Annotated in this window: 55 protein-coding genes, 1 tRNA gene and 1 pseudogene (2 of these 57 cut by a window edge); 37 read left to right on the plus strand and 20 right to left on the minus strand. The window is 52.5% G+C overall.

Annotation, left to right across the window (positions count from 1 at the left end):
* The 3 genes in view from gpmM to F153LOC_RS13655 are tightly spaced (at most 33 nt apart) and all read left to right on the plus strand, a layout consistent with a single transcriptional unit that may run on beyond the window.
* On the plus strand, nt 1-516 hold the final stretch of the coding sequence (gene gpmM / locus F153LOC_RS13645) for a 2,3-bisphosphoglycerate-independent phosphoglycerate mutase (protein WP_102105054.1). 1,029 nt of this gene lie to the left of the window's left edge; the window shows 516 of its 1,545 coding nt (coding positions 1,030-1,545); the start codon falls outside the window, past its left edge; the stop codon is at nt 514-516.
* A gap of 33 nt (nt 517-549) precedes the next feature.
* Complete coding sequence (envC, locus tag F153LOC_RS13650) at nt 550-1,809, plus strand: murein hydrolase activator EnvC (protein WP_231275396.1); 1,260 nt, start codon at nt 550-552, stop codon at nt 1,807-1,809.
* A gap of 3 nt (nt 1,810-1,812) precedes the next feature.
* The gene (locus F153LOC_RS13655) at nt 1,813-2,754 is read left to right on the plus strand and encodes a divergent polysaccharide deacetylase family protein (RefSeq protein WP_102105055.1); all 942 of its coding nucleotides are present in this window, start codon (nt 1,813-1,815) and stop codon (nt 2,752-2,754) included.
* Between the two features lie 28 nt (nt 2,755-2,782).
* Here the strand turns inward: F153LOC_RS13655 and F153LOC_RS13660 are convergent, their stop codons facing one another.
* From F153LOC_RS13660 to kbl, 6 genes are all read right to left on the minus strand, one after another.
* Nucleotides 2,783-3,700, minus strand: a complete 918-nt coding sequence (locus F153LOC_RS13660; protein ID WP_102105056.1) for a capsular polysaccharide synthesis protein — start codon at nt 3,698-3,700, stop codon at nt 2,783-2,785.
* Nucleotides 3,701-3,718: 18 nt separating this feature from the next.
* On the minus strand, nt 3,719-4,567 hold the full coding sequence (locus tag F153LOC_RS13665) for a glycosyltransferase (protein WP_102105057.1): 849 nt from the start codon (nt 4,565-4,567) through the stop codon (nt 3,719-3,721).
* A gap of 72 nt (nt 4,568-4,639) precedes the next feature.
* A complete protein-coding gene (locus tag F153LOC_RS13670; protein WP_102105058.1) occupies nt 4,640-5,899 on the minus strand; it encodes an O-antigen ligase in 1,260 nt (419 codons plus the stop codon).
* A 68-nt stretch (nt 5,900-5,967) separates the two neighbouring features.
* The gene (locus F153LOC_RS13675; RefSeq protein WP_102105059.1) at nt 5,968-7,554 is read right to left on the minus strand and encodes a phosphoethanolamine transferase; all 1,587 of its coding nucleotides are present in this window, start codon (nt 7,552-7,554) and stop codon (nt 5,968-5,970) included.
* Nucleotides 7,555-7,776: 222 nt separating this feature from the next.
* Nucleotides 7,777-8,802 carry an L-threonine 3-dehydrogenase gene (gene tdh / locus F153LOC_RS13680; RefSeq protein WP_102105060.1) on the minus strand — a complete coding sequence of 342 codons (1,026 nt, stop codon included), beginning with the start codon at nt 8,800-8,802 and terminating at the stop codon, nt 7,777-7,779.
* Between the two features lie 9 nt (nt 8,803-8,811).
* A complete protein-coding gene (kbl, locus tag F153LOC_RS13685) occupies nt 8,812-10,008 on the minus strand; it encodes a glycine C-acetyltransferase (RefSeq protein ID WP_102105061.1) in 1,197 nt (398 codons plus the stop codon).
* Nucleotides 10,009-10,223: 215 nt separating this feature from the next.
* On the opposite strand from kbl, the gene rfaD reads away from it, so the two are divergent.
* The 5 genes from rfaD (at nt 10,224) to F153LOC_RS13710 (ending at nt 15,510) form a co-directional block, all read left to right on the plus strand.
* Nucleotides 10,224-11,165: an ADP-glyceromanno-heptose 6-epimerase gene (rfaD, locus tag F153LOC_RS13690; protein WP_102105062.1), complete on the plus strand. Its 942-nt coding sequence runs from the start codon at nt 10,224-10,226 to the stop codon at nt 11,163-11,165.
* A 106-nt stretch (nt 11,166-11,271) separates the two neighbouring features.
* Nucleotides 11,272-12,318 carry an ADP-heptose--LPS heptosyltransferase RfaF gene (rfaF, locus tag F153LOC_RS13695; protein ID WP_102105063.1) on the plus strand — a complete coding sequence of 349 codons (1,047 nt, stop codon included), beginning with the start codon at nt 11,272-11,274 and terminating at the stop codon, nt 12,316-12,318.
* Nucleotides 12,319-12,321: 3 nt separating this feature from the next.
* Nucleotides 12,322-13,308 (plus strand): lipopolysaccharide heptosyltransferase RfaC, encoded by a 987-nt coding sequence (gene rfaC / locus F153LOC_RS13700; protein ID WP_102105064.1) that lies wholly within the window; start codon nt 12,322-12,324, stop codon nt 13,306-13,308.
* Entirely contained in the window at nt 13,301-14,404 is a 1,104-nt protein-coding gene (rfaQ, locus tag F153LOC_RS13705; RefSeq protein ID WP_102105065.1) for a putative lipopolysaccharide heptosyltransferase III, read from the plus strand. The genes rfaC and rfaQ overlap by 8 nt, the downstream gene beginning before the upstream one ends.
* Nucleotides 14,401-15,510 carry a glycosyltransferase family 4 protein gene (locus F153LOC_RS13710; RefSeq protein WP_102105066.1) on the plus strand — a complete coding sequence of 370 codons (1,110 nt, stop codon included), beginning with the start codon at nt 14,401-14,403 and terminating at the stop codon, nt 15,508-15,510. Before rfaQ ends, F153LOC_RS13710 begins: the two co-directional genes overlap by 4 nt.
* Here the strand turns inward: F153LOC_RS13710 and F153LOC_RS13715 are convergent.
* Entirely contained in the window at nt 15,492-16,592 is a 1,101-nt protein-coding gene (locus F153LOC_RS13715; protein ID WP_102105067.1) for a glycosyltransferase family 4 protein, read from the minus strand. The genes F153LOC_RS13710 and F153LOC_RS13715 overlap by 19 nt on opposite strands.
* Before the next feature lie 156 nt (nt 16,593-16,748).
* On the opposite strand from F153LOC_RS13715, the gene F153LOC_RS13720 reads away from it, so the two are divergent.
* The 4 genes from F153LOC_RS13720 (at nt 16,749) to coaD (ending at nt 20,325) form a co-directional block, all read left to right on the plus strand.
* On the plus strand, nt 16,749-17,732 hold the full coding sequence (locus F153LOC_RS13720; protein ID WP_102105068.1) for a glycosyltransferase: 984 nt from the start codon (nt 16,749-16,751) through the stop codon (nt 17,730-17,732).
* A gap of 65 nt (nt 17,733-17,797) precedes the next feature.
* Complete coding sequence (gene waaA / locus F153LOC_RS13725; RefSeq protein WP_100778195.1) at nt 17,798-19,072, plus strand: lipid IV(A) 3-deoxy-D-manno-octulosonic acid transferase; 1,275 nt, start codon at nt 17,798-17,800, stop codon at nt 19,070-19,072.
* Nucleotides 19,072-19,842 carry a glycosyltransferase family 2 protein gene (locus tag F153LOC_RS13730; RefSeq protein ID WP_102105069.1) on the plus strand — a complete coding sequence of 257 codons (771 nt, stop codon included), beginning with the start codon at nt 19,072-19,074 and terminating at the stop codon, nt 19,840-19,842. Before waaA ends, F153LOC_RS13730 begins: the two co-directional genes overlap by 1 nt.
* Nucleotides 19,843-19,845: 3 nt before the next feature.
* The gene (gene coaD, locus F153LOC_RS13735) at nt 19,846-20,325 is read left to right on the plus strand and encodes a pantetheine-phosphate adenylyltransferase (RefSeq protein WP_102105070.1); all 480 of its coding nucleotides are present in this window, start codon (nt 19,846-19,848) and stop codon (nt 20,323-20,325) included.
* Nucleotide 20,326: 1 nt separating this feature from the next.
* Here coaD and mutM read toward each other — a convergent pair whose 3' ends face one another.
* The 4 genes from mutM to radC all read right to left on the minus strand — a co-directional run bounded on the left by mutM (nt 20,327) and on the right by radC (nt 22,518).
* On the minus strand, nt 20,327-21,136 hold the full coding sequence (gene mutM, locus F153LOC_RS13740) for a bifunctional DNA-formamidopyrimidine glycosylase/DNA-(apurinic or apyrimidinic site) lyase (protein WP_102105071.1): 810 nt from the start codon (nt 21,134-21,136) through the stop codon (nt 20,327-20,329).
* 73 nt (nt 21,137-21,209) lie between these two features.
* A complete protein-coding gene (gene rpmG / locus F153LOC_RS13745; protein WP_003024094.1) occupies nt 21,210-21,377 on the minus strand; it encodes a 50S ribosomal protein L33 in 168 nt (55 codons plus the stop codon).
* A 22-nt stretch (nt 21,378-21,399) separates the two neighbouring features.
* Nucleotides 21,400-21,636, minus strand: coding sequence for a 50S ribosomal protein L28 (rpmB, locus tag F153LOC_RS13750; protein ID WP_002436699.1), 237 nt, complete (start codon nt 21,634-21,636; stop codon nt 21,400-21,402).
* A 216-nt stretch (nt 21,637-21,852) separates the two neighbouring features.
* Nucleotides 21,853-22,518 carry a DNA repair protein RadC gene (radC, locus tag F153LOC_RS13755; protein ID WP_102105072.1) on the minus strand — a complete coding sequence of 222 codons (666 nt, stop codon included), beginning with the start codon at nt 22,516-22,518 and terminating at the stop codon, nt 21,853-21,855.
* A gap of 170 nt (nt 22,519-22,688) precedes the next feature.
* On the opposite strand from radC, the gene coaBC reads away from it, so the two are divergent.
* The 3 genes from coaBC (at nt 22,689) to slmA (ending at nt 25,050) form a co-directional block, all read left to right on the plus strand.
* Nucleotides 22,689-23,900 (plus strand): bifunctional phosphopantothenoylcysteine decarboxylase/phosphopantothenate--cysteine ligase CoaBC, encoded by a 1,212-nt coding sequence (coaBC, locus tag F153LOC_RS13760; RefSeq protein ID WP_199174674.1) that lies wholly within the window; start codon nt 22,689-22,691, stop codon nt 23,898-23,900.
* The gene (dut, locus tag F153LOC_RS13765) at nt 23,878-24,336 is read left to right on the plus strand and encodes a dUTP diphosphatase (protein WP_164971809.1); all 459 of its coding nucleotides are present in this window, start codon (nt 23,878-23,880) and stop codon (nt 24,334-24,336) included. The genes coaBC and dut overlap by 23 nt, the downstream gene beginning before the upstream one ends.
* Before the next feature lie 117 nt (nt 24,337-24,453).
* A complete protein-coding gene (slmA, locus tag F153LOC_RS13770; protein ID WP_100778201.1) occupies nt 24,454-25,050 on the plus strand; it encodes a nucleoid occlusion factor SlmA in 597 nt (198 codons plus the stop codon).
* Nucleotides 25,051-25,110: 60 nt separating this feature from the next.
* On the opposite strand, the gene pyrE is transcribed toward slmA, so the two are convergent.
* The gene (gene pyrE, locus F153LOC_RS13775; RefSeq protein WP_102105074.1) at nt 25,111-25,752 is read right to left on the minus strand and encodes an orotate phosphoribosyltransferase; all 642 of its coding nucleotides are present in this window, start codon (nt 25,750-25,752) and stop codon (nt 25,111-25,113) included.
* 129 nt (nt 25,753-25,881) lie between these two features.
* The gene (gene rph / locus F153LOC_RS13780; protein WP_100778203.1) at nt 25,882-26,598 is read right to left on the minus strand and encodes a ribonuclease PH; all 717 of its coding nucleotides are present in this window, start codon (nt 26,596-26,598) and stop codon (nt 25,882-25,884) included.
* A gap of 125 nt (nt 26,599-26,723) precedes the next feature.
* Between rph and F153LOC_RS13790 the strand changes: the two genes are divergently transcribed.
* The 3 genes from F153LOC_RS13790 to F153LOC_RS13800 all read left to right on the plus strand — a co-directional run bounded on the left by F153LOC_RS13790 (nt 26,724) and on the right by F153LOC_RS13800 (nt 30,477).
* Nucleotides 26,724-27,587, plus strand: coding sequence for a YicC/YloC family endoribonuclease (locus F153LOC_RS13790; RefSeq protein ID WP_102105075.1), 864 nt, complete (start codon nt 26,724-26,726; stop codon nt 27,585-27,587).
* A 177-nt stretch (nt 27,588-27,764) separates the two neighbouring features.
* Complete coding sequence (locus F153LOC_RS13795) at nt 27,765-29,705, plus strand: acyltransferase family protein (RefSeq protein WP_102105076.1); 1,941 nt, start codon at nt 27,765-27,767, stop codon at nt 29,703-29,705.
* A gap of 154 nt (nt 29,706-29,859) precedes the next feature.
* Complete coding sequence (locus tag F153LOC_RS13800) at nt 29,860-30,477, plus strand: trimeric intracellular cation channel family protein (protein ID WP_100778207.1); 618 nt, start codon at nt 29,860-29,862, stop codon at nt 30,475-30,477.
* A gap of 59 nt (nt 30,478-30,536) precedes the next feature.
* Here F153LOC_RS13800 and ligB read toward each other — a convergent pair whose 3' ends face one another.
* On the minus strand, nt 30,537-32,207 hold the full coding sequence (gene ligB / locus F153LOC_RS13805) for an NAD-dependent DNA ligase LigB (protein WP_102105077.1): 1,671 nt from the start codon (nt 32,205-32,207) through the stop codon (nt 30,537-30,539).
* Nucleotides 32,208-32,457: 250 nt separating this feature from the next.
* Between ligB and gmk the strand changes: the two genes are divergently transcribed.
* From gmk to F153LOC_RS13840, 7 genes are all read left to right on the plus strand, one after another.
* Complete coding sequence (gene gmk, locus F153LOC_RS13810) at nt 32,458-33,081, plus strand: guanylate kinase (RefSeq protein WP_100778209.1); 624 nt, start codon at nt 32,458-32,460, stop codon at nt 33,079-33,081.
* Between the two features lie 54 nt (nt 33,082-33,135).
* On the plus strand, nt 33,136-33,411 hold the full coding sequence (gene rpoZ, locus F153LOC_RS13815) for a DNA-directed RNA polymerase subunit omega (protein ID WP_032615688.1): 276 nt from the start codon (nt 33,136-33,138) through the stop codon (nt 33,409-33,411).
* Between the two features lie 19 nt (nt 33,412-33,430).
* Nucleotides 33,431-35,542 carry a bifunctional GTP diphosphokinase/guanosine-3',5'-bis pyrophosphate 3'-pyrophosphohydrolase gene (gene spoT, locus F153LOC_RS13820; RefSeq protein ID WP_102105078.1) on the plus strand — a complete coding sequence of 704 codons (2,112 nt, stop codon included), beginning with the start codon at nt 33,431-33,433 and terminating at the stop codon, nt 35,540-35,542.
* A gap of 4 nt (nt 35,543-35,546) precedes the next feature.
* Entirely contained in the window at nt 35,547-36,236 is a 690-nt protein-coding gene (gene trmH, locus F153LOC_RS13825) for a tRNA (guanosine(18)-2'-O)-methyltransferase TrmH (protein ID WP_102105079.1), read from the plus strand.
* A 3-nt stretch (nt 36,237-36,239) separates the two neighbouring features.
* Nucleotides 36,240-38,321, plus strand: a complete 2,082-nt coding sequence (gene recG / locus F153LOC_RS13830) for an ATP-dependent DNA helicase RecG (protein ID WP_102105080.1) — start codon at nt 36,240-36,242, stop codon at nt 38,319-38,321.
* Between the two features lie 103 nt (nt 38,322-38,424).
* Nucleotides 38,425-39,819: an NCS2 family protein gene (locus tag F153LOC_RS13835; protein WP_102105081.1), complete on the plus strand. Its 1,395-nt coding sequence runs from the start codon at nt 38,425-38,427 to the stop codon at nt 39,817-39,819.
* A gap of 118 nt (nt 39,820-39,937) precedes the next feature.
* Entirely contained in the window at nt 39,938-41,653 is a 1,716-nt protein-coding gene (locus F153LOC_RS13840; RefSeq protein ID WP_102105082.1) for an AsmA family protein, read from the plus strand.
* Nucleotides 41,654-41,765: 112 nt separating this feature from the next.
* Here F153LOC_RS13840 and yicI read toward each other — a convergent pair whose 3' ends face one another.
* A complete protein-coding gene (gene yicI / locus F153LOC_RS13845) occupies nt 41,766-44,087 on the minus strand; it encodes an alpha-xylosidase (protein ID WP_102105083.1) in 2,322 nt (773 codons plus the stop codon).
* Nucleotides 44,088-44,099: 12 nt separating this feature from the next.
* On the minus strand, nt 44,100-45,494 hold the full coding sequence (locus F153LOC_RS13850; protein ID WP_164971811.1) for a glycoside-pentoside-hexuronide family transporter: 1,395 nt from the start codon (nt 45,492-45,494) through the stop codon (nt 44,100-44,102).
* Nucleotides 45,495-45,775: 281 nt separating this feature from the next.
* Between F153LOC_RS13850 and F153LOC_RS13855 the strand changes: the two genes are divergently transcribed.
* Nucleotides 45,776-45,870: transfer RNA gene (locus tag F153LOC_RS13855), tRNA-Sec, on the plus strand.
* 57 nt (nt 45,871-45,927) lie between these two features.
* Here the strand turns inward: F153LOC_RS13855 and F153LOC_RS13860 are convergent.
* The 3 genes from F153LOC_RS13860 to F153LOC_RS13870 all read right to left on the minus strand — a co-directional run bounded on the left by F153LOC_RS13860 (nt 45,928) and on the right by F153LOC_RS13870 (nt 49,647).
* Nucleotides 45,928-46,860: a reverse transcriptase domain-containing protein gene (locus F153LOC_RS13860; protein ID WP_158238465.1), complete on the minus strand. Its 933-nt coding sequence runs from the start codon at nt 46,858-46,860 to the stop codon at nt 45,928-45,930.
* Between the two features lie 358 nt (nt 46,861-47,218).
* Nucleotides 47,219-49,447, minus strand: coding sequence for a retron Eco8 family effector endonuclease (locus F153LOC_RS13865; protein ID WP_102105085.1), 2,229 nt, complete (start codon nt 49,445-49,447; stop codon nt 47,219-47,221).
* A 20-nt stretch (nt 49,448-49,467) separates the two neighbouring features.
* Nucleotides 49,468-49,647, minus strand: a complete 180-nt coding sequence (locus F153LOC_RS13870; protein ID WP_102105086.1) for a YlcI/YnfO family protein — start codon at nt 49,645-49,647, stop codon at nt 49,468-49,470.
* 128 nt (nt 49,648-49,775) lie between these two features.
* Here F153LOC_RS13870 and F153LOC_RS13875 point away from each other — a divergent pair, with 128 nt between their 5' ends.
* The 3 genes and pseudogenes from F153LOC_RS13875 to F153LOC_RS13885 all read left to right on the plus strand — a co-directional run bounded on the left by F153LOC_RS13875 (nt 49,776) and on the right by F153LOC_RS13885 (nt 50,896).
* Nucleotides 49,776-50,066 (plus strand): SymE family type I addiction module toxin, encoded by a 291-nt coding sequence (locus F153LOC_RS13875; RefSeq protein WP_102105087.1) that lies wholly within the window; start codon nt 49,776-49,778, stop codon nt 50,064-50,066.
* 183 nt (nt 50,067-50,249) lie between these two features.
* A pseudogene (locus F153LOC_RS13880) lies at nt 50,250-50,600 on the plus strand (type II toxin-antitoxin system RelE/ParE family toxin).
* Entirely contained in the window at nt 50,597-50,896 is a 300-nt protein-coding gene (locus tag F153LOC_RS13885; RefSeq protein WP_100778220.1) for a helix-turn-helix domain-containing protein, read from the plus strand. The pseudogene F153LOC_RS13880 and the gene F153LOC_RS13885 overlap by 4 nt, the downstream one beginning before the upstream one ends.
* A 249-nt stretch (nt 50,897-51,145) precedes the next feature.
* Here the strand turns inward: F153LOC_RS13885 and F153LOC_RS13890 are convergent, their stop codons facing one another.
* Complete coding sequence (locus F153LOC_RS13890) at nt 51,146-52,144, minus strand: class I SAM-dependent methyltransferase (protein ID WP_102105088.1); 999 nt, start codon at nt 52,142-52,144, stop codon at nt 51,146-51,148.
* Nucleotides 52,145-52,281: 137 nt separating this feature from the next.
* On the opposite strand from F153LOC_RS13890, the gene F153LOC_RS13895 reads away from it, so the two are divergent.
* The 8 genes from F153LOC_RS13895 to F153LOC_RS13930 all read left to right on the plus strand — a co-directional run.
* Nucleotides 52,282-52,719, plus strand: coding sequence for a hypothetical protein (locus F153LOC_RS13895; RefSeq protein WP_102105089.1), 438 nt, complete (start codon nt 52,282-52,284; stop codon nt 52,717-52,719).
* A gap of 52 nt (nt 52,720-52,771) precedes the next feature.
* Nucleotides 52,772-53,500: a MerR family transcriptional regulator gene (locus tag F153LOC_RS13900; RefSeq protein ID WP_100778223.1), complete on the plus strand. Its 729-nt coding sequence runs from the start codon at nt 52,772-52,774 to the stop codon at nt 53,498-53,500.
* 98 nt (nt 53,501-53,598) lie between these two features.
* A complete protein-coding gene (uraH, locus tag F153LOC_RS13905) occupies nt 53,599-54,009 on the plus strand; it encodes a hydroxyisourate hydrolase (protein WP_102105090.1) in 411 nt (136 codons plus the stop codon).
* Between the two features lie 183 nt (nt 54,010-54,192).
* A complete protein-coding gene (locus tag F153LOC_RS13910) occupies nt 54,193-54,627 on the plus strand; it encodes a nuclear transport factor 2 family protein (RefSeq protein ID WP_100778225.1) in 435 nt (144 codons plus the stop codon).
* Nucleotides 54,624-55,343: an SDR family NAD(P)-dependent oxidoreductase gene (locus F153LOC_RS13915; protein ID WP_102105091.1), complete on the plus strand. Its 720-nt coding sequence runs from the start codon at nt 54,624-54,626 to the stop codon at nt 55,341-55,343. The genes F153LOC_RS13910 and F153LOC_RS13915 overlap by 4 nt, the downstream gene beginning before the upstream one ends.
* Entirely contained in the window at nt 55,340-56,605 is a 1,266-nt protein-coding gene (locus F153LOC_RS13920) for an NAD(P)/FAD-dependent oxidoreductase (protein ID WP_102105092.1), read from the plus strand. The genes F153LOC_RS13915 and F153LOC_RS13920 overlap by 4 nt, the downstream gene beginning before the upstream one ends.
* Nucleotides 56,602-57,324: a DUF1365 domain-containing protein gene (locus F153LOC_RS13925; protein ID WP_100778228.1), complete on the plus strand. Its 723-nt coding sequence runs from the start codon at nt 56,602-56,604 to the stop codon at nt 57,322-57,324. The genes F153LOC_RS13920 and F153LOC_RS13925 overlap by 4 nt, the downstream gene beginning before the upstream one ends.
* Nucleotides 57,321-57,671 carry the 5' portion of a cyclopropane-fatty-acyl-phospholipid synthase family protein gene (locus F153LOC_RS13930; RefSeq protein WP_102105093.1) on the plus strand. The gene runs 870 nt beyond the window's last position, so only the first 351 of its 1,221 coding nucleotides appear in the window; it begins with the start codon at nt 57,321-57,323; its stop codon lies beyond the right edge, outside the window. Before F153LOC_RS13925 ends, F153LOC_RS13930 begins: the two co-directional genes overlap by 4 nt.

Consider the following 57,671-nt stretch of genomic DNA (forward strand, 5'->3'; position numbering starts at 1 on the left):
TTCAACGGCGGTGTTGAAGAGCCGTTCAAAGGCGAAGACCGCATTCTGATCAACTCTCCGAAAGTGGCGACCTACGATCTGCAGCCAGAAATGAGCTCTGCTGAACTGACCGAGAAACTGGTTGCGGCAATCAAAAGCGGTAAATACGACACCATCATCTGTAACTACCCGAACGGCGATATGGTTGGGCATACGGGCGTGATGGAAGCCGCGGTGAAAGCGGTTGAAGCGCTGGACCATTGCGTTGACGAAGTGACCAAAGCGGTCGAATCCGTCGGTGGCCAACTGCTGATTACAGCTGACCACGGTAACGCAGAACAGATGCGCGATCCGTCTACCGGACAGGCGCACACAGCACACACCAACCTGCCTGTTCCGCTGATTTACGTGGGTGAGAAATCTCTGAAAGCAGTGGAGGGCGGCAAGCTTTCTGACATCGCGCCAACCATGTTGACGCTGATGGGTATGGAAATCCCGCAAGAGATGACTGGCAAGCCGCTGTTCATCGTGGAATAATCCCTCCCCATGAGGGGAAAGGCGATTTTTTCAATCACATGGGTCGTGAAGCCGTTACGGTTATCAGTCAGGCCTCTGCTTTACGCCAGCGCACTCAGCGCTGGCGTATTGCTGTGCGCCGCATCCGCCCACGCTGACGATCGCGATCAGCTCAAATCTATTCAGGCCGATATCGCCGCCAAAGAGCGCGCGGTACGCCAGCAGCAACAGCAACGCGCCTCACTGCTTGCACAGTTAAAGCAGCAGGAGGAAGCGATCTCCGCCGCCGCGCGCAAACTGCGCGAAACGCAGAACACCCTTTCCGTGCTGAACAAGCAAATCGATGAGATGAATGCGTCGATTGCCAAACTGGAACTCCAGCGAGCCACTCAGGAACGTAACCTTGCAGCACAGCTCGACGCTGCGTTTCGTCAGGGCGAGCACACCGGCATTCAGCTGATTCTCAGCGGGGAAGAGAGCCAGCGCGGGCAGCGCCTGCAGGCCTATTTCGGCTATCTGAACCAGGCACGCCAGGAGACCATCGCGCAGCTTAAACAGACGCGTGAAGAGGTCACCTCGCAGAAAGCCGAGCTGGAAGAGAAGCAAAGTCAGCAGCAGACCCTGCTTTACGATCAGCAGGCGCAGCAGGCGAAGCTGGAACAGGCGCGGAACGAACGTAAGAAAACCCTCTCCGGGCTGGAATCTTCCATTCAGGAAGGCCAGGCGCAGCTGGGTGAAATGCGTGCCAACGAATCAAAACTGCGCAACAGTATTGCTCGCGCAGAAGCCGCTGCCCGAGCACGCGCCGAGAAAGAGGCCCGCGAAGCGCAAGCCGTGAAAGACCGTCAACAGGAAGCCTCCCGCAAAGGCTCGACCTACAAGCCAACGGAAAGCGAGCGCTCGCTTATCTCACGTACCGGCGGACTAGGCGCCCCACGCGGACAAGCCTACTGGCCCGTGCGCGGCTCTATTTTGCATCGCTATGGCGAACAGCTGCAGGGTGAGCTACGTTGGAAGGGTATCGTGATTGGCGCGTCGGAAGGGAGCGAAGTCAAAGCGATCGCCGATGGCCGCGTGATCCTCGCCGACTGGCTGCAAGGCTACGGCCTGGTGGTGGTGGTTGAGCACGGGAAAGGCGACATGAGTCTTTACGGCTACAACCAAAGCGCGCTGGTCAGCGTCGGCACTCAGGTCCGTGCAGGACAACCCATCGCCCTTGTGGGCAGCAGTGGCGGTCAGGGCCGCCCGTCACTCTATTTCGAAATTCGTCGCCAGGGTCAGGCGGTCAATCCACAGCCGTGGTTGGGAAGATAAGTTTTGCTTCAATTTCGTCGTATTGTTCTCTCCGTCGTCAGTGCACTGGCGCTGGCTTCACCGGTTTACGCAGGCAAATTAGCCATCGTCATTGATGACTTTGGCTATCGTCCGCACAACGAGAATCAGGTGCTGGCGATGCCGTCGGCCATCTCCGTCGCCGTTTTACCGAATGCACCGCACGCGCGTGAAATGGCGACCAAAGCCCACAACAGCGGGCATGAAGTGCTCATCCACCTGCCGATGGCGCCGCTGAGCAAACAACCGCTGGAAAAAGACACCCTGCGTCCGGAGATGAGCAGCGACGAGATCGAACGCATCATTCGCGACGCCTACGGCAAAGTGCCGTTTGCGGTCGGGCTGAATAACCACATGGGCAGCGCCATGACCTCGAGCCTGTTCGGGATGCAGAAAGTGATGCAGGCGCTGGAGCGCTACAACCTCTATTTTCTCGACAGTATGACCATCGGCAATAGCCAGTCTATGCGCGCCGCGCAGGGCACGGGCGTGAAAGTGATTAAGCGCAAAGTGTTCCTTGATGACACCCAGAACGAAGCCGATATTCGCTTCCAGTTTAATCGCGCCGTCCAGTTGGCTCGCCGCACGGGCTCCGCGATCGCCATTGGCCACCCGCACCCGTCCACGGTGCGTGTCTTGCAGCAAATGCTGCCGACGCTGCCCTCAGACATCACGCTGGTCCGCCCAAGCAGTCTGCTGAACGAACCGCAGGTGGATACGTCACGGCCAGACACTTCCACGCCAGGCAGCAAACCACGCACGGAGCCTAAAAATCCATTCCGTGGCGTACAGATTTGCAAACCGAAACAGCCGCCTGAGCCGGTCTATGCGACCCGATTCTTCACAGTGATTGGTGAGAGCATCAGCCAAAGCTCGCTGGTGACTTACTTCCAGCACCAGTGGCAGGGCTGGGGTAAGAAGGTGTAATTAGAAATCAGCCACAGTTTGTGGCTGATTAGTTTAATTTAAAAGAACCATTTAGGATATTGCTATAGATTGTCGGCTGACCCTCATGCGTTGTGATATATCTCTCTTTATGGGAGAGCTTATAAATCCCAATATGATCATTACTGAGTACTTTGATCGATGCAGAATCTGCTGAAAGATTCATATATTGTCGAAGCAGAAAGCGAGAATTTCCAGTCACAGGTTGTTCATCCATAACTCGTCGGAATTGTGGAAATCTTTCACGAGCATATAAGAAGCTATAATCTATCAAAAAATATTCGATCAAAGTATCATGATGTTGCCAGTAACGGTAAAGCACATCGCGAACAAATTTTATAATTTGATTAGATTTCTGAGAAGACAAAAAATAGGCGGTCCAGTAACCTTGACTTAATGTATCTTCATTGGCTTCAAAGCGAAGCGATGAGAAGGTATTTTCATAAAACGACCCTGGGACAGGTTTAGTTATAAATACGGTGGCATCCATCCATATACCACCATATTGATACAGCAGGGAACAACGAACGATATCTGAATATTGAGCTTTGCTAATAAGACCTCTCTCATATTTTTCCTTTATATAATCAGGCAAGGACAAATACAGAGGGATATTATCATCAGTTAAAATCACTACTTTTGCGTCTGGTGAATGTAACTGCACTGATTCAATACATCTTTTCACCAGCTCAGGTGCATTATCTAAACCTTGAAACCAACAAATCCAAATGATCCGAGACTCGCTGGAACTGGACTGAGATTCAATATTTGTTTCAGGCTGTATGTTAAGATCATCAATGACTGTGAATATTTTATCTTTTTTCTTTTTTTCATAACGCGTCGCTATATCTTTGAAAAAAGAATAATTAGTCTTTTTATACCAGCGACGTGATTTTTTTATGATTTTATTCAATACATTAATATTCATCATTTCACCGTTAACAAATTAAAAAATCTCTTTTAAAGTGCGACGCAATAACTTCATTCTTAATTTCATATCTTTCTTTTTTCCGCATAATAACTGATTCATTCTATTAGATTTAAAACCTCTAAACGACATTAACTGAAAAAGATTATTACTGCGCGTTTCTTCGGACATAAACTCACGATATTTGAAATACAGTTTGCGATATGCATTATATTTCTTTATCTGTGAAGTAATTCTGTCACTGCCATGTTCGGCATCAACCATAGCCGTGCTAAAATTATATTTAATGCCTGGACCATATTTTATAATAAGCTTAATCCAGACATCACGATCTTGCTGTTGCTTGATCTCAGGTGAAAAACCACCGACTCCAAGCAGTTTTTCTCTGGTTGTGAGAACTTGGTTACCAACAACGTTTTCACATAAAACATCCTGTAACGTAATGAGTCTTTTATGATTATTTTCAGGATAACGTCTATGTTTCTTATCCAGCCGCGCTGGTGTATCCGTAATGAACGCATATTTTTCTTCGTAACGTGCGACCAGCTTTGATAAACGCTCAGGTAGAAAATAATCGTCATCATCCAATCCGGTCACAAATACTCCCTGCGAAAGCGAGTAACCTCGATTACGACTGAAGTTAGAACCGCTGTTTTTTTCGTTACGCTCGTAAATGAACCGAACGAAACGCGCTTCACATTCATTGCGTATCTTTTCAATGAGTTGCGTTGTTTTTTCATTCGAGCAATCATCAACTATCACTAACTCTATAGCAGAATAAGTCTGTGCGATAACTGAACGAATAGCACGCTCTAGTAAGTCTTCTCTGTTATAGGTAGTCACAATGACTGAAATCAGTTTATCCATAGCTTGCCCGTTTGTTCGGTAGTATTTCTCCACCGGGAAGAATACCGATTTCCCGGTGAAGAATCAAAATGATTACTTAATGACATCCCTGTGCTTATTTTGCTCAAGTAAAACGATGGACATAATGAGCGTTAGCATCCAGGCAACAGGAGTTGTTTTAGAGTAGAACATCACCCCACCAACGCCAAACATAATTAAAGAAACAAGAAAAGCACAAAGAATAATACTATTTACTTTTCGCAATGCATACCAGGCAACAGAAATAATAAAGAGAATATAGAGAATTAAACCAGTTGGTCCTTTGACGGAAAGTGTTTCAACAACTTCATTATGTAAATGACCGGCGATATGAGGATAAACACCTCGTAAACTTTTATCTTTCTCAACTTCAGCTATTATCTTTTTATTACGTTCGTCTGTTGATTGCCAAAAATAATTTCCTTTTGCCGCTATAAGTCCTGTCTCCCACATAGCAAAACGCGCACCCACTGAAGTAGCACTATTATTTTTGTCATATGCTACAATGTCGCGGTTAAGGTCGTTATATCTCTGGACAAGATTATCTTTCATCATAAAAGCACCTGCCAGCAATGTTATTATAAAAACCACTATCCCTTTCCATGGAATATGTTTTTCCTTATAACATTTAACAACCAGCAAACCGAAAAATATTATCGGATAGGTTAGAATTGCAGCTCGTGTTTCAGTTGCAATCAGCATCAAAAATGTAATGAAGAAATGACCCAGAATAATGAGTTCTTTCCATTTACTTGAAGTATGCTGAATGACTAAAATTGTATAGAAAGAAATGAACGCAATCGTGTAAGCCGCCCCTGTCGCGTCAGCCCCTTGAGCCAGTGAAAATGTTACCCTTTTTGTTTCGAGATAGAGATGCTGATATCCACCATAAATTATAATCATTAACTGAAGCGCTATAGCCAACACAATATGAATTTTATTGTTGCCTAACTTAAGATGATTTTTGCTCACCAAAACAAAAATACTAAACGCCCCATACAAACATATTTTCCCGACCTCAAGATAGGCACGATACGAATTTATTGCAGTGCTATTATCTGTTTTAAACATCCTAAACCAAATAAGGTCAGATACTCCAATAATAAAAAGTACAAGGCATATCCAAAACACATCATTCTTTCTAAAATTCTTAAGATCAAGTATAAAAACTAGCAATGCAGTGACGCCTGCAACACTAAGTACTTTAACGGAAAAGTTTGGCGAGACAATCACACAGCCAAAAGCGATGGCACACAACCCAAACAATAGGTGCATCAAAGCTGACTGGATTTTTTCACATTTATAAGTGACCATTATCGTTCCATTTTTCAAAAAGATAGCAAGGTGAAAATCCCACTAATAATAAATCGGGCCCATCTACGTTAGCGGACATTTCGCCAGTCATAAGTCTTTCCCGTAGTATCCATGATGGACACGTCTTTTTCATAGCTGGATAACCATGACTCAACTGTTTTAATCGACTCGCCTTGTCGATGTATTCCCAGCCATAGTTCGGCAAGCGTATTTACATCGTCTGTAGACCACGTAGTATCATAAGTACCTATGATTTTATCCATTGCATCATCTGGATGGCTGTACCAAATGAACATCGGTACTTGCAAAGCATCTTTGGGCGGATTAACCCCACCATGGGAATAGACTACTGCTCGATTAACGTCGCGCACCAGGCCATGATCAGAAAAATACATGACCGAAGAACGCGTATTTTCCAGAGAACGGAATATATTACCCATTAAAGTATCCGTATAACGTACGGAATTATCGTAGCAATCATCTGCAACACTACCACCGGATAACAGAGCCTTATTTTCGGGGAAGCGTCGACAGGCGGGTTCATGACTGCCATACAAATGGAGTACGATAACCTTCTTGCCCGGTTTTTTTAAGGCGTCATTGAGAAGTGGGAGCAATGCCTCATCATAGCCCTCGTCAACCCACTCCGACTTATGTGCGTTCATGGCAATGCCAGTTATAACATTGTTATGCGCGCCACCTTTTCCCTGACGGCTAAACCAATACGTTTCGTATCCGGATTTATTAGCGATATTTATAATATTATCACCGTACTTACGTGGGTCTCTGGCATTCACCGTATCCGCCGTTATAGCTAAAGGAACGGCCATGATAGTGACTGGCGCAGGGGAAACGGCGTTGTTGAAAAGTAGCAACTGTTTCTTTTGTTGCTGTTCTATGAGCTCAGGAGTTGTGTCTCTTTTATATCCATAAATGCTCATATTGGCCGTGCGTTCAGATTCACCAATAATTAGCACATAGTTATCAATACCAGTTTCAGATAAAGTCAGTTTATAATCAGGTATATTTGCACCAATATTAGCCACTACCGAAATATCATCTACGGCTTGCATAAACACTTTTGCGGTACTGACAGGAGTGGCTTGCACAAAACGTTGAGTCAGGCTTTCAACATTACTTTTCCTGATCTGATGCAAATAGGCTTGTGCGAAAAAAGCAAACAATGTGAGACAAAGGATGACAACAGGCCAGCGACGGAATTTCGATTTAATTGGATATTTACCGGTATTAATTGTGTAAATAAATAATGCACTAAGCCCTACAAGAATAAGACAATCTCGCCAATAAAGCCCAAGCATTGAGCTTGCCTCTCCCGGTGTTGTATTTAACACACTCATGGCAAAGCCATAGCTAAATGCTGAATTGAAATTATTCCACGCATATAACTGGAGGCTGATATCTGCCGCAATGGGGATTAACAAAATGGCTGCAAATACATTCCTGATTACTTTATTATTAATGCATTTTAACGTCAGCATGATTAATAAAAAAATTAACGTTCTGTTAATCACCGCATTATATTTTGCGGTCAAAATATTAACGCCTGCAACTATTAGCATAGAAATAATCAACAAGATATAACTTGTTAATTTTGAACAGGTTCCAACCGACTTCTGTGAAAACAAAATTGACATATTAACCTGATTCGAAGATCCCTAATCTTCATGACATTATCATTCAAATGATCTGCACACCGAAAATTTACTCCATGCAAAAACAGGAATAAGTTTCTGTATGTAACTGTGTCGAGAAGAAGGAATGAAGAAAAATTCGCCAAAAACTAACAAGTAAAAGCCACAAAGTCAAACCATCACAAATAGCAATGGCACCCATACTATCGGGTGCCATTGAGCCTGTTAATCCCAGCTCAGGATCACTTTCCCGGACTGGCCCGAGCGCATCGCGTCGAAACCTTTCTGGAAATCATCGATGCCGAAATGGTGCGTAATGATTGGCGTCAGGTCCAGACCGGACTGGATCAGCGCAGCCATTTTGTACCAGGTTTCAAACATCTCACGGCCATAAATACCTTTGATGAACAGACCTTTAAAGATGACTTTGTTCCAGTCGATAGACATATCTGACGGCGGAATACCCAGCATCGCGATACGGCCACCGTGGTTCATGGTATCGAGCATAGTGCGAAACGCAGGCGGTGCACCGGACATCTCCAGCCCCACATCGAAGCCTTCGGTCATGCCGAGCTTGGCCATTACGTCGCTCAGGTTCTCTTTCGAGACATCCACTGCGCGAGTCACGCCCATTTTGCGCGCCAGAGACAGGCGGTATTCGTTCACATCGGTGATCACAACGTTACGCGCACCCACATGTTTCGCCACCGCTGCGGCCATAATGCCGATCGGGCCTGCGCCTGAGACCAGCACATCCTCGCCCACTAAATCAAACGACAGCGCTGTGTGAACCGCGTTGCCGAACGGGTCGAAGATCGAAGCCAGGTCGTCAGAGATGTTGTCCGGAATTTTGAAAGCATTAAACGCCGGGATCACCAGATATTCAGCGAAACAGCCCGGACGGTTAACACCTACGCCCACGGTGTTGCGGCACAGATGGGTGCGTCCACCGCGACAGTTACGGCAGTGACCACAGGTGATATGGCCTTCACCGGAGACGCGATCGCCGATTTTAAACCCCTTCACTTCCTGGCCGATACCCACCACTTCGCCGACGTACTCATGACCAACCACCATCGGAACCGGGATGGTTTTTTGCGACCACTGATCCCAGTTGTAGATGTGAACGTCGGTACCGCAAATGGCGGTTTTACGAATTTTGATCAGCAGATCGTTATGACCGACTTCCGGCTCCGGCACGTCGGTCATCCAAATCCCTTCTTCCGCTTTCAGTTTGGATAACGCTTTCATCACACGTCCTCAGGCAATCACGCCCAGTTGTTTGCCGATGCGGGTAAAGGCTGCCACCGCACGCTCGATTTGCTCAGGTGAGTGCGCCGCAGACATCTGGGTGCGGATACGCGCCTGACCTTTTGGCACCACCGGGAAGAAGAACCCAGTGACGTAAATCCCCTCTTTTTGCAGCTCGCGGGCAAAGTTTTGCGCCACAACCGCGTCGCCTAACATCACCGGGATAATCGCGTGATCGGCACCTGCCAGCGTAAAGCCTGCAGCGGTCATTTTTTCGCGGAACAGATGCGCGTTAGACCACAGGCGATCGCGCAGCTCAGCGCCCGACTCCACCATCTCCAGCACTTTAATAGAGGCAGAGACAATCGCCGGTGCCAGAGAGTTAGAGAACAGATACGGACGGGAGCGCTGGCGCAACCATTCGACCACTTCCTTGCGCGCTGCGGTATAGCCGCCGGACGCGCCGCCGAGCGCTTTGCCCAGAGTACCGGTGATGATGTCCACGCGACCCATCACGTCACAATATTCGTGGGAACCGCGACCGTTTTCACCGACAAAACCGACCGCGTGAGAGTCATCGACCATCACCAGCGCATCGTATTTGTCTGCCAGGTCGCACACGCCTTTCAGGTTGGCGATCACGCCGTCCATGGAGAACACGCCGTCGGTGGCGATCAGCACGTGACGCGCACCGGCTTCACGCGCCTCTTTCAGACGCGCTTCCAGCTCCTGCATATCGTTGTTGGCATAGCGGAAACGCTTCGCTTTACACAGACGCACGCCGTCGATAATCGAAGCATGGTTCAGGGCATCAGAGATAATCGCGTCTTCCGCACCCAGCAGGGTCTCAAACAGACCGCCGTTGGCGTCGAAGCAGGAAGAGTAGAGAATTGCATCTTCCATCCCGAGGAACGCCGCCAGCTTGCTCTCAAGCTGTTTGTGGCTGTCCTGCGTGCCACAGATAAAGCGCACAGAGGCCATACCAAAACCGTGGGTGTCCATGCCGTTTTTGGCAGCGGCAATCAGCTCAGGGTGATTCGCAAGACCTAAGTAGTTGTTCGCGCAAAAGTTGATCACCTTGCTGCCGTCAGCGACGGTGATATCCGCCTGCTGCGCAGAAGTGATAATACGTTCTTCTTTGAACAACCCTTCCGCGCGGGCGGTCTCCAGGTCGTTGTTTAACTGTTTGTAAAAATCACCACGCATTGCAATTCTCCAGACTCGGCAAATTTCGGCACATATTACCCAAACCTATACGTCGATACGAGATGACGCATCATCAGTTATCGTTTTTGCAGCATAAATCACGTGTACCCCTGCTGCATATCGGTGAATGGCTGAAGGGGCGCCATACTAATGATATGATATGAATATTAGTGTTCGGGACTGGCCCCGAACTCCACACTACAAAGGTTACCGTTATGATCATCGTTACCGGCGGCGCGGGCTTTATTGGCAGCAATATTATCAAGGCCCTCAATGACAAAGGCATCACCGACATTCTGGTCGTGGACAACCTGAAAGACGGCACCAAGTTCGTGAACCTGGTCGATCTGAACATCGCCGACTACATGGATAAAGAAGATTTCCTGATCCAGATTATGGCAGGTGAAGAGTTCGGCGAGATCGAAGCCATCTTCCACGAAGGTGCCTGCTCCTCCACTACCGAGTGGGACGGCAAGTACATGATGGATAACAACTATCAGTACTCCAAAGAGGTTCTGCACTACTGCCTGGAGCGTGAAATTCCGTTCCTGTACGCCTCTTCTGCGGCGACCTACGGCGGCCGTACCTCCGACTTTATTGAATCACGCGAATACGAACAGCCGCTGAACGTCTACGGCTACTCCAAATTCCTGTTCGACGAATACGTGCGTCAGGTTCTGCCGGAAGCCAACTCCCAGATCGTGGGCTTTCGCTATTTCAACGTCTACGGACCGCGTGAAGGCCATAAAGGCAGCATGGCGAGCGTGGCGTTCCACCTGAACACGCAACTGAACAACGGCGAAAGCCCGAAACTGTTCGAAGGCAGCGACGGCTTCAAACGCGATTTCGTCTATGTGGGCGACGTGGCGGCAGTCAATCTGTGGTTCTGGGAAAACGGCGTCTCCGGCATCTTCAACCTGGGTACCGGCCGTGCGGAATCCTTCCAGGCGGTAGCTGACGCGGCGCTGGCCTACCATAAAAAAGGCAGCCTCGAGTACATTCCGTTCCCGGAAAAACTGAAAGGCCGTTACCAGGCGTTCACTCAGGCCGATCTGACCAACCTGCGTGCTGCGGGCTACGATAAGCCGTTCAAGACCGTTGCCGAAGGCGTAACGGAATATATGGCCTGGTTAAACCGCGATTCACAAACTCATTAAGCGGTAACAAGGCTGCATCTGAGTGCATCCCCAGGAACATAGGATAACTGTGTGACTGAGGTGAATGCAGGCAGCCAACGCTGAGACCGTTTGAAGGATGAAGTGAATGAAAATACTGGTGATTGGCCCGTCATGGGTGGGCGACATGATGATGTCGCAAAGTCTCTATCGCACGCTCAAGGCGCGCTATCCCCAGGCGATAATCGACGTGATGGCACCCGCGTGGTGTCGTCCGTTATTGTCGCGGATGCCGGAAGTGAACGAAGCGATCCCCATGCCGCTCGGCCACGGGGCGCTGGAAATTGGCGAGCGTCGCAAGCTCGGGCATAGCCTGCGCGAGAAACGCTACGACCGCGCGTTTGTTCTGCCGAACTCTTTCAAATCTGCCCTCGTGCCTTTCTTTGCGGGCGTCCCGCACCGCACCGGCTGGCGCGGCGAGATGCGCTACGGTCTGCTCAACGATGCCCGTGTGCTGGATAAAGAGGCCTGGCCGTTAATGGTCGAGCGTTACGTGGCGCTGGCGTATGACAAAGGCGTGATGCGCACAGCGAAGGATCTGCCGCAGCCGCTCCTGTGGCCGCAGCTGCAGGTGCACGACGGCGAAAAATCGCAAACGTGTAATGCGTTTGACCTTTCGGCGGAACGCCCGATGATCGGCTTCTGCCCTGGGGCAGAATTCGGCCCGGCAAAGCGCTGGCCGCACTATCACTACGCCGAGCTGGCAAAACAACTGATCGACGAAGGCTATCAGATCGTGCTGTTCGGTTCGGCGAAAGACCACGAAGCGGGCAACGAAATTCTCGCCACCCTGAGTAACGAACAGCAGGCCTGGTGCCGCAATCTGGCAGGGGAAACTCAGCTGGAGCAGGCGGTTATCCTGTTGGCGGCCTGTAAAGCGGTCGTCACCAACGATTCGGGGCTGATGCACGTCGCCGCCGCGCTAAACCGCCCGCTGGTCGCGCTGTACGGCCCAAGCAGCCCGGATTTCACGCCGCCTCTGTCCCATAAAGCGCGTGTGATTCGCCTGATCACCGGCTATCACAAGGTCCGCAAAGGCGATGCGGCAGAAGGCTATCACCAGAGTCTGATCGATATTACGCCTCAGCGTGTCCTCGATGAACTCAACGATCTGCTGTTGAACGATGAAGGATAACGAATGCGGGTCTTGATCGTGAAAACCTCTTCTATGGGCGATGTCCTGCACACGCTGCCGTCTCTGACGGACGCGAAGCGTGCCATCCCCGGTATTCGTTTTGACTGGGTGGTGGAAGAGGGCTTCGCGCAAATCCCCACCTGGCACGAGGCGGTAGACCGCGTTATCCCGGTGGCGATTCGCCGCTGGCGCAAAGCCTGGTTCTCCGCACCGATTAAAGCTGAACGCAAAGCCTTTCGCGAGGCGGTGCAGGCGCAGCGCTACGATGCAATCATCGACGCTCAGGGCCTGGTCAAAAGCGCCGCGCTGGTGACGCGCCTGGCGCATGGCGTCAAACACGGTATGGACTGGCACAGCGCCCGCGAACCGCTGGCGAGCCTGTTTTACAACCGCCGCCACGCCATCGCTAAGCAGCAGCACGCCGTTGAGCGCACGCGCGAGCTGTTCGCTAAAAGCCTCGGCTACGCCAAGCCTGAAACCCAGGGCGATTACGCTATCTCGCAGCACTTCTTAACGGGATCGCCGCATGACGCTCAGCCCTACCTGATTTTCCTCCACGCCACAACGCGCGACGACAAGCACTGGCCAGAATCTCACTGGCGGGAACTGATCGGGCTGCTCGGCCACACAGGCTTGCGCATAAAACTCCCGTGGGGCGCGCCACACGAAGAGGCGCGGGCCAAACGGCTGGCGGAAGGATTTGATTACGTCGAGGTTCTGCCACGCATGAAACTCGATGGCGTCGCACAACAGCTGGCGGGGGCGACCGCGGTGGTTTCCGTGGATACAGGGCTAAGTCACCTGACGGCGGCCCTCGATCGACCTAATATTACGCTTTACGGCCCAACCGATCCGGGCCTTATCGGCGGCTACGGAAAAAATCAAACTATCTGCCGCCCGGAACATTCATTGCAGCTGAGCGACCTCAGCGCCGCTGCGGTTTTTGCGCAATTAGAGCCTTTGCTGGCAGCAGAGAGAGCCTATGTCTGATTTTTTCTCAGCGGAGCGTCCGCCAAAACGCGTGCTGATCATTAAGCTGCGTCACCACGGTGACGTCCTGCTGACCTCCCCGGTCTTTACCGTATTGAAAAAAAACTGGCCGGACGTGGAAGTCGATGCCCTGGTGTATGACGATACCCAGGCGATGCTCACCAGCCATCCGTACATTGACCAGGTGCATACCATTGGCCGCAACTGGCGCAAGCAGGGGTGGTTTGCCCAGCTCCGCCTGTACCGTGCGCTGCTCAAGACGCTGAAAGCGCGTCACTACGACGTGCTGATTAACCTCACCGAACACTGGCACGGCGCGCGTCTGGCGCGTCGTCTGAAACCGCGCGTCTCCGTGGGCTTTAAGCCGGAGAAACGCAGCGGGCTGGCGCGTCGTCGCTGGGTGAAATCCTTCACCACGCTGTATCCGGCGATTCAGGACAACAGCCGTCACATGGTCGAGGTGAACCTCGACGCCCTGCGTCGGATCGGGATTCACCCGCAAAACGATGACGATAAACATACGCTGTTTGTGCCAGGCGACGTGGCGGAAGCCTCAATCACGGAAAAACTGGCCGGTTTTGGCCTTGCCAGCAAATCCTATATTCTGGTGCACCCGACCTCCCGCTGGATGTTCAAAGCCTGGGATATCAAAAAGCTGGCGGCCACCATCGACAACCTCGCCTCGCGCGGGCTGCCGATTATCCTCTCGGCTGCACCGTCGAAAGAGGAGTCGGCCTATATGGATGAGCTGCGGGCTGCGCTCAGACAACCGGTGTTTGATTTAAGCGGGCAGCTGAATCTGAAAGAGTTGGGCGCCTTGATGAAACACGCGCGGATCTACTTCGGCGTCGACTCAATGCCGATGCACCTCGCGAGCGCCGTCGGCACGCCAACCGTGGCAATTTTCGGCCCGACAGGGGCGATCAAATGGGCGCCGTGGGGCGTGAACTATCGCGTCATCACCGCCGGAATGACTTGCCAGCCGTGTGGCAAAGCAGGCTGTGGCGATGGCGGCGTGTCGGACTGTATTACGGCGATTACGCCTCAGCAGGTTCTGAGCGCCATCGATACGCTGCTGCTGGACTCTCCGGCATGAAACTGGCGATCGTCCGACAAACCTATAACCCCAACGGCGGCGCGGAGCGTTTTGTCTCCCGCGCGCTGAACGTACTGGCGCAGGATACAGCGCTGGATGTGACGCTGATTGCCCGCCAGTGGGAAGACGCTGCCGGCTGGAACACGCTGACGGTGAATCCGCCGTTTCGTAACCGTCTGACCCGCGAATCCGGCTTTGCTGACGCCGCCGCCGCGCAGTTTGCACAGTTCGATATCGTGCAAAGCCATGAGCGCATTCCGGGCGCGACGATTTTCCGCGCGGGCGATGGTGTTCACGCCACCTGGCTTGAGCAATACAGTCGCATTTTGTCGCCGCTGGCGCGCTGGGCGCAGTCCCTGAGCCGCTATCATCGCTATATTTTGCAGGCAGAAACGCAGATGTTTATCCATCCGCAGCTGCGCAAAGTGATCTGCAACTCGAAGATGGTGCGCGACGATATTGCTCGCCGCTTTGCGCTGCCGGACGATAAATTGACGGTGATTTATAACGGCGTCGATACCCGACATTTCTCGCCCGACGTGCGCGCGCTTTCCCAGCGTGATGCGTGGGGCATTCCGCGCCATGCCCCGGTGCTGGCGTATGTCGGGTCCGGCTTCAGTCGCAAAGGGGTGGCTACTGCCCTGCGGGCCATTGCGCCGCATCCTGACGTCTGGCTGGTGATCGCCGGGCGCGATAAACATGCCCGTAAATTCGAAAAGTTGGCTCAGACCCTCGGTGTGGCATCCCGCGTACGTTTTCTGGGACCGGTGGCCGATGTTCGCCAGGTGTACGGCACCGCCGATGCGCTGATCCTGCCGACCCTTTACGATCCGTTCCCGAACGTCTGCGTCGAAGCGCTGGCCTGCGGCCTGCCGCTGATAACCAGCCACGGCTGCGGTGCGGCAGAGTGGATCGAAGAAGGCGTTAACGGCTGGGTACGTGATGCCCTCGACAGTAACGGCTATCAGCAGGTCGTCGGCGAATGGCTTAAAGGGCGAGAACTCGGGCGGGACTATTCAGCAGCGGCACGCGCCACTGCTGAACCCTACACTCTTGAGAGAATGGCGAAAGAGCTACAGTCGCTTTATCACGATTTGCTGCGCTGAGCGGCATCAGAGAAAACCTTCTCCATCGCATCCAGCATGCATTCGCGGGTAAAATGGGCGCACAGGTAGTCATATCCCTGCTGCGCCAGCGTCTCGCGAAGAGACGCGTCGATATACAGTTTCTCAATCGCCCCTTGCAGCGCAGACTCATCACGCTGAGCAATCAATAATCCCGTTTTGCCGTCGATCACCGCATCCGCTGTACCACCCGCATCGGTGGCTATGGTCGCGATACGTGAGGCTAGCGACTGCAATACCCCCTGCGGCACCCCTTCCATATCGTGCGATGGGCTAAGGGCGATATCAAACGCCGGGAACCAGCGCTCCGGATCGCTGCGATGCCCGGCCATGAGTACGCGCTGCTGCAACCCCAACGCGGTGATTTCCTGCTCCAGCGTCGCCTTGTGTGGCCCCTCACCGACGATCGCCAGTTTAATACGCCGGTTATCGATCTTCGCCAGAGCGCGCAGCAGCACGCTGTGGCCTTTGTTCGGGCGCAGATGCGAGACCACGCCGAGCCAGAAATCATCCTGCGTCAAACCGCAGTGCTCACGGGCCTGCTGTTTATCAGCAGGATGAAAACGCTGAGTATCTACCCCACTGGGCACCGAGGTGCTCTGTGCCATCGGCACACCAATATCAGCCACCTGATGGCGAAGCGCCTCGCCCGTGGTCACAATATGGGCGCAGGCTTTGCGAAACAGCCAGCGGGTCGTCCAGTTGTTACGTGGAACGCCCGACGCATGGCGAGTACGTACCAGCGGGACGGGATTCGAGAGAGTCAGGTTGGCGAGCGCCACCAGCCAGGTATCCGCAGAATTGTGACTATTGATGACATCTATAGATTTTCGGTTGTCTTTCAACCAACGACGCAGCAACTGCAGATTTTTGAAATTTTTCCGCTTCAGCGGCATTGTCACTACCGTCAGCCCTGATTCACGGGCCAGGGCGTGCAGCGGCGCTGTTTCCGGGCAGAGAATGGTCACCTGATGGCCGCGATGAATAAGCCCTAATGATTCGTTGATAATGCGCAGCGGCTGCCCGCCTTTGCCACCATCTGCTTCGGTGTGAACAATATGCATACATTTCCTGTTAAGAATCTCACCTGAATAACTCTAATTGATAGCCCGGGAGGATCTTTGTCCTGTAGGCATATGTTTTTAGTCTCTACCCGATATAATACAGCACGAATGGCTTCACCAACACAGGTGGCCTGCTTTGAGCCCATCGGAGACAGTATGTTCGACAAACCTTTATTGAGCCTTGTAGTCGCCGTTTATAATGGTGAAAAATTTCTGAGTCCATTTTTCGACAGTATCAAAGCTCAAAAACTGGACAGTCTGGAACTCATCGTTGTGAATGATGGCTCTGGCGATAAATCGGCAGAGATACTTGCGCAATATAGCAGCGAATTTGACCGTTACCGGGTGATCGATCAGGCTAATCAGGGTGTATCGGCGGCCCGAAATACAGGTCTCGCTGCCGCAACGGGTGAGTATATCGCGTTTCCAGATATTGACGATGTCATCTACCCTGGCATGTATTCGCGCCTCCTTGAGATGGCTACACTTAACAACCTGGATGTTGCTACCTGTAATGGCACATATGTCTATGATGACGGCAGACCCAATAAAAAAATATTCCCGTCGGATAAACTTCAATCAACTGAGGTGCTGGACGGACCAACCTGGCTTCAACGCGCGCTCTCTTCGCGAAAATTTTTGCACGTTACATGGTTAAATATTTACCGCCATGAATTTATTAAAAAACAGGGTTTTACATTCGAGCATGGTCTACGACATCAAGATATTCCGTGGACCACTGAAGTGCTACTGACTGCGGAACGCGTTCAATATACGGACGAAGTATTTTACGATTACCTCATTCACTCAGCTTCCGTATCACATACACCGGGTACGGATGACACCCGGATACGTAACGCGCATCATTATATGAAAATTCTCGAAATGCTGGATGCTATCAACCAACGCTATCCAGAATTGGTGCGAAAAGTACCTGCCTGTCAGTGGCAAATCGCAAAAGAAGGGCTAGGTATTCTTCACGCCATTAATAACATTACGGATCTGACGAAAAAACGTGAAATTATCAGGGAGCTGTTTGATCGCGGAATTTGGTCACTGATCTGGAAAAACGCCCGTGGGCTGCGCCAGCGCTGGCGATTAGGCCGTCGATACTTCCGATTGAAAAGGTATCTGGCATAAGAGATAGCTTTACATGAACTAAATGCTTAGAATTTGCCCGCCGAAACTAAAAAACGGATAATCGCTTGGAATTGTTGTATACCGCCCTGCTTTACCTCATTCAGCCACTGGTGTGGCTGCGACTGCTGCTTCGTAGCCGTAAGGCGCCTGCGTATCGAAAACGCTGGGCTGAACGTTATGGCTATTGCCGCAATAAAGTCGCCCCGGACGGTATTTTACTGCACTCCGTATCCGTCGGTGAGACGCTGGCGGCAATCCCGCTGGTACGCGCTCTGCGCCACCGCTATCCGTCATTGCCTATCACCGTCACCACGATGACCCCGACCGGCTCCGAACGCGCCATGTCGGCCTTCGGTAAAGACGTGCATCACGTCTACCTGCCGTATGATTTACCCTGCGCCATGAATCGTTTCCTCAACACCGTGCGTCCAAAGCTGGTGATCGTGATGGAAACCGAACTGTGGCCGAATATGATCTCCGCCCTGCATGCCCGTAAAATTCCGCTGGTCGTGGCGAACGCCCGTCTGTCGGAGCGTTCGGCGAAAGGGTACGGCAAGCTGGGCAGCTTTATGCGCCGCCTGCTTTCAAAAATCACGCTGATCGCCGCGCAAAACGAAGAAGATGGCGCACGCTTTATCTCCCTTGGACTGAAGCGCAATCAGCTCGCTGTCACCGGCAGCCTGAAATTTGATATTTCCGTCACACCGGAACTCGCCGCCCGCGCAGTCACGTTACGTCGCCAGTGGGCGCCGCGCCGTCAGGTGTGGATTGCCACCAGTACTCACGACGGCGAAGAAGAGATTATCCTGCAGGCCCATCGCCAGCTGCTGGCGAAATTCCCGGACCTCCTGCTGATTCTGGTCCCTCGCCATCCGGAGCGCTTCAAAGATGCCCGTGAAATGGTGCAGAAAGCCGGATTTAGCTTCACCCTGCGCAGCAGCGGTGAGATCCCATCAGGCAGCACTCAGGTGGTGATTGGCGATACGATGGGCGAACTGATGCTGCTGTACGGAATTGCCGATCTGGCCTTCGTCGGCGGAAGCCTGGTTGAGCGCGGCGGTCACAACCCGCTGGAGCCGGCCGCACACGCGATTCCGGTGCTCATGGGTCCGCATATTTTTAACTTCAAAGATATCTGCGCTAAATTGCAGCAAGCCGACGGCTTAATTACCGTAACGGATGTGGATTCTGTCGTGAAAGAGGTTTCTACTCTGCTCACCGACGAAGATTACCGCCTGTGGTATGGCCGCCATGCCGTCGAAGTGCTGCATCAGAACCAGGGTGCCTTGACCCGTCTTCTGCAACTTCTGCAACCTTATCTGCCTCAGCGGAGCCACTAATGTCGACGCGTCTGTCGGTCGTCATGATCGCCAAAAACGCCGCTGACCTGCTTCCGGACTGCCTGGCGTCTGTCGCCTGGGCCGACGAGATTGTCCTGCTTGATTCAGGCAGCGAGGACAACACTACGGAAATCGCCCGCGCAGCGGGAGCGAAAGTCTTTGTCGATACGGACTGGCAGGGTTACGGCATTCAGCGCCAGCGCGCGCAATCTTTTGCCACCAGTGACTACGTGCTGATGATCGATACCGACGAGCGCGTCACACCGGAACTTCAGCAATCCCTGTTATCTGTTCTGGCTGCGCCCCAGCCTGGCGCCGTTTACAGTATCGCCCGCCAAAACTATTTCCTTGGTCGTTTCATGCGCCACAGCGGCTGGTACCCAGACCGCGTGATGCGCCTGTATGAGCGCGAGCGCTACCAGTACAACAGCAATCAGGTGCACGAGTCGCTGGAGTGCGCGAGCGCAAAGGTCATCCCGCTGGCAGGCGATTTACGCCATCTCACCTGCCGTGACTTTGCCAGCTTCCAGCGCAAACAGCTCAGCTACGCAACCGCATGGGCGCAGGAGCGTCATCAGCGCGGCAAGAAGGCCTCGATTGCCGGAATCTTCGCCCACACGCTGGGGGCGTTTCTCAAAACGCTGATACTGCGTGCAGGCGTGCTGGATGGTAAACAGGGCTGGCTACTGGCAGTGGTGAATGCGCAGTATACTTTCAACAAATACACCGAGCTGTGGGCTTTAAACCGCGGCTACTCAGAGAAAGTGTGAGCCATGAGCACAAAAGCGATTTATCCGGGTACCTTCGATCCGATCACTAACGGTCATCTTGATATCATCACCCGCGCAGCTAGCATGTTCGATCGGGTGATTCTGGCCATTGCCGCCAGCCCAAGTAAAAAGCCGATGTTCGACCTGAATGAACGCGTCGCGCTGGCGACTGCTGCGATTGCGCATCTGCCAAATGTGGAAGTGGTGGGTTTTAGCGATCTCATGGCGAATTTCGCCCGCGCACAGCAGGCTACTATCCTGATTCGCGGGCTTCGCGCCGTGGCCGATTTTGAATATGAAATGCAGCTGGCGCACATGAACCGCCATTTGATGCCGGAACTTGAAAGCGTGTTCCTGATGCCGTCAAAAGAGTGGTCGTTTATCTCATCATCTCTGGTAAAAGAGGTGGCGCGCCACGGGGGCGATGTGACGCACTTTCTGCCAGCAAACGTCCATCAGGCGTTGATGGATAAGCTCAAATAATTCACTTCTGGCACTGGCGGCAGTAAAACGTCGCCCGCTGCGCATGTTTCGACGCCACTATCGGCGTGCCACACACCCTGCACGGCTCCCCTTTTCGACCATACACCTGCAGCTCCTGCGCAAAATAGCCCGGTTTACCGTCGCTTTGCAGGAAATCCTTCAGCGTGGTTCCTCCTTGCTCGATCGAGCGCAGCAGGACGGCTTTAATCACCTTCACCAGCAATGTGCACTCTTGATCGGAAAGCGAAGAGGCGAGCCGATCGGGATGGATCCCGGCAGCAAACAGGGATTCACTGGCATAAATGTTACCGACACCCACCACCAGCTTGTTATCCATCAGCCAGGGCTTAATCGGGGTTTTCTTCTTCGCGCACTTCGCTTTCAGGTAGTCGGCGTTGAAATCCGAACTGAGCGGCTCAGGGCCAAGATGGGCCAGCACGTTGTGCCCTTCCAGCTCTTTGGTCCATAGCCATGCGCCAAAGCGGCGAGGATCGGTGTAACGCAACACTTTGCCGTTACTCATCACCAGATCGACGTGGTCGTGTTTTTCGGCGGGTAACTCTTCAGTGAGAATTCGCAGGCTCCCGGACATCCCCAAGTGGATAATGATCCAGCCATCGGGTAATTCCAGCAGCAGATACTTGGCGCGACGCTGCACGCTGAGCACAGGCTTATCACTGAGAGCGTGGATCTCATCGGAAACGGGCCAGCGCAGGCGACCATTACGGACGACAGCGTGAAGAATGGTTGCACCCACCAGATGAGGCTCAATTCCACGGCGGCTGGTCTCTACCTCAGGTAATTCAGGCATGTTTCCTCCATTGAGATACACAGAATGCAAAAAACCCCGCGATTGCGGGGTTTTTCTTCAAAGAAAACTAAAATTATTTGATTTTAGCTTCTTTGTACAGCACGTGCTGACGGACAACTGGATCGAACTTTTTCAGTTCCAGTTTTTCCGGCTTAGTACGCTTGTTCTTCGTGGTGGTGTAGAAGTGACCTGTACCAGCAGAAGAAACCAGCTTGATTTTCTCACGAATACCTTTAGCCATGATTTATTTCCTCGTTAAGTACTTAGTACTTTTCGCCACGGGCACGCAGTTCGGACAGAACTGTATCGATGCCTTTCTTATCAATAACACGCATACCTTTAGCAGATACACGCAGGGTGACAAAACGCTTCTCGCTCTCAACCCAAAAACGGTGAGAGTGCAGGTTCGGCAGGAAACGGCGTTTAGTCGCGTTCAGTGCGTGGGAACGGTTGTTACCGGTCACCGGACGCTTGCCAGTAACTTGGCAGACTCGGGACATGTCTATTCTCCAAAAATCAAATTAGCTCGAGCTTCGTATGGGGTATCGGCGCCTCGTCAGGCTTTACAGCCCGGTCATCGCGGTTCTAAGCGAACTCTCGATTGCCAGGCCCAAATGCCAAACCCGAGATTCTCAAAGGTGGCGTAGTATACGCTGACTCGACGATGTGCTCAAGTCCCGAACAGACAAAGATCCCGATGGATCGCGCGAAATGGTCTAAATCCAACCATATTCGGCAAAAGAAACATACTCTCCCCGACCGATAACTAAATGGTCAAGCACACGAATGTCCATGAATTGACAGCATTTGATGATACGCTCAGTGATCTCTTTGTCGGCTTGACTTGGTTTAGCGCAACCCGAGGGGTGATTATGCGCGAGGATCACGGCGGCTGCATTCACTTTTATCGCTTCACGCACAATTTCTCGCGGATGCACCTCCACATGACTCAAGGTACCCGAGAATAAACGGCAATGTTTTAGCACCCGGTTTTGGTTATCGAGGAAGATCACCATAAAGATCTCGCGCTCGACATCAGAAAGCTGGCTCTGCAAAAAATCCCGCGTCATTTCAGGGCTTATCAGGGGATTATCCTCAAGCATCCGCACGCTGTGATAGCGTCTCGACAGCTCGGCAATCCCTTTTAGCTGAGCAAATTTAGCCACGCCTATCCCTTCGACATGCTTAAATTCTGCAAGCTCGGCGTTGAGCAGGCCGTAGAGCGAGCCAAAATGCTCAAGCAGCTGCTGCGCCAGTACAAAAACACTCTTCCCGGACGTGCCGGTGCGTAAAAAGAGTGCCAGCAGTTCGGTATCCGTCAGAGACGTAATGCCGGAGTGCAGCATTTTTTCTCGCGGCAAGAGCGGCAATGTGAAATCCATATCCTTTCTCCTTTTTTCTTTCATCCTGGCACAGGATTCATGGCCGCTCGACAGGCTCTTTTCGTTCTTGCGTAGCGCCTCGCAAAGGGAGGCACGCACAAAATCACGCCACTTTTGGGATTGTGATAAAATGCCCGCTCTCTGGTGAAACCCAACAGGAAAGAATCATGATGAGCCTGGCCGGTAAAAAAATCGTTCTTGGCGTGAGCGGCGGCATTGCCGCCTATAAAGCGCCAGAACTGGTGCGCCGTTTGCGCGAGCGCGGGGCCGATGTGCGGGTCGCGATAACCGAAGGCGGCAAAGCCTTTATCACGCCCCTGAGTTTGCAGGCAGTTTCTGGATACCCGGTCTCTGACAGTCTGCTTGATCCTGCGGCAGAAGCCGCCATGGGCCATATTGAGCTTGGCAAGTGGGCAGACCTGGTGATCCTCGCCCCCGCGACAGCTGATTTAATCGCCCGCGTTGCTGCCGGTATGGCAAACGATCTGGTCTCTACCATTTGCCTGGCCACACCCGCTCCGGTCGCCGTCGTTCCTGCCATGAACCAGCAGATGTATCGCAACGCCGCTACCCAGCATAATCTTGACGTGTTGGCCTCTCGCGGCCTGCTGATTTGGGGCCCGGACAGCGGCAGTCAGGCCTGCGGTGATATCGGCCCAGGCCGTATGCTGGACCCTCTTGCTATTGTCGATATGGCGGCGGCCCATTTTGCCCCTGTCAACGACCTGCAACATCTCAACATCATGATTACGGCGGGCCCCACGCGTGAACCCCTGGACCCGGTGCGTTATATCACCAATCACAGCTCTGGTAAGATGGGCTTCGCTATCGCCGCAGCGGCGGCAAAACGCGGGGCGACGGTCACGCTGGTGAGCGGGCCGGTCTCGTTGCCCACGCCATCGTCTGTGCAGCGAATCGACGTAACCACAGCGCTGGAAATGGAAGCCTCTGTCCAGGCGCACGCGCAAAAACAGCACATATTTATCGGCTGCGCCGCCGTTGCGGATTACCGTGCAGAAACCATTGCTGACGCAAAAATTAAAAAGCAAGGCGATGAATTAACGATAAAAATGGTGAAAAACCCGGACATCGTCGCGGGCGTTGCTGCTTTAAAAATGCATCGACCTTACGTCGTTGGATTTGCCGCAGAAACGAATAATGTGGAAGAATACGCCCGGCAAAAACGTACCCGCAAAAATCTCGATTTGATTTGTGCGAATGATGTATCGCTGGCGACACAAGGATTTAATAGCGACAGCAATGCACTGCACCTTTTCTGGCAGGATGGAGAGAAAGTCTTACCGCTTGAGCGCAAGGAACTCCTGGGCCAACAATTACTGGACGAGATCGTTACCCGTTATGATGAAAAAAATCGACGTTAAGATTCTGGACCCGCGCGTTGGCCAGCAATTCCCGCTGCCAACTTACGCCACCACCGGCTCTGCTGGTCTTGACCTGCGTGCCTGTCTCGATGACGCCGTAGAGCTGGCACCGGGTGCCACTACGCTTATCCCAACTGGTCTGGCGATTCACATTGCCGACTCGTCACTGGCGGCGGTGATCCTCCCTCGCTCAGGTCTTGGTCATAAGCATGGTATCGTGCTGGGCAATCTGGTTGGGCTTATCGATTCTGACTACCAGGGTCAGCTGATGGTCTCTGTCTGGAACCGTGGCCAGGATAGCTTCACCATTGAGCCGGGCGAACGTATCGCGCAGATGGTCTTTGTGCCAGTGGTTCAGGCGGAATTTAACCTGGTGGAAGATTTTGATGCCACCGATCGCGGCGAAGGCGGCTTCGGCCACTCAGGGCGCAAATAAGCCTAACAGTACGCATCTCACAGCGTAATAACGCGATAATACACCGCAAACAACAGTTTGCGGTCGCTGTGTGGATGCCAGCCGTAAAAGCGCGTATTTTCAGGGGTATTTTGTAACATGGCAGAAAAACAAACCGCGAAAAGGAATCGTCGCGAAGAAATACTTCAATCTCTGGCTCTGATGCTCGAATCCAGCGATGGCAGCCAACGCATCACCACCGCGAAACTGGCCGCCTCTGTTGGCGTATCAGAAGCGGCGCTCTATCGTCATTTCCCCAGCAAAACGCGGATGTTTGACAGTCTGATCGAATTCATCGAAGACAGCCTGATCACCCGCATCAATCTGATTTTAAAAGACGAAAAAGACACGACCGCGCGCCTGCGTCTGATTGTGCTGCTGATTTTGGGTTTTGGTGAGCGCAATCCGGGTTTAACCCGCATTCTGACCGGTCATGCACTCATGTTTGAGCAGGACAAACTTCAGGGGCGCATCAACCAGCTGTTCGAGCGCATTGAAGCGCAGCTGCGGCAGGTTTTGCGTGAAAAGAAAATGCGTGAAGGCGAAGGTTACGTTACTGACGAAACCTTGCTGGCCGGGCAACTTCTGGCTTTCTGCGAGGGGATGCTTTCCCGCTTTGTGCGCAGCGAGTTCAAATATCGCCCGACGGACGATTTCGACACTCGCTGGCCGTTAGTGGCTGCTCAACTGCAGTAAATCTTATCCGGCCTACGTGATGCGTAGGCCCGGTAAGCGCAGCGCAACCGGGCAACTCACTCAAACGCCAAACGCTTCACGATACGCCTGCACCGATGCCAGGTGATCCGCCATTTCAGGCTTCTCTTCCAGATAGGCAATCAGGTCTTTCAGCGTGATGATCGACGTCACTTTACAGTGGTAGTCGCGCTCGACTTCCTGAATCGCCGAGATCTCGCCACGGCCACGCTCCTGACGATCCAGAGAGATCAGCACGCCAGCCAGCGTTGCGCCGTTAGCCTGAATGATCTCCATGGATTCACGGATCGCGGTTCCTGCAGTGATCACGTCGTCCACCAGCATCACCCGGCCCTGCAACGGGCTGCCGACCAGGTTGCCGCCTTCACCGTGCGTTTTGGCTTCTTTACGGTTGAAGCAGTACGGCAGGTCACGATCGTGGTGTTCCGCTAACGCCACCGCCGTCGTGGTCGCGATTGGAATCCCTTTGTAAGCCGGACCAAACAGCAGATCGAAATCAATCCCGGAATCCACCAGCGCTTCGGCGTAGAAACGGCCTAACAAAGCCAGATCGCGCCCGGTATTAAACAGGCCGGCATTGAAGAAATAGGGGCTTTTGCGCCCGGATTTCAGTGTAAATTCGCCGAACTTAAGAACCTGCTTGTTAAGCGCAAACTCAATAAACTGGCGCTGATAGGGTTTCATGGATTTGCTCCTCATCTTACTTATCATCATTTTGGTTTACGCTACATCATTCACGCCCTATCGGCAGCCGACACAGAGACGGCGCTCAGGATGAAGCATAAAAAAAAGGGCGACAACGTCGCCCTTACATCAATTTTCTAACGCCGCTTTCTGCGCCGCGACAATGGATTCGATTCCCCCTCGGGCTAACGCCAGCAAGGTAAGAAGCTCTTCGTGGGTGAACGGCTCGCCCTCTGCCGTGCCCTGCACCTCAATAATGCGACCATCTTCGGTCATCACGACGTTCATGTCGGTTTCTGCGGCGGAGTCTTCAACGTACTCAAGATCGCAAAGGGCTTCGCCTTTTACAATCCCAACGGAGACAGCGGCCACCATCCCTTTCATTGGGTTGGTTTTCAGTTTACCGGCGGCAACCAGTTTGTTCAGCGCATCGGCAAGCGCCACGCAAGCGCCGGTGATGGACGCGGTACGCGTGCCGCCATCAGCCTGAATCACGTCGCAGTCCAGCGTGATGGTGAATTCGCCCAATGTTTTCAGATCCACCGCCGCACGCAGTGCGCGAGCAATCAGACGCTGAATTTCCATCGTGCGGCCACCCTGCTTCCCTTTTGCCGCTTCGCGAGCGTTACGGGTGTGGGTCGCACGAGGAAGCATGCCATATTCGGCAGTGATCCAGCCTTGGCCCTGACCTTTCAGAAAACGCGGAACGCCTTCATCGATAGAGGCGGTGCATAGCACTTTGGTGTTACCGAATTCAACAAGCACGGAGCCTTCAGCGTGTATTGTATAGTTACGGGTCAGGGTGACGGGGCGCACCTGATTGGCGCTACGGCCTGCTGGACGCATGATGATATCTCCGGCTTGAAACGAATGTGGCTGCGCATTATACGGATTAAACGCGCTTATTCCTATCCTGAGAAAGCCCCGAAAGCTATAATCCCCCCATCTCTCCTCTAAAAACGGACATGTTTATGATTCGCAGTATGACCGCCTACGCCCGGCGTGAAATCAAGGGTAGCTGGGGTAGCGCTACCTGGGAAATGCGCTCGGTAAACCAGCGCTATCTGGAAACGTATTTCCGTATGCCGGAGCAGTTTCGCAGCCTCGAGCCGGTTGTTCGCGAACGCATTCGTGCTCGCCTGACGCGCGGTAAAGTGGAATGCAACCTGCGTTTTGAACCCGACGCGAGCGCGCAAGGGGAGCTGATCCTCAATGAAAAACTGGCCAAACAGCTGGTGAATGCCGCGAACTGGGTCAAGATGCAGAGCGACGAGGGCGAAATCAATCCTGTTGATATCCTCCGCTGGCCAGGCGTGATGGCCGCAGGAGAGCAGGATCTGGATGCAATTACCACTGAAATTCTGGGTGCGCTCGATGGCGCATTAGATGATTTTATCGTCGCCCGTGAAACCGAAGGTCAGGCGCTGAAAGCGATGATTGAGCAGCGTCTGGAAGGTGTCAGCGCAGAAGTTCTGAAAGTACGCGCGCACATGCCAGAAGTCCTCCAGTGGCAGCGCGAGCGCCTGCTTGCCCGGCTCGAAGATGCAGAAGTTCAGCTGGAAAATACCCGTCTGGAGCAGGAACTGGTCCTGATGGCCCAGCGTGTTGACGTGGCCGAAGAGCTGGATCGTCTGGAAGCGCACGTCAAAGAGACCTACAACATTCTGAAGAAAAAAGAAGCCGTGGGTCGTCGTCTCGATTTCATGATGCAGGAATTCAACCGCGAGTCGAACACGTTGGCGTCCAAATCAATCAACGCCGAAGTGACCACATCTGCGATTGAGCTGAAAGTGCTGATTGAGCAAATGCGCGAGCAGATTCAGAACATTGAATAAATGTTTATAAAGTATATTTACTAATTAGTGGTCCCCAAAGGGACCACTTCTTTCTGGATACCATTCTGGTCGAAATCGGATATCTCCCTGAGCAGCGGAATACAAGAATTTCTTTACTTCTTTTGATACACTCGTCGCCGCATTCAATAGCACCTATCGCGAAATCAAGGAAAGAGCATGGCAAACATCAACTTATCAATTGAGGAAACAAGACCCCTCACAGTTGACCTCGATTTCCGCCAGGATATCAACCTGCTCCGCGGAATTGCCATACTCTCTGTCGTGTTTTATCACTTTGCGCCAGACCTGCTTCCTGGCGGCTTTGCTGGTGTAGATATCTTTTTTGTAATATCTGGTTTTCTGATGACAAAGATTATCGCCACAGGTCTGGAGCGACAATCCTTTAATATTTTTCAATTTTATGCTGCACGCTTCAAAAGAATCATTCCCGCACTATTAGTTTTGTGCGTTATATTATCTTTAGCAACATTTTTCTGGCTACCCACAAATGAATATCAAAAGCTGGGTAATTATGTCGGCTATACGGCATTATTAATTTCAAATTTAAAATTAAAAAAAGAGTCTGGTGATTACTTCGCTACGGACTCACACGAAAATTGGTTCTTACATACCTGGTCATTGTCGGTCGAGTGGCAGTTTTATCTGGTACTTCCATTTATTATGATGGCTCTATACCCGCTCAGAAAGAAGGTCGATCCCGGGATATGCCTTTTACTGCTCGCGTTATGCTCGTTTTTTGTTGGAATATTCAGCCCTTCAGTCAATTCAGCTACCCGCTTTTACCTCATGCCCTATCGTGCCTGGGAGATGCTTTGCGGCGGCCTAGTTTGGTATGCTGCAAAACGTTATACGCTACCACAGTCTCTGCGTTCTGCTACTGCGATAACAGGCTATGTAACTATTCTCCTGTCCATTTGGATTATCGGTGCTGAACATGCATGGCCAAGTGGAGAGACATTGTTCCCAGTCGTAGGGACAATGCTAGTAATTTATAGTAACCACTCGCAATTAGTCCGCCCAATTGATCAAAACTTTCGCTGGCTTGGGTTAAGTTCCTATTCCATCTATTTATGGCATTGGCCAATTGCAGTGTATTTGGTTTATGCGGGTCAGCAACATAATAGTGTATGGATAATAAGTGCCATTGCACTTTCCTTTGTCGCAGGATGGTTATCCTGGATATTAATTGAAAAACCCAGCAAAAATGCACTCAGCAAGCAATCTCCGAAAGCATTTTGGTTAACGCTGTTCGCCTGTATTGGCGCAGTATGGCAGTTCAGTTATCTGGTTAAAAACGATATCGTGGTGAGCCAGCCCGATCCACTGGTGAATCGCATTGCACTCGAAGCAAATAACAAAAACTTTGCTCCTGATCGAAAAACACACCTAAGTGTGTATGGTTCCGGGAATCTGGCTGCCATCATCGTGGGTGACAGCCATGCAGAGGCTACTGCAACGGCCCTTGCCGCAGCAGCCCAAAACCGAGGCTCGGTTATTGGGATCACCTACTCAGGATGCCCGACGCTCGCAAATGCTGAACGGGTGGAATATGACGGATGCGGTAAATTTAACCGGGATCTTGAAAAACGACTACAGACATATCCTGCAAATGTCCCAGTGGTCATCGTCAACCGTTTGACCCATTATGCTGAAAGTCGACTCGTGAAATTTACAATGAAAACTGACACTGATGATGCTTTTATTCGTCAGTACACTAAGTCGATTATCGATATGGCGTGCTCCCTTAATCGTCAGCATCCCGTCTATCTTGTGAAACCAATCCCTGATATGGATACGAATGTTCCACGAACACTTTCACATAATCTGATGACCCGTGGTGATGCGAATGATATTTCAGTATCGCTTTCATCATACCAGCACCACAGCCAAATTATGATTCAGGCTCAAAATCAGGCAGCGGCACAGTGCGGTGTCAAATTACTGGATCCTAGCCCCTATATGTGCACCGAGGGACGATGCATGGGAAGTAAAAATCTGGTGCCATGGTACTTCGATGACAACCACCTCAGCGAAACGGGCAATAAAAACCTGGTCCCTATGTTTGAGTCGATGTTTAGCCGTAATAACCATGAATAAAACTAATGATAAAAATCGAGATTTTCGCCAGAGAACTATCATTATAAGGATTCATTAATTAGAAAAAGTATCGCTGCACCATTCAGACAAGAAAAACTAAATCGTGAGCAGCGCCACAAAACGCTACCCTGAGTCCCTCAATTCTGGGGGACTCATGCTGCTACACATTCTTTACCTGATCGGCATCACCGCTGAAGCCATGACCGGCGCTCTCGCAGCAGGGCGCCGACGTATGGATACCTTTGGGGTAATCATTATTGCCACCGCAACGGCTCTGGGCGGAGGTTCTGTCCGCGATATCCTGCTAGGACACTATCCGCTCGGCTGGGTTAAACATCCTGAATATGTCGTTATCGTTGCCGTCGCCGCGGTGCTGACCACAATTGTCGCTCCCGTGATGCCACACCTGCGACGTCTGTTTTTGGTCCTGGATGCTTTAGGGCTGATCGTGTTTTCCATTATCGGTGCGCAAATTGCGCTGGATATGGGCGAGGGGCCAATTATCGCTACCATCGCTGCCGTTGTGACGGGTGTGTTTGGCGGTGTTTTACGCGATATGTTCTGTAAACGCATTCCCCTGGTGTTCCAGAAAGAGCTTTACGCGGGTATTTCGTTTGCTTCCGCCGTCTTGTATATCGCCCTGCAGCATTACGTGTCGAGCCATGATGTCGTCGTTATCGCCACCCTCCTATTCGGTTTTACCGCACGTATGCTGGCGCTGCGCTTAAAATTGGGGCTTCCTGTTTTTCATTACAAGCACGATGCGCACTGAGTTCTTTGCAATGGGCAACGAATGGTAAAATCGTTGCATATCTCTATAACAAGTTCGCTCTAAAACCCCTGGATGCCTTGCGTTCGCAGCCAGGCTGCCATAGCCGCGATAGCTGGATCGTGAAAAAATTCGACCAGCTTTCGCGCTTTCTCCGGGCCGACACCGGGAAGCAGGCGCCAGCTCACCGCCTCTTTGTCGCGTAATTGCTGCCATGAATGTTCTGTCAGCGCTTTTGCTGCAGCTTGCGGCAGCGGCACACTTAGCGCACCAATCCAACGCATAAAAGGCTGATGACGTACCCGCTCAAAACGATGCCATAGCTGCAATCCTCGCGAAGCATTTAAGCCTGGCGTATTCTGGAGCTGCTCCTGAGTCAGCGACAGCCAGGAGAAAATATGTTCGAAATGATGAGCCTGATGTAATAGCCGCCAGCCTGACTCACCCAGTCCTTCGATATCGAGCATCTGCTTCGAACTCAGCCAGACTAAACGGGCAAAAAACTGTTCCAGACATTCTGGCGACGCGTAAAAGCAGGTCAGCGGGCTAAAATGCGGGGACGGTGGCGTCGGTTTTACACGGTCAACACCCCGCCACACAACCTTATCCAGCCGGGGTATGCCCTGCCCCGCCAGACTCACCAGTACCTGATCGCCAGGCGCGATATCAAGCGTCCGCCAGCGCCCTACGGAACCGAGACTCACTCGCTGTACCCGTTTGTCATCCAACTGCACAGGTTCAAGAGAGGCGACAACAGAGATCTTGCCCGTTCGCCCAACGGCAAACTGAATAGCTTTAACCTCTGCAAGCTGTGAGACCGGCGAATACTTCCATGCCACGACCCAGTCTCCTGCTCCAGGCAGCCAGTGCTCACCCGCAGGTTCAATTGCGGAGCGCACTACAATGCCGTCAGTGGCAAAGGGCAAAACGGATGTCAGCCATTCGGTTTTGTTTTGCTCCACTTCTTCCACGGTTCGAACTGCGCGCGTATAACGCCCGGTCAGGGGAAAACCCGCTTTCGCCAGTTCAGCGACACGCTGCGACATTGAGGAAGGGCCATCGGGCCAGGCCCAGATAAAAACGCCGATATTATCCAGCGCCGGCTTGCCACTCTGGCGCATCATCATGCCAGCGACTTTAGCGCGCGCATTCATTCCCCCTTTCTGCTGCTGGATATGCCCTTCGCTGCGTAAAAACAGTTCGCCCTGCAAAATACTGTCCACCAGTGCTCCCTGCAGAGTTAACGGAATCGACGGTATTTTTTGCACCTGCGCCGTCCAGTCCTCTCCTTTCATTCCGTCGCCACGACTAATGGCCTGCACTAAGTTGCCCTTGCGATAGACCAGCGTCACCGCCACACCATCCACTTTCGGCTGTACCCACAGATCGTGGTGCGCTTTCATCCACTGGCGTAACTCATTTATGCCCACAACCTTATGCACACCCGTATGCGCAATAGGATGTTTCACTGTCCCACTGGCAGGTGGGATGTCATCGGAAGTGGGTTCGTTGTTGAAGCAAAAGCGCCATTGCGCGAGCCGCGCACTAAGCTGATCGTAAACCTCATCGCTGACCTCGCTTTTCCCCTCCTGCCAGTATGCCTCACTCCAGCGGGCGATCTGCGCACTCAGTTTTGCCATTTCCTGATCTGCTTTAGCATGCGACCAGGCGGGACAAACCGCCATCACGCAGCCATTCCACAGCATCAACACCAATCCAGCCCATTTCCACATCGCGATACCTCCCTGTTTTGCGCAAGGTATAACCCTGCTGTTTTAACCTGGCTAGCGGCAAAACCACGATTTACGAGCTTGCTTCAGCGTTATGTTCTGATTGCAGCAAACGGCGGGTAAAACCGGAAAACGGTACGCAAAAATCAACAATCCCGAGGAAAAAGTGTGACAAAGGCTACGTCACAGAGCAGTGACGTGTATAATAAGCCCGTATGTAGGACTTCTTCGCTAACACATACAAAAGACTCTCATGGCTCAAGGCACGCTTTATATTGTTTCTGCCCCTAGTGGCGCGGGTAAATCCAGCCTGATTCAGGCGCTGTTAAAAACCCAACCGTTGTACGATACGCAAGTTTCGGTTTCTCACACCACGCGGGCACCGCGTCCGGGTGAAGTACACGGTGAACACTATTTCTTTGTGAATCACGATGAATTCAGAACGATGATTGGCAGAGACGCGTTCCTTGAACACGCTGAAGTATTCGGAAATTTCTACGGGACATCCCGTGAAACCATCGAGCAGGTCCTGGCAACCGGCGTCAATGTGTTCCTGGATATCGACTGGCAGGGCGCACAGCAGATTCGTGCGAAGATGCCGCAAGCGCGGAGCATCTTTATTCTGCCGCCGTCGAAGGATGAGCTTGACCGTCGCCTGCGTGGCCGCGGCCAGGACAGCGAAGAAGTTATCGCAAAACGTATGGCGCAGGCAGTTGCAGAAATGAGCCATTACGCCGAATATGATTACCTTATTGTGAATGATGATTTTGATACTGCCCTGGGCGATCTGAAAACCATTATTCGCGCAGAACGTCTGCGTATGAGCCGCCAGAAGCAGCGACATGACGCATTAATCACCAAACTGTTGGCAGACTGAACCCACATTCAGTATCATGCCCAGTCATTTCTTCATCTGTGGAGCATTTTAAGTATGGCACGCGTAACTGTTCAGGACGCTGTAGAGAAAATTGGTAACCGTTTTGACCTGGTACTGGTCGCCGCGCGTCGCGCTCGTCAGATGCAGTCCGGCGGCAAAGATCCACTGGTACCAGAAGAAAACGATAAAACCACCGTGATCGCACTGCGCGAAATCGAAGAAGGTCTGATCAACAACCAGATCCTCGACGTACGTGAGCGCCAGGAGCAGCAAGAGCAGGAAGCCGCAGAACTGCAGGCCGTCACCGCCATTGCTGAAGGCCGTCGTTAATTAAACCTGCGGGTCGCCCTTGTATCTGTTTGAAAGCCTGAATCAACTGATTCAAACCTACCTGCCTGAAGACCAGATAAAGCGTCTTCAGCAGGCGTATCTCGTTGCACGTGACGCTCACGAGGGCCAAACACGTTCAAGCGGTGAACCCTATATCACGCACCCGGTAGCGGTGGCCTGCATTCTGGCCGAGATGAAACTCGACTATGAAACGCTGATGGCCGCGCTGCTGCATGACGTGATCGAAGATACCCCCGCCACCTACCAGGATATGGAACAGCTGTTTGGTAAAAGCGTTGCCGAACTGGTGGAAGGGGTCTCTAAGCTTGATAAGCTGAAATTCCGCGATAAGAAAGAGGCGCAAGCCGAAAACTTTCGCAAGATGATTATGGCGATGGTGCAGGATATCCGCGTCATTCTCATCAAACTCGCTGACCGTACTCACAATATGCGCACGCTGGGCTCATTACGCCCCGATAAACGTCGCCGCATCGCCCGTGAAACCCTCGAAATTTATAGCCCGCTGGCACACCGTTTAGGTATCCATCATATTAAAACTGAGCTTGAAGAGCTGGGTTTTGAAGCGCTGTACCCGAACCGCTATCGCGTGATTAAAGAGGTGGTAAAAGCCGCGCGCGGCAACCGTAAAGAGATGATTCAGAAGATCCTCTCTGAAATCGAAGGGCGTTTGCAGGAAGCGGGAATTCCGTGTCGCGTCAGCGGTCGCGAAAAGCACTTGTACTCCATCTACTGCAAAATGGTGCTGAAAGAGCAGCGTTTTCACTCGATCATGGACATCTACGCGTTCCGCGTCATCGTTCATGATTCCGACACCTGCTACCGCGTACTCGGTCAGATGCACAGCCTCTACAAACCGCGTCCGGGGCGCGTTAAAGACTATATTGCCATTCCAAAAGCGAACGGCTATCAATCTTTGCACACCTCGATGATCGGGCCGCACGGCGTACCTGTTGAGGTACAAATCCGTACCGAAGACATGGACCAGATGGCGGAAATGGGTGTTGCTGCGCACTGGGCTTATAAAGAGCACGGTGAAACCAGTACCACCGCGCAAATTCGCGCCCAGCGCTGGATGCAAAGCCTGCTTGAACTTCAGCAGAGCGCCGGTAGTTCGTTTGAATTTATCGAGAGCGTTAAATCCGATCTCTTCCCGGATGAGATTTACGTTTTCACGCCAGAAGGGCGCATTGTCGAGCTGCCTGCTGGCGCAACGCCGGTCGACTTCGCTTATGCGGTACATACCGATATCGGTCATGCCTGCGTGGGCGCACGTGTCGACAGACAGCCGTATCCGCTGTCTCAGCCGCTCACCAGCGGTCAGACCGTCGAAATTATTACTGCACCGGGCGCTCGCCCAAATGCCGCCTGGCTTAACTTCGTCGTCAGTTCGAAAGCACGCGCGAAGATCCGTCAGCTGCTGAAAAACCTCAAACGTGACGACTCCGTCAGCCTGGGCCGTCGCCTGCTCAACCATGCGTTGGGTGGCAGCCGCAAGCTGGCCGAAATTCCGCCCGAGAACATTCAGCGAGAGCTGGAGCGCATGAAGCTCGCCTCGCTTGACGATCTACTGGCAGAAATCGGCCTAGGTAATGCAATGAGCGTTGTCGTGGCGAAGAACCTCCAGCAGGGCGAAGCCTCCGCTGTGCAGCCCAACACGCAGGGGCACGGCCATCTGCCGATCAAAGGTGCGGATGGGGTGCTTATCACCTTCGCTAAATGCTGCCGACCGATTCCTGGCGACCCAATCATCGCCCACGTCAGCCCAGGTAAAGGTCTGGTTATCCATCACGAGTCCTGCCGTAACATCCGTGGCTATCAAAAAGAGCCAGAGAAGTTCATGGCCGTTGAGTGGGATAAAGAGACCGAGCAGGAATTTATCACCGAAATTAAGGTCGATATGTTCAACCACCAGGGCGCGCTGGCAAACCTGACAGCGGCGATAAACACGGCATCTTCCAACATTCAAAGCCTGAATACGGAAGAAAAAGATGGCCGCGTTTACAGCGCCTTTATTCGTCTGACCGCGCGCGATCGTGTGCATCTGGCGAATATCATGCGCAAAATCCGCGTGATGCCGGACGTCATTAAAGTCACCCGTAACCGAAACTAGGCTAATGAATTCAGAACGTTATGCACGTATCTGTGAGATGCTCGCCAGACGCCAGCCCGATCTGACGGTCTGCATGGAGCAGGTCCATAAACCTCATAACGTCTCCGCCATCGTCCGCACCGCGGACGCCGTTGGCGTGCATGAAGTTCACGCAGTCTGGCCGGGTAAAAATATGCGCACCATGGCCTCCAGCGCGGCAGGCAGCAACAGCTGGGTGACGGTAAAAACTCACCCCACGATTGCGGATGCTGTCACGCAGCTGAAAAGCAGCGGGATGCAAATCCTGGCGACCCACCTTTCCGATAAAGCCGTCGATTTTCGCGACATTGATTACACCCGCCCGACCTGCATTCTGATGGGCCAGGAGAAAACCGGGATCACGCAAGAAGCATTAGATCTGGCGGATCAGGACATCATTATCCCGATGATTGGCATGGTGCAGTCGCTGAATGTCTCTGTCGCCTCTGCGCTGATTCTGTATGAAGCCCAGCGCCAGCGTCAGAACGCCGGGATGTACGAACGCGAAAACAGCATGCTTCCTGAAGTTGAACAGCAGCGTCTGCTGTTTGAAGGCGGCTATCCGGTACTGGCTCGCGTGGCAAAACAGAAGCAATTGCCTTATCCCCACGTTAATGCGCAGGGCGAAATCGAAGCCGATGCCGCGTGGTGGTCCACCATGCAGTTTGCAGGCTAAACCATGAACGGCCACCTGCTTGATGCCGTTCCGCTCAGCTCATTAACGGGCGTAGGTGCGGCGCAAAGCAACAAGCTGGCTAAAATTGGCCTGCACACTGTACAGGATTTACTCCTGCACCTTCCTCTGCGTTACGAAGATCGCACCCAGCTTTACGCGATTGGCGATCTGCTGCCTGGCATCTACGCCACCGTGGAAGGCGAAGTCCTGAACAGCACTATTACCTTTGGCGGCCGTCGCATGATGACCTGTCAGATCAGCGACGGCTCCGGCATTCTCACCATGCGTTTTTTCAATTTCAGTGCTGCGATGAAAAACAGCCTGGCCGCCGGACGACGGGTTCTGGCCTATGGCGAGGCCAAGCGCGGGAAATATGGCGCGGAGATGATCCACCCGGAGTATCGTGTGCAGGGCGATCTGAGTACGCCTGAACTCCAGGAGACGCTGACGCCGGTGTACCCCACTACCGAAGGTATCAAGCAGGCGACGCTGCGAAAACTGACGGATCAGGCGCTGGAGTTGCTTGATACCTGCGCCATCGCCGAACTGCTGCCGCCTGAGCTGGCACAGGGCATGATGAGCCTGCCGGAAGCCATTCGCACCCTGCACCGCCCACCGCCGTCTTTACAGCTGAGCGAGTTAGAAAACGGGCAACACCCGGCGCAGCGGCGGCTTATCCTTGAAGAATTACTGGCACATAACCTGAGCATGCTGGCGCTTCGCGCGGGTGCACAGCGTTTTCACGCACAACCTCTGCCTGCCCGTGATGATTTAAAAGATAAGCTGCTGGCCTCACTGCCCTTTAAACCGACGACTGCCCAGGCACGCGTGACTGCCGAGATCGAACGCGATATGGCGCTCGATATTCCGATGATGCGTCTGGTACAGGGTGACGTAGGCTCCGGTAAAACGCTGGTCGCCGCCCTCGCGGCCCTGCGCGCTATCGCGCACGGCAGACAGGTGGCGCTGATGGCCCCCACCGAACTGCTCGCCGAGCAGCACGCCAATAACTTCCGCAGCTGGTTTGCGCCGCTGGGCGTGGAAGTGGGCTGGCTTGCTGGCAAGCAAAAAGGCAAAGCACGTCTCGCGCAACAGGAAGCCATCGCCAGCGGTCAGGTACAGATGATTGTCGGTACCCACGCCATTTTTCAGGAGCAGGTGCAGTTTAACGGCCTTGCCCTGGTGATCATCGATGAGCAACATCGCTTTGGCGTACATCAGCGGCTGGCCTTGTGGGAAAAAGGGCTGCAGCAGGGCTTCCACCCGCATCAGTTGATCATGACCGCCACGCCGATCCCGCGCACCCTGGCGATGACCGCCTATGCCGATCTGGATACCTCGACGATCGATGAACTGCCACCCGGCCGAACGCCGGTCACCACCGTGGCCATTCCGGATACGCGCCGCAGCGAGATCATCGATCGCGTGCGCAACGCCTGCACTCACGAAGGCCGTCAGGCGTACTGGGTTTGTACATTGATTGAAGAGTCCGAGCTGCTGGAAGCGCAGGCCGCAGAAGCGACGTGGGAAGAGCTAAAACTGGCGCTGCCCGAGCTGAATATCGGGCTGGTGCATGGCCGCATGAAACCCGCTGAAAAACAGGCCGTAATGCACTCATTCAAACAGGGCGAGCTGCATTTACTGATTGCCACAACGGTTATCGAAGTGGGCGTGGATGTGCCGAATGCCAGCCTGATGATTATCGAAAACCCGGAGCGGCTGGGCCTTGCGCAACTTCACCAGCTGCGGGGTCGCGTTGGCCGTGGTGCGGTGGCTTCCCACTGCGTCCTGCTCTTCAAATCCCCGCTTTCTAAAACAGCGCAAATGCGACTCCAGGTGCTGCGCGACAGCAATGACGGCTTTGTGATTGCGCAAAAGGATCTCGAGATCCGCGGCCCCGGCGAACTGCTGGGCACACGCCAGACCGGTAACGCCGAATTCAAAGTGGCCGATCTGCTTCGTGACCAGTCGATGATTCCGGAAGTCCAGCGCCTTGCCCGCCACATTCACGAGCGTTATCCGGCCCAGGCCGCCGGGCTTATTCAACGCTGGATGCCAGAAACCGAGCGCTATTCCAACGCCTGATCACTGTGCTCAGCCCTGATTTAATAAATTTATAAATGCAATCGTTTGCTTTTACCATCCGGTCAGCTAAAATGCCCGCTTTTCACCCGTGGGATTGCCGCCGATGTCCGTTAACGCCGTAGAGTCTCAAGATGCGCAACCGATTGCGCACACTCAACATAATAGTGAACTCATCTACCGTCTTGAAGATCGCCCACCGCTGGCGCAAACGCTGTTCGCCGCGTGTCAGCACCTGCTGGCGATGTTCGTGGCCGTTATCACACCTGCCCTACTGATTTGCCAGGCGCTCGGCTTACCGGCTCAGGACACACAGCACATCATCAGCATGTCGCTGTTTGCATCCGGCGTAGCGTCTATTATCCAGATTAAAGCCTGGGGTCCGGTCGGTTCCGGGTTGCTGTCGATTCAGGGCACCAGCTTTAACTTTGTTGCACCGCTGATCATGGGTGGCACTGCGCTGAAAACCGGCGGTGCCGATGTCCCGACGATGATGGCTGCGCTTTTCGGCACCCTGATGCTGGCCAGCTGCACGGAAATGGTCATCTCCCGCGTACTGCACCTGGCGCGCCGCGTCATAACCCCGCTGGTTTCCGGCGTGGTGGTGATGATTATCGGTCTGTCGCTGATTCAGGTGGGCCTAACCTCTATCGGCGGCGGCTATGCGGCGATGAGTGACCACACTTTCGGCGCACCGAAAAACCTGCTGCTGGCGGGCGTAGTGCTGGCGATTATTATTCTGCTCAACCGTCAGCGTAACCCGTACCTGCGCGTCGCCTCGCTGGTGATTGCCATGGCGACCGGTTATCTGGTGGCGTGGGCGATGGGCATGCTGCCGGAAAACACCGCGCCGACCAATAGCGCGCTGATTATGGTGCCGACACCGCTCTATTACGGCCTCGGCATTGACTGGAGCCTGCTCCTGCCGCTGATGCTGGTGTTCATGATCACCTCGCTGGAAACCATCGGCGACATCACCGCGACGTCTGACGTCTCCGAACAGCCGGTCTCTGGCCCGCTGTACATGAAACGCCTGAAAGGCGGCGTGCTGGCGAACGGTCTGAACTCGTTTGTCTCTGCCGTGTTCAACACCTTCCCGAACTCCTGCTTTGGCCAGAACAATGGCGTGATCCAGCTGACCGGTGTCGCCAGCCGCTACGTGGGCTTTGTCGTGGCGCTGATGCTGATCGTGCTCGGCCTGTTCCCGGCGGTGAGTGGCTTTGTGCAGCATATTCCGGAACCGGTGCTGGGCGGCGCAACGCTTGTGATGTTCGGTACGATTGCGGCCTCTGGCGTGCGCATCGTGTCGCGTGAGCCGCTGAACCGTCGTGCCATCATGATTATCGCGCTGTCCCTGGCCGTCGGTCTGGGTGTTTCCCAGCAGCCGCTGATCCTGCAGTTCGCCCCTGACTGGGTGAAAAACTTGCTCTCCTCCGGCATCGCCGCAGGGGGTATCACGGCGATTGTGCTGAACCTCGTCTTCCCGCCAGAAAAGAACTGATCCCCCGTCACGGCAGGCATCATGCCTGCCGTGAAACCGAATTACACCATTCCTGCCTTGAGGATTGCGCATAAATCGTGCATAACTCCCTTATGTGCGTTTGATGGGATGGAAGACCATGAAATTTATTGGAAAGCTGCTGATCTGGATTTTGATTGCGGTGCTGCTCGCAATCCTGGCACTTTATATCCTCGTGCAGACCCGCTGGGGCGCGGCTCAGGTGAGCAGCTGGATTACGGTTAACACCGACTACGAACTCAATTTCGACCTGATGGATCACCGTTTTTCTTCCCCGTCGCACATCATTCTGGAAAATGTCACCTTTGGCCGCGATGGCAAACCCGCCACCCTGGTCGCGAAAAAAGTGGATATTGGTCTGAGCAGCCGACAGCTCACCGATCCGCTGCACATGGATACCATCACCCTGCACGACGGGACACTTAACCTCTCCCCCCAAACCGCGCCGCTTCCATTCCAGGCCGACCGCCTGCAGCTGAACAACATGGCGTTCAACAGCCCGAATATGGAATGGGATCTGAGCGCGCAAAAAGTGACAGGCGGCGTCAGCCCCTGGCAGCCGGAAGCAGGCAGCGTGCTGGGCAAAAAAGCGCAGATTCAGATGAGCGCCGGATCGCTGACGCTCAACGGCGTGCCCACCAGCAATGTGCTTATTCAGGGCGAGCTGAACGGTAAAGAAGTGGTGCTGAGCACCATCGGCGCAGATATGGCGCGCGGCTCGCTGACCGGTACTGCGCGGCGCAACGCCGACGGCGGCTGGGTGATCGACACTCTGCGCCTGAACGACATTCGCCTGCAAAGCGACAAATCATTGATGGATTTCTTTGCGCCGATCACCACCCTGCCGTCGCTGCAGATTGGCCGCCTGGAGGTCACCGATGCCCGCCTGCAAGGGCCGGACTGGGCTGTAACCGATCTCGATTTAAGCCTGCGCAATCTCACCCTCAGCCAGGGCGACTGGCAAAGCCAGGACGGACGTTTATCGATGAATGCCAGCGAGTTTATCTACGGCTCGCTGCATCTTTTTGATCCGATTCTGAATGCAGAGTTTGCGCCGCAGGGCGTGGCGCTGCGCCAGTTCACCTCCCGCTGGGAAGGCGGTATGGTGCGCACCTCCGGCAACTGGCTACGCAACGGTAAAGCGCTGGTACTGGACGATGTCGCGGTGGCCGGTCTGGAGTACACCCTGCCACCCAACTGGAAAACCCTGTGGATGGAGCAACTCCCGGAATGGCTCCACGGCGTGACCCTGAAAAAATTCGGCCTGAGTCGCAACCTGGTGATCGATATCGATCCCGCCTTCCCGTGGCAGATCACCTCTCTCGACGGATATGGTGCCAACCTCCAGCTGGCGAAAGATCGTCAGTGGGGCGTGTGGGGCGGCAATGCGACCCTGAACGGTGCCGCTGCCACCTTTAATCGCGTGGACGTGCGCCGTCCGTCACTGGCGCTGGCGGCCAACGCGTCGACGGTGAATATTACGGAACTGAGCGCCTTTACCGAGAAAGGCATTCTTGAAGCCACGGCGACCGTATCACAGTTACCGCAGCGCCAGACCACGGTTAGCCTGAAGGGGCGCGGCGTGCCGGTGAATGTGTTGCAACAGTGGGGCTGGCCTGCACTGCCAATTAACGGCGACGGCAATATCCAGCTGACCGCCAGCGGCAGCGTGCAGGACAAAGCGCCGTTGAAACCGTCGGTAAATGGGAAGTTGAACGCGGTAAATATGGATAAACAGCAGGTGCAGCAGACGATGACGGGTGGCCAGGTATCGACAAGCCCTGCGGTCGCGCCATCTGTAACACCCCAGCCCTGAAATGTTAATGGCATAAAAAAGCCGGGTGGCGGCTACGCTTAACCCGGCCTGCAAACCAAAGCTGACACCGTAGGCCCGGTAAGCGTAGTGCCACCGGGCCATTTCAGGCACATTACTTCAGGTGAATCACCACTTCACTCCCCTGCGCTTTCACCACCACACCCCATTCGCTACCGGCATGGGAACCGCCTTTAACACCCGCGATCTGCTGCACATTGCGCAAACAGACCGACCAGTCCTGGGCGTTTCCTTCGCCTTTTAAGATCACCGTATCGCCCTGGCGAGAAGCCGTCAGCGTAAACACGACCGATCCGTCCGCCGCCGGGACTTCGCTCACCGCCGAGCAACCGTCTGCCAGGCTAAACAGCTGGAATGCCGTGCCTTCGTTCCACGCGTAATCCGGTTTCTGGCTGTTGTTGCCGAGCGCCAGCAGGGTGTTCTCGCGTACATACACCGGCAGACTCTGGAAGTCGTGCTGCTGTTTATGCCAGCGGCTGCCCTGCACTTCGTCGTTATGCCACAGGTGTGTCCAGCGACCTTCCGGCAGATAGAACTGCACGTCACCCGCTTCGCTAAACACCGGTGCCACCATCATCGCGTCGCCGAGCATGTACTGACGGTCCAGATAATCACACGCCGGATCGTCCGGGAATTCGAGCATCATCGCGCGCAACATCGGTGTGCCGACCTCGCGGGCCAGCGCCGCCTGGCGATACAGATACGGCATCATCTGGCATTTCAGCTGGGTGAAGTGGCGCACCACATCGCAGGACTCATCATCGTACGCCCACGGCACACGGTAGGATTTGCTGCCGTGCAGGCGGCTATGGCTGGAGAACAGCCCGAACGCGCACCAGCGTTTGTACACATGGGCAGGCGCGGTATTCTCGAACCCGCCGATATCGTGGCTCCAGAATCCAAAGCCCGACAGACCAATCGACAGCCCACCGCGCAGGCTTTCCGCCATGGATTCGTAATTGGCGTAACAGTCGCCGCCCCAGTGAACCGGGAACTTTTGCGCACCGACGGACGCGGAGCGCGCAAACAGCACCGCCTCCTCTTCACCAACGGTCTCTTTCAGCACGTCCCACACCAGCTCGTTATAGATATAGGCGTAGTGGTTGTGCATCTTCTGCGGATCGGACCCGTCATGCCACACCACGTCGGTCGGGATACGCTCGCCGAAGTCGGTCTTGAAGCAGTCCACGCCGATATCAACCAGCCCTTTCAGCTTATCGGCGTACCATTGGCAGGCTTCCGGATTGGTAAAGTCATAAATTGCCAGCCCCGGCTGCCACTTATCCCACTGCCATACGGAGCCATCCGCGCGCTTGAGCAGATAGCCTTTCTCTTTCAGCTCCTTGAACACCGGCGATTTCTGGCCGATATACGGGTTGATCCACACGCAGACTTTCAGCCCTTTGTCCTTGAGGCGACGGATCATCCCTTCAGGGTCCGGGAAAGTCACCGGGTCCCATTCAAAATCACACCACTGGAAGGCTTTCATCCAGAAGCAGTCGAAGTGGAAGACGTGCAGCGGCAGATCGCGCTCGGCCATACCGTCGATAAAGCTGTTCACCGTCGCTTCGTCGTAGTTAGTGGTGAATGAGGTGGTGAGCCACAGGCCGAACGACCATGCAGGCGGCAGCGCCGGGCGACCGGTAAACTGGGTATAGCGGTTGAGCACCTCTTTCGGCGTCGGGCCGTCGATTACGAAATATTCCAGATACTCGCCCGCCACGCTGAACTGCACTTTGGAGACTTTCTCCGAGCCAACTTCAAACGACACATTTTCCGGATGGTTCACCAGCACGCCGTAACCACGGTTTGTCAGGTAGAACGGAATATTTTTGTAGGACTGCTCGGTGCTGGTGCCGCCGTCACGGTTCCAGGTTTCGACCGTCTGGCCGTTACGCACCAGTGCGGTAAAGCGCTCGCCGAGGCCATACACCGCTTCGCCGACGCCTAAATCCAGGCGCTCGAACATGTAGTTGCTGTCGGTATTGCCATCCTGCACGTAGCCGTTATTTTTCAGCTGGCTGCCGGTGATACGCTGGCCGTCACGCAGGAAATCCAGCGCCCAGAACTCCCCTTTGGTAACGCGCACGCTCAGATTGCCGCTTTTCAGCTCGGCAAATTCTGCCGTGTTTTCAATCTGTACTTTCACGTCTTTCAGAACGTTCAGCGGATAGTGCGGGCCGTTGTCCAGCGCGCCCTGGAAATGCTCGATGCGTACACCGACAATGCCTTCCTGCGGCGAGAACAGGCGAACCGTAAACATCAATGTGTCGAGCTGCCAGGTGCGTTCACGCACGTCGCGCGGCGCAACGTACACCACCAGGTCGTTGCCCTGCTGCTCCACGTCGAACACCTGCACCGGGTACGTCACGTTCAGGCCCGGTTGAATTAGCCAGTTTCCGTCACTGATTTTCATACTTTTATCCTCTTAGTTCTGCATTTCTTTGCTGACCGGCAGGGTTTCAAACTCCTGCTGGTTGCGGCGCGCGCCTTGCGCCAGCTCGCCCATAATTTTGGTCAGGAACGGGGTTTTCAGCGTGTAATAGCGTTTGGCGACGATGGCACTCAGCACATAGCACGCCGCCGGGGCCAGCGTGAACAGGCCAATAATGATGTTGATGGTGGTGCCGTTCTGAGTTTTGGCTGCGGCATCGTAGCCACCGCCGGCCAGCATCCAGCCGATCAGCGCGCCACCCAGCGCCAGGCCCAGCTTCAGCACAAACAGCGTGCCCGCAAAGCTGATCCCCGTCAGGCGTTTGCCGTTGGTCCATTCGCCGTAATCGACGGTATCGGACATCATCACCCACTGGATTGGCGTCACCAGCTGGTGCAGCACGCCAATCACGAAGATAAAGCTGAACATCATTAGCGTGGCATGCATCGGCACGAAGAACATCGCTACGCTCGCCACAGCCAGCAGGGCGTTGGTCCACCAGAAGATACTGACTTTGCATTTCCAGTCGGTGAGGGGTTTGGCGAGCGCGGAGCCAATCAGGTTACCGACGCAGTAGGTGGTGAGGAACGCGACGAACACTTCCGGCGTGCCCATGATCCAGGTGCAGTAGTACATCATCGCGCCGCCGCGCACGCAGACGGCGAGGATGTTCAGAATGGTGAGCACACCGACGATGCGCCACTGGTCGTTTTGCCAGATATCGCGCAGATCTTCACGCATGGAGGTGGTGCTTGGCGGCACCTGGATGCGCTCTTTGGTGGTGAAGAAGCAGAACGCCAGCATCAGGAACGCGACCACCGACAGCACGGCGATCCCGCCCTGGAAGCCAAAGGCTTTGTCTTCGCCGCCAATCAGATTCACCAGCGGCATCATCAGCACCGTGGAGAGCATGCCGCCCGCCGTCGCCAGCACAAAGCGCCAGGACTGCAGGGAGATGCGCTGCGTCGGGTCATTAGTAATGACGCCGCCGAGGGCGCAGTAAGGGATATTCACCACGGTATAGAGCAGGGTCAGCAGCGTGTAAGTGATGGCGGCATAAACCATTTTACCGTTCAGGCTAAGATCCGGCGTGGTGTAAGCCAGCACGCAGACGATGCCAAACGGGATTGCACCGAACAAAATCCACGGACGGAATTTCCCCCAGCGGCTGCGGGTGCGGTCGGCGAGTAGCCCCATGCACGGGTCGGAAATCGCATCCAGCGCACGCGCCAACAGGAACATAGTGCCGACAAATCCGGCGGGGATACCGAAAATATCGGTATAGAAAAACATCATATACAACATGACGTTATCAAAAATGATGTGGCTGGCGGCATCTCCCATGCCATAGCCAATCTTTTCCTTCACAGACAATATTTCGCTCATTATCTTTATCCTTGACGCTGTAGGGGCGCTGAGACCGGTTTCAGATGTTGTAAACCATCGCCGGGAGAGCGGATATTCTGTTTTCTGGTTAGCTGGTTACGATTCTTCTCTTTTGTGATCGCCGTAGAAGTTGGAGAAAAAACCTAACCTCAGGATTTTCTTAAGATTTAAGTAAGAGGGGTTAATGCAGGTCAAAGCAGGGGTGAAAAAACTCTGCGAAATGATGTGGTAAATGCCTGAAAATAGCTATAATGCGCACCGCCTCCATGTAGCAATCGAGGCGCGGAAGATCGTCATCTCCGGTGAGGTGGCTGGATTTCAAATCCAGTTGGGGACGCCAGCGTTCCCGGGCAGGTTCGACTCCTGTGATCTTCCGCCAAAAATGCCCAGACGGGTACAAGGCTCTAAATAGATGACTTAGTTACATAAAAAATAATCATTTCCGCTTTGAAAGGGCAAGATCGAGCTGGGATATTAAATTTTTGTATTTTTGTAAAGCATGAGAGTCAAAACAATCATACTCCCCATCAAATTTAATCATTGATATTAAATATGCCCGATAACCTGAAAGCTTATTATCTATTTGATTTTTATAAAAAGCGTTAAGAAATACTTCTTTTTTCGAGGAGTATTTTGGAACTGGAATCTGATTGCTATAGCATTTTAAATAAACAGCTTGATCACTGATCTTTTTTTTAAGTTCATGAAGTAATTTCTCAATCTTCTTTGTTTTCTTATTAGAAACCCGAATCTCCCCTCTAACATCCGAATAATTGCTACCAATAATAGTATAACCGTTTAATGATACGATACTTTTAGCTTGTATAGTTTTCGTTTTATTAATTTTATACCCATCGACTGCTAATATTTTCCGTATAGAATCGCAAAAGCGCTCAGTGTGTATAAATGCTGTATAAGTTGAATTTATTTTCATAAAGGAAGCAAGGGACATATCAACCTTACCTCTTGATGAAAATAATAAATCATCTGCATAACGAGTATATGTAATGTATGATTGCACACATAATCTTTCAATTATAATATCAATTTTACGGAATATAATGTTAGATATTATAGGTGATAAAGGAAAGCCCATCGGTAGAATGCTTGAGTTTTTGAAAGTGTCATTAACAGAAGAATTAGTAATATTTAAAGTTACAAAATTAACAAAAGCATCCAGATGAGATTGCTTAATCACATCATTTATTGGTTCCTCTGAAAAATAATCCCTGAAACATTCCTTAACTAAGGCCTCGGTAATCGATGGGAAGAAATTTTTTATATCCAATCGCAAGAAAAAGAAATTATTCCTGTGAGGCTCAATGAAATTGAGATAAGATTTCCCTTCAATGTAGGCAACAGCAGACATATTACAAGGTATTTTTGACAAATAATCGTTATATATAATATCACAAATCTTCCGAAATGTGATGAATATATCGGAATGAGGTATGTAGATAATTTTCTTTCCCAGTCTAGATTCAAATACCTGACCAGAGTTAAGTTGTTGTACCCCCTGTATATTAGAAAAAAATTTATACTGGCTAAGAACTTCTAAAGCGTGCGACGATAGTTTAAATTTGAGCATAAAAAAGATCTCTGCGTTGATACAATGAACGTCTTTTCACGTTTACGTGCCTCAAAAGCGCTACTGGTAACCCCAGGATGCCGAGCTAGTAGAGACAGGGCTAGGAAGTTCATGACTTCACCTTAACAAGCAAGGCCCCTTAATCTATCGACGAAGAAATCTCATTTATTATACCATTCAACTCAGGGAATGCACGATTAATTTCATGCTTTAGCTCAATAACATTTGATGTTTTAGCCTGAAAATAATCAACCGCAAAATTTACAAAACTAGTAACCCAACCTCCTGTTTTTGATTGCGCACCAGTAATATAAGGAAACAAATTTACCTCAATAATAGATACAAGGTCACAGATAATATTGCTAACATATTTGTAATTTTCATTATCTTTACTATATAAAGTATCCGTTTTTCCATTAAAAGCAACTCTAAGTATAATCAAAAGATCATCTCTTGATATTTTTAATAAATGAAACTCATTGATTAAACTACTAATGAATTCTTTCTTAATTTCTTCAGCTAAAGATTGATTAATTGGCGTGATATATTGTTCGTGTGGATGATCACCATAAATAGACTTGAAGCATCTATATATCCCCATTGAATTCTTGCGAGAATGATTTAATGGAATTACTCTGTTTGGATCTCCTTTAACTCCAATTTTAGCATTATTATCAAACTGAAACTTAATCCACTTAAGAAATACAGAAATACTTTTTTTATTGATCAACACACCTTCTATAGTGGTTGATGCGATAAAAATCTTCTCCCTTTGCATCAGAACTCGATTGACCCTAGATATCATATCCACTAAGTTAAATTTTAAAAAAGAAGTCTTATAATTATTTAATTCATTTACGACTCCATTGAGAGAAAGTATATTAGATAATCTTCGATGATAATCATGATGCTTTCCTCCCCAATAAGTAGAACTGTAACTTTTAATAAGTTCATGTAAATTTACCTCTTTTTGAAGAAAATCTACAGACCCGTTTTTTGGATTTACACTGATCATCTTATCAGCGTCGTACAAAACCATATATGGTATTGATACATTTGATTTAGCAGGACTTACCGCCTTTAACATTACTTCGTTCGTTCTAAAAACATCGATTCCTTTCAATACGGGATATAATGTGCGCAATCTTGAATTGCCAAAGAGCTCTAACTCGGTTTCTCCTTCGACAAACAATATAAAATTACTAAAAAAAAGTCTTGCTTCATTATCACTAAATATATTTAAGAATCGTTTATCTTTGAAATTAGAATTCATTACAGTACATATAGTCTCCCTGCCCCCCCCTATTGAAAAATGATATACAGCATGCTCTTTATTATTTTCATATAATTTAATAATCATTTTCAAAATATTAGGGGAATGTGTAGCAAAAAAAATAACCGGATAAGGTGTATTATACTTCCCAATTTCTCTTTTGCTATTTATACTTTTATATTTCCTATATACATCATGTAAATCTTCAATTAACCCCTCCGCCTTTTTGGGATGAAGTCCTATCTCAGGCTCATCGACAAATATAACTGGAGTAATAAATTCTCGCCTTGTTAAAATTATTACTAAATGTAGGAAAACCTCTAAAAATTGATAAGAGTTCGTCCCATCGGATTGAGTTGTAAGATCGTTTCCGTTAATGTTGAACGTATGGCCTTCCAGACCCACTTTAATATAATTTAGAATTAAATCACGGTAATCATACGGCGCAGCCTTGGTAACATTTCTTATAGTGTTCACATAATCTTTATAGGAGTTGCTTTTTCCAGAAACTTTCCCATCTATAAAATCGACTAACCCTTCTCTTGACAATCCCTTTGTATTTAAAAATTTCAACTTACTGACCATATCCCATACGCTTTTCCAGTTATATAAATCCAGCCGCCGGGTATCTATATAAAGAAATGGATAAATGCGCGAAATAATGTCTCTCACATTTTTATCATTATCAGACCACCGAAGTGAGTTATCTTTATTTATTCTTAACGTCAGCGTAAATAACCCTTTCTTTTTAGATTTAGTAAACAAATACTCCCATTGATTTAATTCACTTTTAAATAAAGTCTTATATATGTGTTTTTGATAATCACTTTTACCTTTAACTCTTCTCACAACATCTTCAAGCTTGCTTGTGTTAAATATTACAGTTATTTCCCCATAGCTTGAATAGTTTGAATGAAGTGTCGGAGGCAATTCTTTATTTTCATCTAAACACTTATAATAAAAATCCATTATTTTTATTAAATTTGACTTACCAACATTATTCTTACCTATAATACAGTTAAAATCGGAGAAATCATTTATATGGAAATCACTAAATGATAATAAATTTTTTATCCTAATTGATTTTATACTCATAATGAAGTGACCTACATAAATTAAATTTTATCAAAGTTATTATTTTTAGCTAAACGAACTCGACAAGCCTCCTTCACCCACTTACTAAAATTCCCTTTCCCCGCAGCTTTCTCAATCTGTTCCAAAAGCTCATCCTCGAAACGGATGTTCTTCATGGTGCTTTTAGTGCGGTCAAAATTTGGTTTTTTTTTCTCTTGCATGGTAGGTACCATTCCGGTTAGTTTATCTGCATGTGGTACCTACCACATGGATTTGGAATTTTAGCAACGCCCAGCAGTGTTGGAGCACTAAAGGGCGTCTCACCTCACCAACTATCAAGGAGTTGATTATGGCTGATTCGCATTCTACCCCAGACACTACCGCCACCGGAACTGAGCGCTCGATAATTGTGGGATATCGCCCGAATGTTCAAGACAAAACCACGCCGAATATCATTCTTTCGGGCAAGTGGCTTCGCGCCGCCGGGTTTGATACCGGGCATCAGGTGACGGTTAAAGTCATGGACGGGTGCATTGTTCTGATGGCGTACAGCGAGCAGGAACAGCGGTTGCTGGACGAATTAAAACAGGCACAGGCGAAGCTGAAAGGGATTGAAGGGGCGTTATTACAAAAACATTAATCTCACCCGTGAAATATCCCTGAAGACGGCTCGCAATATCACCCTTGCCTTATAAGGTGGGTTGCCCTTCTCTGTCATAATCATTCATCGGAGATGCAATGGCCGTTACAGGCAGCCATTGCAATTATAAATTACAGCTTATATCCTTCTGGGTATAAGCTACAGCTTATCATGGACGATTGCATGTGGACGGTACTTTTAGGGAAGGTATTTGAACAATGGCTGCATGAGCAAGAAGAAGGGCTACAGGAAAGGGTATTAGCAGAATGATTAACTCTGCAAAACTACGGACCGCATCTTACAAGACCCTGGGCCGATACCGTAAAAGGATCACGGTATAACAACATGAAAGAGCTACGGATTTACTATTCTGGCCGTCCTATTCGTGCGTTCTTTGCTTTCGATCCCGTCCGCCAGGCGATTGTGCTTTGTGCAGGTGACAAGAGTAACGACAAAATGTTTTATAAGCGGTTAATCCGTATTGCAGATAAAGAATTTTCGATTCATCTGGCAGCCCTGGAGACAGCAAATTGAAAACCTTAAATGACGTGATTGCTTCCCGTTCGCCTGAAAGCCAGCAGCGTATCAAAGAGATGGCTGACGAGATGATTCTCGAAACCGGGCTACAGATGATGCGCGAAGAACTGAAACTATCTCAACAGGCAGTGGCGACAATAATGGGAATCAGCCAACCCGCAGTTACCCAGCTTGAACAGCGCGGTAATGAATTGAAAATTGCCACGCTAAAACGCTACATCGAAGCGATGGGTGGAAAACTGAGCCTGGATGTAGAACTGCCGAATGGGAAACGCGTGGCATTTCATATTTAGAGTTTATCGGGATTTCGCTCTACAGCCCTGCAGGCGAATTTGAACTAAATGCAACCTGTAAGTCTTACTTACAGGTTCAGCAGAGAGGTAATCGCGTTTGCTCAATCCGAGGCACATTGTGTTAAGCGCGGCGAATTCCCCCTCACCCTAACTCTCTCCCAAACGGGAGAGGGAACCGAACGAGCAAATGGGCTACCGCATGTAGGCCGGATAAGCGAAGCGCCACCCGACGATGCAGAAAGCCCCACATCAAACCCTAACCTCCATCACCGCATAAACCCCATCTTTCGGCACAATCACCGTCACGTTCTCCACTGGGATCCCCGCCGCAAGATGGATATCCTGCAACTGCTGCAAGGTGCGCGGGTAGATGTGTGCCCAACCGATGCAGCGCAAAATAAAGTCGATTTGCGGGCTGGTGGTGAGCATATTCGACACAATCACTGCCCCGCCGGGCTTCACCAGTCGTACGGCGCGTTGCAGGAAGATCACCGCATCGGTGTCGTTGAAATATTCGAAAATCCCCAGCGCGTCGACCAGTTCGGCCTGATGTTCACCCAGCTCGAGCAGTAAATCGTCACTGCGGATGAAATGATGAATCAGATGGCGCTTGAGCAACGTCAATTGTTCCCCCACCACCAGCCCCTCCTGCGCCGCCATGGTTTCTGCCCAGCGCAGGGCGACGGGATCATCGTCCACCAGCGAGAGATGCACCTTCTGCCCGTCCAGTTTTGCCGTGCGAAGCGCCTCCAGCACCGGGATCGCCGCGCCACTCGCCAGGCTTATCCAGTCGCTTTCCAGCTCATTGTGAATGTATTTCTCCACCAGCGCGCCCAGCACTTGCGCGCGGGAGCGCACGCCGATGGCGTCGTTGGCGTGGATAAACCACTGGCGGCTTTCGCTGTCCATCCGCGTGCCTTCGGGCAGGCGTTCTTCCAGCGGGTTTTGCACCACAAACAGCGCCAGCGCGGAGGGCACCAGCCGCGCGCGCCAGGCCGCCATCGCCGGGCGTGTGCGGAACGCTCGCTCAGAATGAACATGCTGTGGGATAAGCCTCGGCAGGCCGTTTTCGCCCTCTTCCAGTAGCGGGGGCAGCAGCTCGGGGTCGGCTTTCATGGCCAGATTGAGCGCGTTAATCTCCCGCGTGACATCGTCTTTCATCGGCCATTGATCGCTGATATCAGGAAACGATGCGCTGTAAATTGTCATATTTGCCGGTGCATCACCGCGAAAAGAGTGCCAGTTCATCTCGTAACCCCCCGTTCGACCCTAAACGGAAGTCTATGCAAACGGTACGGCATTGCCCTACGAAAAATGCACGATATGCCTTAATTTTCAGCTCACCTGTGCCGCTTTGAATCGCTATACATGAAGGAGCGATCGGGATGAAAAAACAGGTTTGGCGGCTGCTGCTGCCGTTGATGCTAACGGGCTGCGCCAGCATTGTCGGCAGCAACGAAGAGACGTTGTATATCGACAGCACCCCGACGGAGGCATATTACGCGGTCATCGATCGCAACGGCGACCTGATCGCCACCGGTAAAACGCCGCAATCTGTGGTGTTGAAAAAATCCGACGGCAGTTATTTCGGCAAACGGGAATACACCCTGACGCTGAAACAGGAGGGCTATTACTCGACGATGATGCCGCTCGAGTACCGCTTCAGCCACTGGTACACCTTCGGGAATATCCTCTTCTTCGGCGTGCCGGGCTGGCTTGTCGTAGACCCGTTCTCGGGCGGCATGTACACGCTCAAAGAGGACCATATTCACGCCATATTGCGCCCCTGCCCGCCGGGGCCGTTCAATCACATGTGCTCGTAACGAGCGGAATTCGTAGTATATTGAGAGTTAACTTGGTCATCAGGCGCACTCCATGTCTTACTCCATCGGCGAATTCGCCCGACTTTGCGGCATCACCGCGACCACGCTGCGCGCGTGGCAGCGTCGCTATGGTTTGCTGAAACCGCTTCGCACCGATGGCGGACACCGTCTTTACAGCGATGACGACGTACAACAGGCACTGAAAATTCTCGACTGGGTGAAAAAAGGCGTACCGGTCAGCCAGGTAAAACCGCTGCTAGCGCGGCCTGGCGCACGGCGCACCAATAACTGGCTCACCCTGCAGGAGAGCATGTTGCAGCGTCTGAAAGAGGGGAAAATCGAATCCCTGCGCCAGCTGATTTACGACTCAGGCCGCGAATCGCCACGGCCAGAACTGGTGACCGAAGTCCTGCGCCCGCTGCGCAGCCAGGTCTCCGCGAATATCCCGGCGATCATGACCCTGCGGGAAATCCTCGACGGCATCATCATTGCCTACACGTCGTTTTGCCTCGAAGGGGATAAACGCGCGCCGGGCGATAACTGTCTGATCACCGGCTGGCATCTTAACGACCCGTGTGAAATCTGGCTCGAAGCGCTCAAACGTACGGGGCAAGGCCACCGCATCGACGTCCTCCCGATACCGCCCGCAACCCTGGCACCGGAAATTTTCCCGGACCGCAAATGGCTGCTGGTGACCACCGGAAAATTAACCGTCGCGCGCAAAAAACAGATCGCGCAGTGGCAAGAACAGGGTATTTCGCTGGAAATCATCACCCTGTAAAGGCTATTTCCCGCGCCAGTTATCACAAAAGATTGAATATTTTCCTGCCGCCATAATGCTAACGTTTTCCTGTATTCATCACTCAACAGGAAAACAACATGAATAAATTCTCCGGCCTGCTGCTTTTATCCTCCATCGCCTTTGCCCCGGTCGCGTTTAGCGCCCCGGTGGGTACGTTGAGCGTCCATATCCTTAACCAGCAAACGGGCACACCGCCGCCGGATGTCACGGTCACGCTGGAAAAAAAGCAGCAGGGAAAATGGACCACGCTGGCGAGCGGCAAAACCGATCACGATGGGCGTATTAAATCCCTGTATCCGCAGGATCAGGATATGCAGCCCGGCGTGTATAAAGTGACCTTTAGAACCGGTGAATACTTCCAGAGCCAGAAATTATCCTCGTTTTTCCCTGAGATCCCGGTGCTCTTTACTGTCACCACCACCAACGAAAAACTGCATATTCCACTGCTGCTGAGCCAGTACGGCTACTCCACCTACAAGGGTAGCTGATTCGTCCTGCGCTCCTGCCCCGCTATCGGGAGCGCATTAATCCCCGCAAAAATCACCTTTCCTATCCAATTGAAATAAATCACTAATTAAAAATAATCCAAATCAAACTTGGACAAACATCATTGTTTGTGTAAGTTTTAATTATTGGGTTTTTTCAGGATCGTCAACCGCAAAGGTGAGTCAATGAGCGCCGTGCACACCGTCATCGATCGGTTCGTGAGTTACTACGCCGAGCTGGACAACCAGCCGCCATCGGCGCTGCCTGCGCTCTATCATCCTGAAGCCGTGCTAATTGATCCTTTCGGTGAGCATCAAGGGCTGTTCGCGATCCAGCGTTACTTCACCCATCTGCTGGCCAATGTGGACCAGTGTCATTTCTCCATCGATAAGCCATTTACCGACGGTGATCGTTTCGCGCTCACCTGGACCATGCACTGGTCGCATCCCCGTTTAACGGAGGGTAATACGCTGGCTCTGCCAGGCTGTTCCGTGGTGGACGTGCAGGACGGCACAGTGAAACGCCAGCGGGATTATTACGATGCCGGGGAGATGATTTACGAACACCTGCCGGTGCTGGGCTGGGCGGTTCGCGGTGTAAAAAGGAGGGTGCGCCCATGATGACTGTCCTCATCACCGGCGCAAGCTCAGGGATTGGCGAGGGGCTGGCGAAGTCCTGGGCGGATGACGGCTGCCGCGTCATCGCCTGCGGCAGGGATGCTGCCCGCCTTGAGGCCCTGCGCCAGTACAGCCCGCTGATTTCCCTGCATCAGTTTGATATGACCGACGCGCAGGCCTGTCGCGACGCGTTGGCCGATTGCCCCGTGGATCTCGCCGTTTTGTGCGCCGGAACCTGTGAATATCTCGATCACGGGTCGATCGACATCGATCGCGTCTCGCGTGTCATGCGCACCAATTTTCTCGGCCCGGTGAACTGCCTGGCCGCGCTTCAGGATCAACTCGCGCCCGGTAGTCGCGTGGTGCTGGTCAGCTCCATGGCGCACTGGCTGCACTTCCCGCGCGCCGAGGCTTACGGCGCATCCAAAGCAGCGCTGACGTGGTTTGCCAACAGCCTGCGTCTGGACTGGGAGCCTAAAGGCGTGGCCGTTACGGTCGTCTCCCCAGGCTTTGTCGACACCCCCCTCACCCGTAAAAATGATTTTCCGATGCCCGGCAAAGTCAGCGTGGAGCAGGCCGTTGCCGCCATCCGTCGTGGCGTGGCGAAAGGCAAAACGCACATCGCGTTTCCTGCCGGGTTTGGTGTGATCCTGCGGCTGCTGGCGTCCCTGCCGCGGTTTGTGCAGAACGCGCTGCTGCGCAGGATGGTGCGCTCATGAACATCGCCATTATCGGCAGCGGGATCGCCGGGCTGACCTGCGCCTGGCGGCTGGCCGGGCACCATCAGGTGACGCTGTTCGAAGCGGCCCCCACCGTCGGCGGCCATACCGCCACGGTCGATGTCACCACGCCGTCGGGAGATTTTTCCATCGACACCGGTTTCATCGTTTACAACGACCGCACCTATCCCCGCTTTATGGGCCTGCTGGGCGAGCTGGGCATCAGCGGACAAAAAACGCAGATGAGCTTTTCTGTGCATAACCCGGCCAGCGGGCTGGAATACAACGGCCACACGCTCTCCAGCCTGTTTGCCCAGAGGCGCAATCTGCTGAATCCAACCTTCTGGCGGCTGCTGAAATCCATCGTGCGGTTTAACAAACTGGCGAAACAGACGCTGATTAAGGGCACCAGCAATAACGACACGCTGCAAACGTTCCTGGAACAGCACCACTTCAGCCCTTACTTCGCCCGGCACTACATTCTGCCGATGGGCGCGGCGATCTGGTCCTCGTCGTTGCAGGAGATGCGCCGTTTTCCGCTCGCCCTGTTTTTACGCTTTTTTGAGAATCACGGGCTGCTGGACATCACCCATCGTCCCCAGTGGTACGTGGTGCCCGGCGGATCGCGCGAATATGTCCGCGCACTCGTTACGCAGTTGGACACTCGCCTGACGCTGCGCACGGATGCACCGGTGCAGAAGGTGATCCGCCACCCCCACCAGGTTGACATTGAACTTGCCGACGGGACTCACACCTTCGATCAGGTCATTTTCGCCTGCCACTCCCGTCAGGCACTGGCGCTACTGGCTAATCCCTCGCTTGCGGAAAAACAGATCCTCGGCGACATCGGCTGGCAGCGTAACGAGGTGGTGCTGCACAGCGACAAACGCTGGCTGCCGGTGCGTGAACGAGCCTGGGCAAGCTGGAACTATCGTTTGAACGATCGGGAACAAAACAGCGCCTGCGTGACCTACAACATGAACATTTTACAGGGGCTGCCAGAGGGCGCGCCGCTGTTCTGCGTGACCCTGAATCCGGATGCTCCCATCGACGAGCGTTACGTCTGGCAACGCTTTGTGTATGAACATCCGCAGTTCAACCCAAAAAGCTGGCGTGCCCAGACGCGCCGCGCCGAGATCAACGGCCAGCAGCGAAGCTGGTTCTGCGGTGCCTACTGGTACAACGGATTTCACGAGGATGGCGTGCGCAGCGCGCTCGACGTGGTGACGGGGATCGCAGGAGTGGGAGGGGCAGGAACATGAACAGTTGCCTCTATCAGGGCGTGCTTCGTCACCGTCGTCTGCTGCCGCGAGCGCACCATTTCCGCTATAGCATTTTTTTGGCATGGCTCGATCTCGACGAACTGGCGCGCCTGCCGTCGCTGGGCATTCGCCGTAACCGCTTTGCCGCCGCGTCGTTTTACGATCGCGATTATCCGCTGGGCGAACCGCTTAAAGAGCAGGTGCTCACCAGGCTGGAGACGCTGACCGGTGAGCGCACCGATGGCCGGGTGATGCTGCTCACCCAGCTGCGCTATTTCGGTATTCATTTTAATCCGGTCAATTTTTATTACTGCTTTGACCAGCAGGATGTCCTGCGCTGGGTGCTCGCCGAAGTGCGCAACACGCCGTGGAACGAGCGGCATTACTACGCGGTGAACGGGCAGGAGGCGCGCCCGATGGCGAAAGCCTTCCACGTTTCGCCGTTTAATCCGATGGATATGGTGTACCACTGGCGCTTCAATCGCCCGGCGAAAACTTTATTCATGCACATTGAGAACCATCAGGAAGCCAAAGTGTTTGATGCCACGCTGATGCTCACTCGTCAGCCTCTGACACGTGCGGCGCTGAGTTCGCTGCTGTGGCGCATTCCGCTCATGACGCTCAAAACCGTCCTCGCCATTTACTGGCAGGCGCTGAGGCTGTGGCTCAAACGCGTACCCATCCATCCCCATCCCACCAGCAGGAGTGAACGCTCATGACCGATCCCGTTTATGCGCTTGAGCCAGACTATCCGCGCAACGCGCGCATGGCGCGCTGGCTGCTGTTCCGCCTGCTGGGGGACTTACAACAGGGTTCGCTGACCGTACGCGAGGGCAACCAGACGTTCCATTTTGGCGACGCCAGTGCGGCTCTGCATGCCGACGTGGAGGTTCTCTCCTCCTCCGTTTACCGGCGACTGCTGACGGGCGGAAGTCTGGCCGCCGCAGAAGCCTGGATGGACGGCGAGTGGGAGACGCATCAGCTCACCACGCTGCTGCACATCCTCGCCCTTAACGGTAAAACGCTCGGGCGGCTGGAGAGCGGTTTTCGACTGCTGGGCAAGCCC

This window comes from Lelliottia sp. F153 (assembly GCF_002870005.1).
In the GTDB taxonomy this organism is placed as follows: Bacteria; Pseudomonadota; Gammaproteobacteria; order Enterobacterales; family Enterobacteriaceae; genus Enterobacter; species Enterobacter nimipressuralis.

Coding starts and splice junctions, on each gene's coding strand:
- F153LOC_RS13660 (WP_102105056.1), bottom strand. CDS start 3,700: ATGAATATTAATGTATTGAATAAAATCATAAAAAAATCACGTCGCTGG.
- F153LOC_RS13665 (WP_102105057.1), bottom strand. CDS start 4,567: ATGGATAAACTGATTTCAGTCATTGTGACTACCTATAACAGAGAAGAC.
- F153LOC_RS13670 (WP_102105058.1), bottom strand. CDS start 5,899: ATGGTCACTTATAAATGTGAAAAAATCCAGTCAGCTTTGATGCACCTA.
- F153LOC_RS13675 (WP_102105059.1), bottom strand. CDS start 7,554: ATGTCAATTTTGTTTTCACAGAAGTCGGTTGGAACCTGTTCAAAATTA.
- tdh (WP_102105060.1), bottom strand. CDS start 8,802: ATGAAAGCGTTATCCAAACTGAAAGCGGAAGAAGGGATTTGGATGACC.
- kbl (WP_102105061.1), bottom strand. CDS start 10,008: ATGCGTGGTGATTTTTACAAACAGTTAAACAACGACCTGGAGACCGCC.
- rfaD (WP_102105062.1), top strand. CDS start 10,224: ATGATCATCGTTACCGGCGGCGCGGGCTTTATTGGCAGCAATATTATC.
- rfaF (WP_102105063.1), top strand. CDS start 11,272: ATGAAAATACTGGTGATTGGCCCGTCATGGGTGGGCGACATGATGATG.
- rfaC (WP_102105064.1), top strand. CDS start 12,322: ATGCGGGTCTTGATCGTGAAAACCTCTTCTATGGGCGATGTCCTGCAC.
- rfaQ (WP_102105065.1), top strand. CDS start 13,301: ATGTCTGATTTTTTCTCAGCGGAGCGTCCGCCAAAACGCGTGCTGATC.
- F153LOC_RS13710 (WP_102105066.1), top strand. CDS start 14,401: ATGAAACTGGCGATCGTCCGACAAACCTATAACCCCAACGGCGGCGCG.
- F153LOC_RS13715 (WP_102105067.1), bottom strand. CDS start 16,592: ATGCATATTGTTCACACCGAAGCAGATGGTGGCAAAGGCGGGCAGCCG.
- F153LOC_RS13720 (WP_102105068.1), top strand. CDS start 16,749: ATGTTCGACAAACCTTTATTGAGCCTTGTAGTCGCCGTTTATAATGGT.
- F153LOC_RS13730 (WP_102105069.1), top strand. CDS start 19,072: ATGTCGACGCGTCTGTCGGTCGTCATGATCGCCAAAAACGCCGCTGAC.
- coaD (WP_102105070.1), top strand. CDS start 19,846: ATGAGCACAAAAGCGATTTATCCGGGTACCTTCGATCCGATCACTAAC.
- mutM (WP_102105071.1), bottom strand. CDS start 21,136: ATGCCTGAATTACCTGAGGTAGAGACCAGCCGCCGTGGAATTGAGCCT.
- rpmG (WP_003024094.1), bottom strand. CDS start 21,377: ATGGCTAAAGGTATTCGTGAGAAAATCAAGCTGGTTTCTTCTGCTGGT.
- rpmB (WP_002436699.1), bottom strand. CDS start 21,636: ATGTCCCGAGTCTGCCAAGTTACTGGCAAGCGTCCGGTGACCGGTAAC.
- radC (WP_102105072.1), bottom strand. CDS start 22,518: ATGGATTTCACATTGCCGCTCTTGCCGCGAGAAAAAATGCTGCACTCC.
- coaBC (WP_199174674.1), top strand. CDS start 22,689: ATGAGCCTGGCCGGTAAAAAAATCGTTCTTGGCGTGAGCGGCGGCATT.
- dut (WP_164971809.1), top strand. CDS start 23,878: ATGATGAAAAAAATCGACGTTAAGATTCTGGACCCGCGCGTTGGCCAG.
- slmA (WP_100778201.1), top strand. CDS start 24,454: ATGGCAGAAAAACAAACCGCGAAAAGGAATCGTCGCGAAGAAATACTT.
- pyrE (WP_102105074.1), bottom strand. CDS start 25,752: ATGAAACCCTATCAGCGCCAGTTTATTGAGTTTGCGCTTAACAAGCAG.
- rph (WP_100778203.1), bottom strand. CDS start 26,598: ATGCGTCCAGCAGGCCGTAGCGCCAATCAGGTGCGCCCCGTCACCCTG.
- F153LOC_RS13790 (WP_102105075.1), top strand. CDS start 26,724: ATGATTCGCAGTATGACCGCCTACGCCCGGCGTGAAATCAAGGGTAGC.
- F153LOC_RS13795 (WP_102105076.1), top strand. CDS start 27,765: ATGGCAAACATCAACTTATCAATTGAGGAAACAAGACCCCTCACAGTT.
- F153LOC_RS13800 (WP_100778207.1), top strand. CDS start 29,860: ATGCTGCTACACATTCTTTACCTGATCGGCATCACCGCTGAAGCCATG.
- ligB (WP_102105077.1), bottom strand. CDS start 32,207: ATGTGGAAATGGGCTGGATTGGTGTTGATGCTGTGGAATGGCTGCGTG.
- gmk (WP_100778209.1), top strand. CDS start 32,458: ATGGCTCAAGGCACGCTTTATATTGTTTCTGCCCCTAGTGGCGCGGGT.
- rpoZ (WP_032615688.1), top strand. CDS start 33,136: ATGGCACGCGTAACTGTTCAGGACGCTGTAGAGAAAATTGGTAACCGT.
- trmH (WP_102105079.1), top strand. CDS start 35,547: ATGAATTCAGAACGTTATGCACGTATCTGTGAGATGCTCGCCAGACGC.
- recG (WP_102105080.1), top strand. CDS start 36,240: ATGAACGGCCACCTGCTTGATGCCGTTCCGCTCAGCTCATTAACGGGC.
- F153LOC_RS13835 (WP_102105081.1), top strand. CDS start 38,425: ATGTCCGTTAACGCCGTAGAGTCTCAAGATGCGCAACCGATTGCGCAC.
- F153LOC_RS13840 (WP_102105082.1), top strand. CDS start 39,938: ATGAAATTTATTGGAAAGCTGCTGATCTGGATTTTGATTGCGGTGCTG.
- yicI (WP_102105083.1), bottom strand. CDS start 44,087: ATGAAAATCAGTGACGGAAACTGGCTAATTCAACCGGGCCTGAACGTG.
- F153LOC_RS13860 (WP_158238465.1), bottom strand. CDS start 46,860: ATGTCTGCTGTTGCCTACATTGAAGGGAAATCTTATCTCAATTTCATT.
- F153LOC_RS13865 (WP_102105085.1), bottom strand. CDS start 49,447: ATGAGTATAAAATCAATTAGGATAAAAAATTTATTATCATTTAGTGAT.
- F153LOC_RS13870 (WP_102105086.1), bottom strand. CDS start 49,647: ATGCAAGAGAAAAAAAAACCAAATTTTGACCGCACTAAAAGCACCATG.
- F153LOC_RS13875 (WP_102105087.1), top strand. CDS start 49,776: ATGGCTGATTCGCATTCTACCCCAGACACTACCGCCACCGGAACTGAG.
- F153LOC_RS13890 (WP_102105088.1), bottom strand. CDS start 52,144: ATGAACTGGCACTCTTTTCGCGGTGATGCACCGGCAAATATGACAATT.
- F153LOC_RS13895 (WP_102105089.1), top strand. CDS start 52,282: ATGAAAAAACAGGTTTGGCGGCTGCTGCTGCCGTTGATGCTAACGGGC.
- F153LOC_RS13900 (WP_100778223.1), top strand. CDS start 52,772: ATGTCTTACTCCATCGGCGAATTCGCCCGACTTTGCGGCATCACCGCG.
- uraH (WP_102105090.1), top strand. CDS start 53,599: ATGAATAAATTCTCCGGCCTGCTGCTTTTATCCTCCATCGCCTTTGCC.
- F153LOC_RS13910 (WP_100778225.1), top strand. CDS start 54,193: ATGAGCGCCGTGCACACCGTCATCGATCGGTTCGTGAGTTACTACGCC.
- F153LOC_RS13915 (WP_102105091.1), top strand. CDS start 54,624: ATGATGACTGTCCTCATCACCGGCGCAAGCTCAGGGATTGGCGAGGGG.
- F153LOC_RS13920 (WP_102105092.1), top strand. CDS start 55,340: ATGAACATCGCCATTATCGGCAGCGGGATCGCCGGGCTGACCTGCGCC.
- F153LOC_RS13925 (WP_100778228.1), top strand. CDS start 56,602: ATGAACAGTTGCCTCTATCAGGGCGTGCTTCGTCACCGTCGTCTGCTG.